We start from the raw sequence: 46,253 nt of genomic DNA on the forward strand, positions 1-46,253 counted from the left end.
CGGTCCCATCCCGAACCCGGAAGCTAAGACCCACAGCGCCGATGGTACTGCACCCGGGAGGGTGTGGGAGAGTAGGTCACCGCCGGACATACATTAGGTCGAGAGCCTCCAACCACCAGGTTGGAGGCTCTCCCCCTTTAACCCCAAAAACGTACAGCGCCCCTCCCGCACTCCCGGCGTGCACACCACCGACCCTTGTAAAGTTGATGCCTATGGATAACCTCTTCAGCCACGCCGCGGTAGCCCCGGAACCCGAGCCGGCCGAAGGGCTGGAGCCGGTGGTATGCACCGTCGTTGTCCCCGGGCCCGTGGCTCGGGCTTTCATGGGTTTCACCGAGCACACGCACCTCTGGTGGCCGCTCGAGGGCCACAGCGTCTACGGCCCGGGCTCCTATGTTGAGTTCGAGGAAAGCCTCATTCTTGAGACCGCAGACGACGGCAGGACCGCCATCTGGGGGTCCATCGACGACTGGCAGCCACCGTTGTCCTTCCACGCCACCTGGCATCCCGGGACGCAGGCCCTGTGGTCCACGGAGCTGCGGGTGGCCTTCCGGGCCGTTGAGGGCGGCACCGATCTCCGGTTGGTGCACAGCGGCTGGGAAGGCGCTCAGGACCCCGCCGCTACGCGAGCGGACTACCAGGCGGGCTGGCCCGGCGTGCTGCAGCGGTTCGTCCGGTTTATGGGCGGCGCCGATGACTGACGGTGAGCTGCCGGTGACCCGGCCCGTGATCCGTCGGTTCGAAGCGGGGGAGTGGAAACAGTACCGCGCCCTACGGCTGGAAATGCTGGAGGATGCGCCCACGGCTTACGTGGAGAGCCTCGACTCGGCCCGGGAGCAAACGGACCGGCAATGGCAGGAGCGCGCCGCGCTGATGGCGGCTTCGGGTTGCGTATCCCTCGTGGCCGGAGATGCCGCGGAGTCGGCTGATAGCCCGCATTCCGCCTCGCCGCTCCCTGCCGGCGGGGTGCCTGCCGAGGTCAAAGTGCCTGCCGGTGAAGACCTTGCCGCTGCCAGGCTGCGGGCACTGATGCGCGTTGTGCCGAAGGTCCCGCAGGATCCTGACCGTCCGCGCCAGGCAGTGCTGCTCAGCGTCTACGTGGGCCCGGAGTTGCGGGGCTCCGGCCTGGCCGACGAGATGCTGCGGCGGGCCATCGCCGGTGCCCGGGATGAGCTCGGCGCCGTGGTGCTGGAACTTGGCGTGCACGAGGCAAACGGCCGTGCCCAGGCGTTCTACTCCCGGCACGGGTTCAAGGACACCGGACGGCGGGAACCCTACCCGCTTGATCCGGTCCGCTCGGAGATCATCATGGAACTTCCCTTGGACGCGCCCTGCGCACTAGAAGCACCAGAAGCTACAGAAGCGCCGGCAGAGGACAGCTAGCGCAAGGGTGCGGCGTCGGCCGGCGGGACGGCCGTGCTGGAACGGATCACAAATTTCGTCGGATACTCGGTGTCCGCCGCCGCCGTGTCCGCGCCGCCGTCGAGCCCTGCGAGCAGACGGCGGACCGCCATCGCCCCTTGACCGCGAGGATCCTGGTCGATGGTGGTGAGGCCGAATAGTTCGCCGAGTTCGTGGCCGTCGATGCCGATGACGGACAGATCCTGGGGAACGCGCAGTCCGAAGTCGCGGGCGGCGAGGATGGTGCCGATCGCCATCTCATCCGAGGCCGCGAAGACCGCCGTGGGGCGTTCCGGGGAACTGCCGAGCAGCTGACGGGCGCTGGCGTAAGCACCCTGGATGGTGAAGTCGGCGGAGACCAGCCATTCCGGACGGATCGTCAGCCCGGCGTCGCGCATGGCCTTGGTAAAGCCGCCCTGGCGCGTGCCCGGCAGCCGGAAGTCCTTCTCATACGCCGCGTCACCGGTCATATGCGCAATCCTGCTGTGGCCAAGCTGGATCAGGTGCCGGGCGGCCGCCTCGGCGATGCCCGAGTCGTTGATCCGGATCGTCGAGGCGCCCGGCAGGGGCCCGCCAATCCCCACGATGGGGCGGTGGATGGCGAGCAGCTGCTGGATCTCGGCCTCGCTGAGCTCCAGGGAGACCGCAATGACCGCGTCCACGCGCTTGCGCAGCAGGAAGTCGTTGAGCACGCTGTGCCGGCGCTCCTCGCCCTCGCTGACGTTGTACAGCGTGAGGTCGTAGCCGGCGTCGAGCAGGGTCGCGGATACGCCCTCCACCACCGAGGAGAAGAACCAGCGGTGCACGGACGGAACCACGACGCCGACGTTGTGGTTCCGCCCGGACGCCAGGCTGGAGGCGTGGTAGGACAGGACAAAGCCGAGCTCGGTTGCGGCGGCCTGGGCGCGCTCACGGCTCTGGGCCGAGACATTGCCCTTGCCGCTCAAGGCGCGCGAAACGGTGGCGATGGAGAGGCCGGCCCGTTCCGCGACGTCCTTGATGCCGGGCATTTTTAGCTCTCCGTGTCCTCGATGTAGATTTCCAGCCAAACAGTTTCACCTGAGCTTAACCGATGGGCGTCTTCACCCTGTTCCCCCGACACGGAGCTGCGCAGCAGCACCTGTCCGGCGGGCAGTTCGAGCGGCTCCTGCCCGACGTTCAGCAGCACCGCGGTGGTGCCGTTGAGGTAGGCCAGCGAGGTGTCCGTGCACCAGTTTTCAATCCAGTTGAGGGAGCCCTGGCCGAGGCTGAGCTCGCGCCGGAGCGCCAGCATCCGCCGGTACAGGGACAGGTGCGACGCCGGCGACGCGGCCTGCGCGTCCCGGGCCAACTCTGCGAAGCTCGCCGGCTGCGGCAGCCACGGATCCGCTCCGGCGCCGAAGCCCGCGTGGGGCTCGCCGGAACGCCATGGCAGCGGCACCCGGCAGCCGTCCCGGCCCAGACGCTCGCCGCCGGTCCGACCGAAGGTGGGGTCCTGGCGCTGGCTGTCCGGAATGTCGATGCCGTCGGGGAGGCCGAGTTCCTCGCCCTGGTAGAGGTACGCGCCGCCGGGCAGGCCCAGCATGAACATGGAGGCCGCCGCGGCCCGGGAGCGTCCGAGTTCCTCGTCCGGCTGCACGTCGCCGGGGCCGATGCCGTCCCCGTCGCGGGGCGCTGGTCCGTTGTAGCCGAAGCGGGTGGCGTGCCGGACGACGTCGTGGTTGGACAGCACCCAGGTGCTCGGCGCACCGACGGCGTCCAGGGCGGTCAGTGACTCCGTGATGACGTGGCGCATCCGGTGCACGTCCAGGCCGGCGTGCAGGTAAGGGAAGTTGAAGGCCTGGTGCATTTCGTCCGGGCGGACCCAGTCGGCGAGCCGGGGGAGCGGGTCCACGTTGGCTTCCGCGCAGAGGATGCGGTCGGGGCCGTATTCGGCCAGGATCCGGCGCCAGGTCCGGTAGATGTCATGCAGCGCCGGCTGGCCGAACATCGGGGCTTCGTGCCCGGGGAAGCCGTGCGAGCTGTTGCCGTCGGCGCGGCCGCCCCATTCGGGCAGGCCCGGCGCCTTGACGAGGGCGTGGGCGACGTCGACCCGGAAGCCGGAGACGCCGCGGTCCAGCCAGAAGCGCAGGACGCGTTCGAATTCGGCGTGGACGGCGTCGTTGTCCCAATTGAAGTCGGGCTGGGAGGTGTCGAAAAGGTGCAGGTACCACTGGCCGGGGGTGCCGTCCGGTTCGATGATCCGGGTCCACGCCGGTCCGCCGAAGTGCGACTGCCAGTTGTTCGGGGGCTGCTCGCCGGAATCACCGCGGCCGTCCCGGAAGATGAACATGTCCCGCTCCGGGCTGCCTGCGGGGGCTGCCAGCGCCGCCTGGAAGGCGGAGTGCTGGTCCGAGCAGTGGTTGGGCACGAGATCCACGATCAGCCGCAGCCCGAGGCGCGTGGCCTCGGCCATCATGGCGTCGAAATCCGCCAGGGTGCCGAACAGGGGATCGACGTCGCAATAGTCGCTGACGTCGTAGCCGGCGTCGCGCTGCGGGGAGCGGTAGAACGGCGAGAGCCAGACCGCGTCGATCTCCAGCTCGGCGAGCTGCGGGAGTTCGGCGGTGATGCCGGCCAGATCGCCGACGCCGTCGCCGTTCAGGTCCCGGAACGAGCGCGGGTACACCTGGTAGATCACGGCGGAGCGCCACCAGCCGGGGGTGTCATCTGCAGCGTGCACCAGGGTCAGCGGGCCGGCCAGTGCGGCGGGGGCTGTGAGTACTGAATCAACGGACATGCCGGTAATCGTAAGTCCCCGACGTCGAAATTGAAAACGCTTCCAGTCAATAAATCTTTTGAGTCTGCTCGGGGAGTCTGGGGTGGATCCGCGGCATGGGCCCGCATGTTCCGCGCCACTAGGCCTTCTGGAGGTGTCTGGCAGTCTCCCAGCGTGGTCGCCGCCCCGCGACACGCCGCGCTAGAATGACTTTCCAAAGCGTCCATCACCGTGTAGCTTGGAAGCGCTTGCAGCTGTGAGCCACATCACCGACGATGCCACCGGGCCCAGGAGACTTCCGAAGAGCCCTACGCGTGGATGCAGGATTTTATGAAAGGGACACCAATGAAGGTGCAGAACACCCTCACAACCGGAACCAGCCGCCGGGTATTCACGGCCGGTGCGATCTCCGTTGTTGCAGCGCTGGCGCTCAGCGCCTGCGGCGGCGCAGCAGCCTCCGGTCCGGCCACGGCCACGGCCTCCGCCTCCGCGAAGCCGGACCTCAAGTCCGGCGGCGCCGGCACGATCACCATGTGGGTCGACGCCGAGCGTTCACCCGCTCTGAAGGACATCACCGCGAAGTTCAAGGCTGACACCGGAATCGACGTGAAGCTCGTCGTCAAGGACTTCGCAGCTGTGCGCGACGACTTCATCACCCAGGTCCCGACGGGCAAGGGCCCGGACCTCATCGTCGGCCCGCACGACTGGGTAGGCAAGTTCGTCCAGAACGGCGTGATCGCACCCGTCGAGCTTGGCGACAAGAAGGACGCCTTCCAGGAGTCCTCGATCAAGGCCATGTCCTTCAACGGCTCGGTCTACGGTGTTCCCTACGCGATCGAAAACATCGCACTGCTGCGCAACACGGCCATCGTGCCCGACGCGGCCAAGACCATGGACGAGGTCATTGCCAACGGCAAGAAGGCAGTCGCAGACGGCAAGGCCAAGTTCCCGTTCCTCGTCGGCATGGACCCGAAGCAGGGCGACCCGTACCACCTGTACCCGCTGCAGGCCTCCATGGGCTCGCAGGTCTTCGGCAAGGCTGCCGACGGCGGCTACGACCCGAAGCAGCTCCTGATCGGAGACGCTGCCGGCGTCGAGTTCGCCAAGAAGCTCACCGCCTGGGGCGACAAGGGCGAAAAGATCATCAACTCCAACATCACCGGTGACATCGCCAAGGAGAAGTTCCTCGCCGGCGAGTCCCCGTACTACCTGACCGGCCCGTGGAACCTCCCGGACGTACAGAAGAAGGGCATCAAGTTCGCCGTTGACGAGCTGCCGACCGCCGGCGACCAGCCGGCCCAGCCGTTCATCGGCGTCAACGGCTTCTTCATCAGCGCCAAGAGCGCCAACGCCCTGGCCACCAATGAGTTCGTCACCAACTACCTGACCTCCGAGGCAGCCCAGGACTCCATGTACAAGGCCGGCGGCCGCCCGCCGGCGCTGAAGGCCTCCTTCGACAAGGCAGCCAGCGACCCGGTTGTTGCCGCCTTCGGCAAGATCGGCGCCACCGGCGTCCCCATGCCGGCTATCCCGGAAATGAGTGCTGTCTGGGCTGACTGGGGAGCCACCGAGCTCGCCCTGATCAAGGGCCAGGGCGACCCGGCTGCTGACTGGGCCAAGATGGCAGCCAGCATCAAGAGCAAAATCAAGGGTTAGTCCCCGCGCCGGTTCCTGACGCTTCCACGCGCCGGGAACCGGCAGCACCGGGCCGGGCGGCCACCAGGCTGCCCGGCCCGTTCCTGCATCACCCCAGCTTCTCCCAAGGACTGTAGACAGCCATGTCAGAAACCGAACTCCGCGAGGACACCGAGCCCGCAGCGTCGTCCGCCCCGGACCCCGCCACCACAACCTCCGGCCGGCAGGCCAGAACCCTCCGCCAACGCCGGACCGGCCCCGAGGGGGTGAAGGGCACCATCGCCAAGATCGTGCTGCTGGGCCTTGTCGATGCCCTCGCTGTCTACGTCCTGATCATGCTCTTCCTGAGCCAGTCCTGGCTGGCCCTGGGAGTCTCCGCCGCCGTCGTAGTGGTGATCAACTGGATCTACCTGCGCAAGGGCGGCCTGCCCGCCAAGTACCTGGCCCCGGGCGTGCTCTTCCTGCTGGTTTTCCAGGTCTTCGTGGTCATGTTCAGCGGCTACATCGCCTTCACCAACTACGGCGACGGCCACAACAGCACCAAGGATGACGCGATCGCCGCCATCCAGCTCACCGCACAGAAGCGGGTACCCGACTCCCCGGCCTACAAGACAGCCGTGCTGGCCAAGGACAACTCCTTCTACCTGCTCTTCACGGACCCGCAGGGCAAGGTCTCGCTCGGCAGCACCGAGACGCCGCTCAAGGAGGTCTCCGGGGCCGTCAAGGACTCCACCGGCAAGGCCAAGACGCTGGACGGCTACCAAACCCTGAACTTCCAGGAAATCGTGGCCAACCAGCAAAGCATCCTGGACATCACCGTGCCGGTCTCCGCGAACCCGGCCGACGGCACGCTGCGCACCGCGGACGGCAGCAACGCCTACCAGTTCAAGCCGGCGCTGAAGTACGACGCGGCCGCTGACACCTTCACCGACACCACCACGGGTGCGGTCTACCGCGACAACGGCAAGGGCGCCTTCGCCGCGGACAACGGTGAGACACTGTCCACCGGCTGGAAGATCGACGTCGGGATGGAGAACTTCGCCCGCGCCTTCACCGACCCGAGCCTGCGCGGACCCCTGCTGGGCGTCATCCTTTGGACCTTCACCTTCGCCGTGGCCTCCGTCGCGCTGACCTTCGCCATGGGCCTGTTCCTGGCCATCACCTTCAACCGCGAAGACCTCAAGGGCAAGAAGGTGTACCGGATCCTGATGATCCTGCCGTACGCTTTCCCCGCGTTCCTCACCGGCCTGGTCTGGTCCGGCATCCTCAACCCGGAGTTCGGCTGGCTCAACCAGACCCTGCTTGGCGGGGCCTCGATCGGCTGGCTTACGGATCCGGTCCTGGCCAAGATCAGCGTCCTGGTGGTCAACCTCTGGCTCGGCTTCCCCTACATGTTCCTGGTCTGCACCGGCGCCCTGCAGTCGCTGCCCAACGAACTGGACGAGGCCGCCCGGATGGACGGCGCCGGCCCGTGGCGCGTGTTCCGCTCCATCAAGCTGCCGCTGCTGCTGGTCTCGATCGCCCCGCTGCTGATCTCCTCCTTCGCCTTCAATTTCAACAACTTCAACGTGATCTTCATGCTCACGGGCGGCGGACCCCGGTTCGCCGACACCGACCGGGACATCGGAGCCACCGACATCCTGATCACCCTCGTCTACAAGGTTGCCTTCGGGCAGGGCACCGGCCGTGACTACGGCCTGGCCAGCGCCCTCGCCATCATCATCTTCATCATCGTGGCCACCGTTTCGGCCATCAGTTTCAAGCAGACCAAGGCACTCGAGGACGTGAACTCATGAACGGGTCAGCACCGCGCACCGCGGCTCCGGCGCACCAGGCCGAGCAGGGCATCACCACCGGCACCACCGACGTCGAATACCTCAAGTCGCTGCAGCGCCGGCGCCCCTTCGGCGTCTGGTTCAAGGACAAGGGCTGGCGCCACCTGGTGGGCGTCATCGTGACGATCTTCGCCGTCTTCCCGCTGCTCTACGTGCTCTCGGCGGCACTGAACTCCACCGGCACCCTGGTGGGTTCCAACGCGCTGTTCAGCAAGATCGACTTCGGGAACTTCACCGCCCTGTTCGACATGCCCTCGCGGCCCTTTGCGCAGTGGTTCCTGAACACCATGGTGGTGGGCGGCGTGACCTCCGCGGCCACGGTGTTCCTCGGGGCGATGGCCGCGTATGCCTTCTCCCGGATGCGCTTCACGGGCCGCCGGGTGGGCCTGCTGAGCCTGCTCCTGCTGCAGATGTTCCCGCAGCTGCTGGCCGTCGTCGCCATCTTCCTGTTGCTCAGCGGCATCTCCGAGGTCATCCCCGCCCTGGGCCTGGGCAGCCAGCTGGGCCTGATCATGGTCTACCTGGGCGGCGCCCTGGGCGTGAACACCTACCTGATGTACGGCTTCTTCAACACCGTGCCGCAGTCCCTGGACGAGGCCGCCAAGATTGACGGTGCGAGCCACAGCCAGATCTTCTTCGGCATTATCATGCGCCTGGTCACGCCGATCCTGGCCGTCGTGGGGCTGCTGTCCTTCATCGGCATCTCCGGCGAATTCGTGATCGCGTCCGTGGTGCTCACGGACCCGGACAGCCAGACCCTCGCCGTCGGGCTCTACTCCTTCGTGGCGCAGCAGCGCTCCGAGAACTGGGGTGTCTTTGCCGCCGGCGCGGTCATCAGCGCCATCCCGGTGATGGCCCTGTTCCTGTTCCTGCAGCGCTACATCGTCAGCGGGCTCACGCAGGGCTCGGTGAAGGGCTAGGCATGTCCGGCGCTGGCATGGCCGGGCTGCTGCCGCACCACGACGGGTCCGGCCTGCACGCACCGCAAACGGTGGAGGCCGGAGCCGCGGCCCGGCTCCGGATCCGCATCCCGGACGCGTGGGGCCGGGCCAGCCGGGTCTGGCTCCGCTCCGTGCACGACGGCGAACCCCGGTACACGGGCTGCGTGAACATCGGCGAGGCCGACGGCTGGGTGTGGTGGGAAGCTGACATGGCGGTCACCAACCCGGTGGCCCGCTACCGGTTCCTGATCGAGGCCGACGCGCGGTACTGGACCCTCAACGCGCAGGGCCTGTTCAGCAGGGACGTCTCCGACTACGCGGACTTCCGGCTGACTACGTTCCCGGCCGGCCCGCCGTGGCTGCGCCAAGGCACCATGTACCAGGTCTTCCCGGACCGTTTCGCGCGCTCGGCCCGGGCAGCGGCGCACCCGGTCCCGGACTGGGCCGTGCCCAGCGACTGGGACGGCACCGAAGTGCAAGGCTCGTCCGCCGAGACACCCTTCCAGTTCTACGGCGGCGACCTGCACGGTGTCACGGAACACCTGGACCACATCCAGGGGCTCGGGGCGGACATCATTTACCTGACGCCGTTCTTTCCCGCGCGGTCCAACCACCGCTATGACGCCTCGACCTTTTCCATGGTGGACCCGCTGCTGGGCGGCGACGCGGCCCTGGTCGAACTCGTGGAAGCGGCCCACGCCCGCGGCCTGAAAGTGTTGGGGGACCTCACCGCCAACCACTCCGGCGACGCGCACGAATGGTTCCAGCGCGCCCTGGCGGCACCGGACTCCGAGGAAGCCGGCTACTACTACTTCAACGAGGACCACAGCTCCTACGAGGCTTGGTACGGCGTGCCGTCGCTGCCCAAGCTGAACTGGTCCTCGGCCGGCCTGCGGGACAAGTTCGTCTTGGACGACGAATCCCCGGTGGCCCGCTGGCTCCGCCCGCCGTTCAGCCTGGACGGCTGGCGGATCGACGTCGGCAACATGACCGGACGGCTCGGGGAGACCGACCTCAATCAGGAAGTGGCCCGGCTGATCGCGGAGCGGGTCCGCGGAATCAACCCGGACGCGGCGCTGCTGGCGGAGGCGACCAACGACGCCGCTCCGGATTTCAGCGGCGAACATTGGCACGGCGCCATGACGTACTCCAATTTCACCCGCCCGCTGTGGGCCTGGCTCTCCGGCGACGCGGAGCACGTCAACTTCTTCGGCACGCCGCTTCCCGGGCCCAACCGGATCGGGGCTGAAGATTTCCTCGCCACGCACCAGGACCTGGCCGCCGCCTTCAGCTGGGACGTCCGGCAGCAGAACATGAATGCCCTGAACAGCCACGACACCGCTCGGGCCGCCACGGTCATGATCGACGGTGGCCAGCAGCTGGGCGCTGTGCTGATGTTCACCCTGCCCGGCGTGCCGGTGGTGTTTGCCGGGGACGAGTTCGGGCTCAAGGGCGACAACGGGGAGTTTTCCCGCACGCCCATGCCCTGGACCGACCCCGCGCGGATCCTGGCCGACCTACGTGGCACGTATGCCGCGCTTACCGCGCTGCGCCGGGAACAGCCCGCCCTCACCGGCGGCGGACTCCGCTGGCTGCACGCGCAGGGGGACGCGCTGGCCTTTGTGCGGGAAACCGCGGACAGCACGGTGCTGGTGGTGGTGGCCAGGACCGCCGCAGACGTCGAACTCGCCACTGGCCTGCTCTCCGCCGGGCAGCTCGCCGCGCTGGCGCAACCGCATGTCTTTGCTGCCGGCGACATCGTGGTGGAGCCGGGGTCCGCAGGCGCGCTCTTCCGCAGTGGCGGCCCAGCGGCCGCCCTCTGGGTGCTGCCGGGCGTGGCGCTGCCGGCACCCTAGACTGAAGGCCGAGACTGACGGCCGGATTCGACGGAGAACTGGAGAGCGCATGCGCGGCATTGTTGAGGAGTTGACGTCCGCCCTGGGCGGGGCGAAGGTCACCGTGGATGAGGCGGCCCTGGCGGCGTACGCCGTGGACCAGGCGCCTGTACTGGACTACCAGCTCCCGCAGGCCGTGGTCCTGGCCGAATCGGTGGCGGACGTCCAGGCCGCCGTCCGCGCCTGTGCCGCCCACCGGATTCCACTGGTGCCCCGCGGCGCGGGCACCGGGGTCTCCGGGGGCGCCCACGCCAGCGAAGGCTGCGTGGTCCTCAGCCTGGAACGGATGAACCGCATCCTGGACCTCAACCCGGACGACGAGACCGCCGTCGTCGAACCCGGCGTCATCAACGCCGCACTGAACGACGCGGCGGCGGTGCACGGCCTGATGTACGCGCCGGACCCGGCCAGCTACCGGATCTCCACCATCGGCGGGAACGTCGCCACGAACGCCGGCGGCCTGCGCTGCGCGAAGTACGGGGTGACGCGGGACTCCGTGCTGGCGCTCGACGTCGTGCTGGCGGACGGCACGCTGATCCATACCGGGCACCAGACCTTCAAAGGTGTGGCCGGCTACGACCTCACGGGCTTGTTCGTGGGCTCCGAGGGCACCCTCGGGATCGTCGTCGGGATCACGGTGCGGCTGAAGTACCTGCCGCGGGAAGTCCACACCATCGCCGCGTTCTATCCCGACTTCCGCAGCGCCGCGGCGGGCGTCCTCGCGGTGGGCAAGGCGCGCGTGCAGCCGGCCATCATGGAACTGCTCGACGGCGGCTCGCTCGCCCAGCTCGACGACGCCCACGGCTCGGACCTGGCCTCGCGGGGCGCCTCGCTGCTGCTGATCCAGACCGACGGTTTCGGCGCCGCCGCGGAGGCCGCCGCGATCCGGCCGCTGCTGGCCGCCGGCGGAGCGGTGGTGACCATGGAAGCCAGTGCCGAGGCCGAACAGCTGGTGGAGCTCCGCCGCAACAGCCGCGGCGTCGAGGTCGACGACGAATACCGGGTGGGCGAGGACGTCGCCGTGCCGCGGTCCCGGCTGGTGGACTACGTTGCGGAGCTGGAGGCGATGGCCGTGCGGCACCAGGTCAAGCTCAAGGTGGTGGCCCACGCCGGTGACGGCAACCTGCACCCCACCTTCTGGGTGGACCGGGCCGGCGATGCGGTGGACGCCGCGGCCATGGAACGGCTGGGCGCGGCCCTGGACAACTCGGTCACCGTGGCCCTCGCGATGGGCGGCACCATCACGGGGGAGCACGGCGTCGGCCAGTACAAGCTGCGCTGGCTGGGCCTGGAGCAGAAGGAACCGGTGCGCGAACTGCAGCGCCGGATCAAGGAGCTCTTCGACCCGGCCGGGATCCTTAACCCCGGCAAGGCGATTTAGCCCGGCTGTGCCGGAACCGGTTCCACCCAACTAGCTCGCAATAGTTGTCGTTGTGAACTCTCAAAGCGACAACTAATGCGAGCTAGTTGGGCCGGGAAGCGGGTGTTCAGTCGTCGGAGTCCGGGTATTCGTCGATCGCCTCGTCGTCGCCGTACCGGGACTCCTCGGTTTCGACTTCCAGGATCTTGAGCAGTTCGGTGTCCGGGTTCAGCATGATCGCGGCCTCGTCCCGGCGGTGCCGGAGCTCGGAATCGATGTAGGACTGCACAGCCTCGGCCAGCGGAATGTGCCGGTTCTCCTTCTCGGACATGTACCAGCGGTGTTCCAGGATCTCGTGCACGGCCTCCGCCGGTTCGAGCTTCCCGGAGAGGTCGCGCGGGATCGACCGGACGATCGGCTCGAAGATCTGGCTTACCCACAGGTGCGCGCTGTATTCCTCGTCCATGCCGGGGTTGTTATCCGCCCGGAAGGAGTCCATGTCGTTCAGCAGCCGCCGGGCCTGGTTTTCCTGCGCATCGAGGCCGGTCAGGCGCAGCAGCCGGCGCTGATGGTGCCCCGCGTCCACCACCTTGGGCTGAAGCTGGATCGTGGAGCCGTTCTGCGTGGTCTTGATGGCGTATTCCTCGACGTCGAAGCCCAGTTCGTTGAGCCGGCGGATGCGTGCGGCCACCCGCCAGCGCTCACCGATTTCGAAGGATTCCTTTTCCGTCAGCTCGGTCCAGAGCCGCCGGTAGCTCTCCATGATGAGCTCGCTGGTGGCGACCGGATCGACCTTTTCCTCGATCAGGCCGCCGTCGAGCAGGTCCATCAGTTCTCCGGCGATGTTGACCCGGGCGATTTCCAGGTCGTACTCGCGCTGTCCGGTGGACAGGTCCGGGTACAGCTCGCCGGTTTCGGCGTCCACGAGGTAGGCCGCGAAGGCGCCGGCGTCGCGGCGGAAGAGCGTGTTGGAGAGCGAGACGTCGCCCCAGTAAAAGCCGATCAGGTGCAGCCGGACCAGCAGCAGGGCCTGGGCGTCGATCAGGCGGGTCAGGGTGTCTTTGCGCAGCATCTGCGAGAACAGCGCGCGGTACGGCATGGAGAACTTCAGGTGCCGGGTGACCAGCACGGGATTCAGCGGCCGGCCCTCCGGGGTGGTGCGGCCGGTGATGACAGCGACCGGCTCCACGCAGGGGACATCCAGCCGGGCGAGCTTGCGGAGCATGTGGTACTCGTGCCGGGCGATGTGCTCCGAGGTTTCCTTGATGGCGATCACCGAGCCGCCCAGGTGGGCAAACCGCACGATGTGCCGGGAGATGCCGCGGGGGAGGGCGGCAAGATATTCCGCCGGCCAGTCCTCCAGGGCGATGTGCCAGGGCAGGTCCAGCAGTTCGGGCTCCGTGGCCGCGGCGGTGATGCTCAGCGAACTGGAGACGGCCTTGTCGTTGGCGCTGGCGGCCTCGTACCGGGGCAGCTTGCCGATCTGGCCGTAGTCAGTGGGTTCGTCGTGCCACTGGGCACCGTTGTCCTCGGTCATGCGGTTTTCCTCGGTCATAACGCAATTCTCCCGTACGAGGGCGGGCCTCGCCTAAAATCTGCCGGTTAACGGCCGACGGCGGCCCTCCCGGAGGAGGACCGCCGTCGGATGCTGACGTGGGCCCACGCCGGCAGGGATCCCTAACCGAAGCGAAGCGAGGTTAGGGGGCCGGTGGGTGGGCCCACGCCGGCAGGGATCCCTAACCGAAGCGAAGCGAGGTTAGGGGGCCGGTGGGGACTAGTCGCCCAGGCGCAGGCCGGTCTTGGTGTCGAACAGGTGCACGTGGCCCGACTGCGGGCGGACCCAGACGGTCTCGCCCTTCATCGGGGGACGGCGGCCGTCGACGCGGGCCACGATGTCGTGGTCCTTGCCGTCCAGCGTGGTGTGGCCGTAGACGTAGGCGTCGGCGCCGAGTTCTTCGACGACGTCGACCTCGACCTGGAGGCCCTCGCCCTGCGGCGCGGTCTCGAGGTCTTCCGGACGGGTGCCCAGCGTGACGGTGGAGCCGGAAGCGTCCTCAAGGACATCGCGCGGGACCGGGTAGACGGTGCCCCCGAACTGCACGCCGCCGTCGACAACGGGGAGTTCGAGCAGGTTCATTGCGGGGGAGCCGATGAAGCCGGCGACAAAGACGTTCTTCGGCTTGTCGTAGAGGTTGCGCGGGGTGTCCACCTGCATCAGCAGGCCGTCCTTGAGCACAGCGACGCGGTCGCCCATGGTCATGGCCTCGACCTGGTCGTGGGTGACGTAGACGGTGGTGACGCCGAGGCGGCGGGTCAGCGACGCGATCTGCGTGCGGGTCTGCACGCGGAGCTTGGCATCCAGGTTGGACAGCGGCTCGTCCATCAGGAACACCTGCGGGTTACGCACGATTGCGCGGCCCATGGCGACACGCTGGCGCTGGCCGCCGGAGAGGGCCTTCGGCTTGCGGTCCAGGTACGGCTCGAGGTCCAGGAGCTTGGCGGCTTCACGGACACGCTCGGCGCGTTCTTCCTTGCTGACGCCGGCAATCTTCAGCGCGAAGCCCATGTTGTCCGCGACCGTCATGTGCGGGTACAGGGCGTAGTTCTGGAAGACCATGGCGATGTCGCGGTCCTTCGGCGGGACGTCCGTGACGTCGCGGTCACCGATCAGGATCCGGCCGGAGTTCACGTCCTCAAGGCCTGCGAGCATGCGCAGCGAGGTGGACTTTCCGCAGCCGGAGGGTCCAACGAGGACCAGGAACTCGCCATCGGCGATTTCAATGTTGAGCTTGTCAACAGCGGGCTTCTCTGTGCCCGGGTACAGACGCGTAGCGTTATCAAAAGTAACTGTAGCCACAGTTATCAATCCCTTCACCGGCAGGTACGTGCCGGACGATCCGTAGTGAATGGTTCTTCATATTCAGTTGTGGCATCCGGAGGTGGATGCGCATGCTCCCCGGCCAAGGCCGAGGAGCATCCAATGACGCCGCACGGTAGTTGTGCGCCACATCACATACAGAGTATGTCAGATTTTTGGCTTTTGGGCTAAAAAGTTACGGATGTCACAGGTGAGGTTGCCCACTCAGGCTCTCCGGGCGGTCTGTATGCTGTGCCCATGACGGCCTTGCAGATCTATGTCAGCTTCCCCGGCACGGCGCGGGAGGCGCTTGGCTTCTACGCGGACGTTTTCGGCGGGGGCTTGTCCCTGTTTACGTATCAGGAGTTCAACCGCACCGACGGCCCGCCGGATGCCATCGCGCACGGGCAGCTTAACGGCCCTGTAGCCCTGGCGGGATCGGATGTGGCGGCGGGCCACCAGGGTGTCCGGTGCGAAGGCCTGATGCTGTCACTCTTGGGGACCGCCTCGCCGGCCGTCCTGCACGAGTGGTTCGACAAGCTCTCGGCCGGCGGCCGGGTGGTGGACCCCCTGGGCCCGAAGCCGTGGGGCGCCTCAGACGGCCAGGTCGTCGACCGCCACGGACTTCACTGGCTGATTGGTTACGAACCGGAGTCCGCATCCAGCTAATGGGCGTTGAGGCCTTGATCGTCAGCTAATGGGAGTCAGTTTGGTTCGGTTCCGACTCTTTTCGCGGGCGGGCTTTGCGCGTGGGGTCCACCGTGCCATCGGTCCCGTAGTTGCCCTCGGAATACCGTCCGACTTCCGAGTCCGCGGTGCGCGCCGGCGCAGATCCGGCCCCGCCGTAGTCCGCCCTGACGTAGCGTCCCGATTCCCGGGCCTTGTCGCCTAGCGGTTCGGGCAGTCCACCTTCGGATCCCGCCGCGCCGTAGTTGCCTTCAATGTACTGGCCTTCCTCGTCGTCCGCGTGCCGGCCGGACTGTGCGCCGGACTTGCCGAAGTCGCCTTCGACGTACCGGCCCCGGAGGTCTTTTTCCTCGGGGTTCGTCCCGGAACCGGCTGCATCCGAGGTGTTTTCCTTGCCGCTGTTCTTAGTCATGATCGTTCCTTCCCGAAACGAAATCTGCGTCTTGTGCGGCGCAATTTAAGTCTAGCGAGGGCAGGCGGTCACCAACAGGATGTGCCGGGAGCGGCGTGGTGAAGGCGTCCAGGAGCGTAGCGGCGACTGCCTAGGCGCCGACGGCCTTTCGCCGTTCCCGCAGCAGCGCTTCCAGAAACTCGGAGACATGCACAGGCGCCTCCACCCGGAACTCAGCCTGGGTGAAGTCCAATCCGACCTTGACGCCCAGGTCCCCGCGGATGAGGCTGCCCAGGGCGTCCTCGTCCGTGGTGTCATCGCCGGCGAAGACGACTGCGGTGGCCCCGGTGGCCTGGCGGAGGAATGAGATCCCCTCGCCTTTGGAGGCGTGCACGACGGCGGTTTCCAGCACACGGTTTCCGGTCTTGAGGAAGACGCCCGCGCGGTCCTGCAGGGCGGCCTTGGCGGCCGCCACGGCATCCTCGGCGACGTCGTCGGCGGCCAGGCGGGTATGCAGCACGACGCCGGCGGGCTTGTCTTCGAGCAGGGTGCCGGGCGCGACGTCCACGATCTCGGCCAGGATCCGCCGCACGTCCGCGAGCAGTTCCCGCTGCGCGTCGTCGAGCTGGAGTTCGGTGGAACCGGGGCCCATCCAGACTTCCGCGCCGTGGCTGCCGATCAGCAGGGTGTTCTCCGGCGGCGAGGCGACCGCCCGCAGGCTGTCCAGGGCCCGGCCGGAGATGAGCGCCGTCGTCGTCCGCGGCAACTCCGCGAGGGCGGCGAAGGCGGCGGCCGAGCGGGGCAGTGCCCGGGCGTCCCCCGCATGGTCCACCAGCGGGGCCATGGTGCCGTCGAAGTCCATGGCTACCAACAGCTGTTCCGTGCCGGCGACGCGGTGCACGGCCGCCAGCAGTTCGGGGGAGAGGGAGAGGCTGGTCCGGGCTGGGTTGGGCTCAGGAGTCATCGCGGACCACCTTTTCCTTGAGCGCGCTGAGGAAGTCCGCGGACCAGAGGTCGACGTCGTGGGTGAGGATCTGCTTGCGCATCGCGCGCATCCGGCGAGCGGCCTCGGCGGGCTGCATGTTGACCGCCTTCATGATGGTGTCCTTGAGGCCGTCGATGTCGTGCGGGTTCATCAGGAGCGCCTGTTTGAGCTGGTCCGCGGCGCCGGCGAATTCGCTGAGCACCAGTGCGCCGTCGTTGTTGGTCCGGGCCGTGACGTATTCCTTGGCGACCAGGTTCATGCCGTCTCGCAGGGCGGTGACGAGCATGACGTCGGCGGCCAGGTACAGGGCCACCATTTCCTCGATCGGGTAGCTGTGGTGCAGGTACCGGACGGCGGTGTTCTGCATCGTGTCGTAGGTGCCGTTGATGTGGCCGACGGTGCCTTCCACTTCTTCGCGCAGCAGTCGGTACTGTTCGACGCGTTCGCGGCTGGGGCTGGCAACCTGGATCAGGGAGGCGTCCTCCACCGTGACCTTTCCGTCCTGCAGGAGTTCCTCGTAGGCCTTGAGCCGGTGCCGGATGCCCTTGGTGTAGTCCAGTCGGTCGACGCCCAGCAGGATGGTCTTGGGGTTGCCGAGGTCGCGGCGGATCTGCTTGGCGCGCTCGATGATCTCCGGCTTCCGCGCCAGTTCACTGATCTGCTTCACGTCGATGGAGATCGGGAAGGCCTGCGCGCGGGCAATGTGCGTGGTTTCGCCGTCGGCGCCCTTGACGTGGACCTGCTGCTGTTTGACGCTGGCCCCGAGGAAGCGGCGGGCGGAGCGCATGAAGTTCCCGGCGTCGCTGCTGCGCTGGAAGCCCACCAGGTCCGCGCCCAGGAGCCCGTCGATGATTGCGCGGCGCCACGGCAGCTGCGCGAAAATCTCCGGCGGCGGGAACGGGATGTGGTTGAAGAAGCCGATCTTGAGGTCCGGGCGCGCCTCGCGGAGCATCTTGGGGACCAGCTGCAGCTGGTAGTCCTGCACCCAGACAGTGGCGCCCTTGGCGGCATGGCGGACGACGGCGTCGGCGAACCGTTTGTTGACCTTGCGGTACGAGTCCCACCAGGCGCGGTGGAACTCGGGAGGGGCGATCACGTCGTGGTAGAGCGGCCAGAGCGTGGCGTTGGAGAAGCCCTCATAGAAGAGCTCGATGTCCCGCGTGCTGAGCTGGACCGGGATGAGGTCGATGCCGCCGTGGCTGAACGGCTCGAGGTGCTCGTCGGGGGCGCCGTGCCAGCCCACCCAGGCGCCGTCGGTCTTGGTCATCATCGGCGCCAGCGCGGTCACCAGGCCGCCGGGGGAACGGCGCCAGCCGTCCTCGCAGCCGGGCTCATCCGGGGAGCAACGGTCGACCGGCATGCGGTTGGACACCACCATGAAATCGAAGGTGGCGCCTGGCTCCGACGCGTTGGCGTGCATTTCGGTGGCGGGCTCGGTGTGTTGCCCCCCGTCGGCTGTCTGTGCAGTCTCCTGCTCGGCGCGCTGCTCAACGCTCTCGGTTGCTTGCATTGGTGCCCCCTGGGGTCGCTTGTGGCTCTCATCCACCCTAGCCGGGCGGAATCTTCTGTGCTATTCGTCCGTTGGGCACACGGAAGGAAACTTGAAAGCGCAAGCTCCTCAGGTTTCTCCCCTAAAATGATGAAGTTGCCACCCAGTGGACCATCCCAGGCCGATCGACACGAGGAACCAATGAGCGCCGCAAACGAACCCCGTCAGTCCAAAGCGGAGCGCACCGCCGCGGCCCGCGAGAAAGCCCGTGAGATCCGCGAGGCGCAGCTGAAGAAGGAAAAGCGCAACAAGCTGCTCATCGGCTGGGGCATCGTGGCCGCCGTCGTCGCCATCATCGTGATTGTGGCCCTGGTGGTCACCTCGAATATCAAGAACAACGCCCCGGTAGCCGATTCCGGCCCGACGCCGGCCAACGGCAACGTCCACGGCGGCGTCACCCTGCTGGCCAACACCGCAGTGGCGAAGACCGAACCGGCCACCGTCAATGTCGCGGATCTGCCCTCGCCCGCCGCGACGCCTCCCGCCGACATCAAGGCACCCGGCGCCGAGGCCGAGGCCGGCAAACCGGTCAAGGTGGTCCTCTACATCGACTTCATCTGCCCGGTTTGCAAGAACTTCGAGGCGCAGTACAACCCCACCCTCACCAAGCTGCGCAACGAGGGCAAGATTACGGTCGAGTACCGTCCGCTGGGCTTCCTGGACAGCCGCTCCAGCACCAATTACTCCTCGCGGGCCGCCAATGCCGCGGCCTGCGTCGTGAACGAATCCCCGGAAAAGTACTCGGACTTCGTTGACGCCCTGTTCGCCAAGCAGCCGGCCGAGGGCACTGCGGGCCTCTCCGACGCGGAGCTCAAGACGATGGCGACCGACGTCGGGGCCAAGAGCATCGACAAGTGCGTGGATGACAAGACGTACCGCCCGTACGTGAAGTACACCACCCAGGAGGCGGCGGCCATCGGTGTCACGGGTACGCCGACGGTCTTCGTCGAGGGCAAGCAGTGGGGCAAGGGCGCCAGCGCGCAGACCCCGTTCGAGCAGTTCCTGCAGGCCGCGGTGGACGCCAAGAAGTAACCGCCGCACGAAACAGCAGCCCGGCCCCGGATCCGTCCGGGGCCGGGCTGTCTCGTTTCCGGCATTTTTCTCCGGCGGGGGTCCGTGGGCTACCCTTATCTAGCAGTCAGCGTCGGGCCGGATTTTCGGTCAGGCGACGACGGCGGATTGCCTCCTTAGCTCAGTTGGCCAGAGCACCGCTCTTGTAAAGCGGGGGTCGTCGGTTCGAATCCGACAGGGGGCCCCACGAACCCCTCCATTCCGGCGATTTTGCCCGGGATGGAGGGTTTTTTTGTGCGCTTGGAGCCTGCCTGTGCCGCCGTTTCGACGGTTCCCTGCGCACTCGATGCTTCTCAACGTCGAGTGCGCAGGGAACCGTCGAAACGGGTCCCTGGGGAAGGCCGAGTTGAGCTGCCAGGGCTGCTGACCGAGGAGGCAAGCCTCAGGGAGGAGGTGCCCCGGAGCCGCCGCCGCTGCTTCGCCGCCGGAGCAGCCGGACTGCCCACGCGACAAGCAACGTCACGCCCTGCACCACAACGGCTGCAGCCACCAGGAGTAGCAGGAAGACCGTGATACTCCAGCCCTCGAGTCTCATGGAGCGGTGATCCTGATCCCGGCAACCGACCCGGTCCAGGCGCCGTCCGGGTGGACGCGGGTGAGCTGGGCGCCGACGGGCCCTTCCGCCAGCTGAACTACCTGCGTCTGGGTCCGTGAGCAGTCAACCTCGAATACCGTATGCTCGGTTCCGCTGTCCGTGTCCTGGGAGAGGTAGATCTGGGCATGCGGAATGCCGACGCAGGCCATGGTGACAGTATGCTGACCGGCCGCCGGGACGGCAACAGCCTTGCTGAACCCCACTCCCGGACCGTCGGCGGGGCCCGAGTCGGCCAGGATCACAGACCCGAAAGCCTTCGCCAAGCGCCGCTCCAGTTCCGCGTAGTTTCGCGCCTCCACCGCCAGGACATCGGGATCCGTCGTCGCAGTGCTGCGCGCCGCCCCGTGGCTTTGGCTAGCCGTGCGTTGCGGATCGCCTGGATCCTCGTAAGTGCAGCCGCCCAGGCCCGCGGCCAGCAGCAGGCTGATGGTGAATGCCGCAATGGAGCGGACTGCTTTCGTTCCCCCAAAACCAGACATGCGCCGAGTCTAGGGCCCTGTTCCGCAACTTCGACGGTTCCCTGCGGATTCGACGCCTTGAAACGTCGAATTTGCACGGAACCGTCGAACCGGCCACTCACCCGCTCCTCACCCGCCCCTCACCCCTCCGGACGGGTGGCCTCTTCCAGGATTTCCAGCAGGTGCCGGTAGGAGTGGCCGGTGGCCTTGGACATGCCCAGTTCGCAGGTGCGGTTCGTTGAGGCGTAGGCGTCGAATTCGCGTTCGTTGATTTCCCGAGCCTGCTTGTCCGTGGCGGAGTCGGTCAGTTCCGGGTGCAGCAGGCCGCGGTCGCCGGCGAAGGCGCAGCAGCCCCAGTTCAGCGGCACAAACACTTCCCCGGTCACCGCCCGGGCGATGTCCATCAGCGCACCGTTGGTCCCCAGCTGGGTGGAAGAACAGGTCGGGTGCAGGGCCATGGATCCCACCGGCGCGGTGACGGTCAGCTGCCCGAGCACGTGCTGGTGCACGAACTCCACCGAGTCCACGAACCGCAGCCCGGCGTACCGTTCCCCGCCCTCGGCCGCGAGCCGCTTCATGGTCTCCAGGCCCTCGGTGCAGGAGGCGGCGTCGCACACCACCGGCAGCCGGCCCTGGCCGCTGGCCTCGTAAAGGCCGTCCAGGACCTTCGCGGACATCGCCGCGTAGCCCTGCGCGAAGCCCTTGGATTTCCACGGGGTGCCGCAGCACAGGCTGCCGATGTCGTCCGGAACGGTCAGCCCCACACCGGCGCGCTCGCAGAGCTCGAGGAACGCCTGGGCCGAGCCCTTGGCGGGGCCGCCCGCACCGCCCTCAGCGCCACCGGGCGTGTCCGCGGGGCCGAACATGGTGCCGATGCAGGCGGGGAAAAACACGGCGACGCTGTCCGGGTCGCGCCGCGGCCGGCGCCTGGAGCCGCCGCCGGGCAGCACTGCGTCGTAGGCGGGAACGGTCTCCGCGCCCAGCAACGCACGGCCGACGGCGGTCGCTGCCTTGGCCAGCGGCGCGGGCATCGCCTTCGCCACGGTCAGGGCCACGCCGCCGCCGGACGTGACCGCGCCCCAGTGGTCCGCCGCGGCGCTCCAGCCGGCTTCCGCGACGGCGTTCGCGTTTTCCTTCCGCAGCCGCCGCACCAGGTCCCCGGTATTGATCAGCACCGGGCAGGCGGTGACGCACATGCCGTCGGCCGCGCAGGTCTGCACGCCGTCGTACTCGTAGTCCTTGCGCAGCCGGGCGGCCAAGGCGTCGTCGCCGCGCAGTTCCGCGGCGGCCATCTCGCGCCGCAGCACGATGCGCTGGCGGGGCGTGAGAGTGATGTCCTTGCTCGGGCAGACCGGTTCGCAGTAGCCGCACTCGACGCAGCGGTCCACCTCTTCCTCCACCGTCGGCGCCACCTTGAGGTTCTGAACGTAGGAAAGCGGCTCCTCCGCGAGCAGCACGCCGGGGTTGAGGAGATTGGCGGGGTCGATCAGCCCTTTGATCTCCTGCATGACTTCATAGAGCTCGTCGCCGTACTGGCGGCGGACGAACGGGGCCATGATGCGCCCGGTGCCGTGCTCGGCCTTGAGCGAGCCGCCAGCGCCGAGGACCAGGTCCACCATGTCGTCGGTAAAGGCCTGGTAGCGCAGCAGCTGGGTGGGGTCGTCGAAGCGCTCGTTGAGCATGAAGTGGACGTTGCCGTCCTTCGCGTGGCCAAAGATCACCGAGTCCTCGTAGCGGTGTTCGGCGAAGAGCCGGGTCAGTTCGCCGCAGGTATCCGCCAGGGCTGGAACCGGAACCACGATGTCTTCCAGCAGCGCGTTGGTTCCGGAGGGGCGGGCGCCGGCCACCGTCGTGTAGAGGCCCTTGCGCACGTGCCAGAGTGCCGCGCGGTCTTTCGGGTCCGTGGTCAGCGCGAACGGCGAGGCCAGGTCCAGGGACGCGAAGAGCGGCTGCGAGTTGTGACGCTTGCCGGTCAGTTCCGCGGCGTCGGCGCCCTGGTGTTCCACCAGCAGCGCGGTGTGTCCCTCGACCGGGAGCGAACGGATGGCCGCGGGCGCGTCGGCAGCGAGCTGCGCGACCTTCAACGCGGCGGCGTCCATCAGTTCGATGGTCGCCAGGCCGGATGCCACCAGCTCGGGCAGGGCGGCCGTGGCTGCGGCGAGCGTGTTGAAGACCAGCAGCCCGGTGGCGACGGCGGGCTTGACCTCGACGGTGCGGAAGACCGCTTCCGCCACGAAGCCGAGGGTGCCTTCGCTGCCGATCATCAGGTGCATCAGGATGTCGACGGCGCGTTCGTAGTCCAGGAACGAGTTCACCCCGTAGCCCATCGTGTTCTTCATCGAGAACAGCGAGGTGATGGTGCGCACCGACTCCGCGTTTCCGGCCACCCGGCGGCGCAGCCGCAGCAGGCCCTCGTGGAGTTCCGGCTCCAGTTCGCGCAGGCGCGCGTCCGCGTCGGCGTCGGCGGTATCGATGACCGTGCCCGAGGGCAGCACCAGGACCATGGATTCCAGGGTGCGGTAGGTGTTGAACTCCGTGCCGCAGGCCATCCCGGAAGAATTGTTGGCGATCACGCCGCCCACGGTGCAGGCGATTTCGCTCGCCGGGTCGGGGCCGAGTTTGCGGCCGAACGCGGCCAGGCGGGCGTTGACGCTGCGGATAGTGGCGCCGGGCTGGACGCGGACGCGGGCGCCGCCGTCGAGGACCTCGATGCCGCGGAAATGCTGGCGGGTGTTGATCAGCAGGCTGTCGCTGAGCGCCTGGCCGGAGAGGCTCGTGCCGCCGGAACGGAAAGTGGCGGGCAGGTTGAGCTCGCGGCTGCGGCGCAGCAGCTGCCCGACGTCGTCGGCGTTGCGCGGGGTGGCGACGCCCTGGGGGATCAGCAGGTAGTGGGACGCGTCGTGCGCCATGGCCCGGCGGTCCAGGTCCCGTGTGCTGACCGTGTCGAGGTTCAGCTGGTCGATCAGGGGTGCGGCGGCGGCCGTGGCGGTCATGGGGTGCTCCAAGGTGTTACGGGGTGGGAGGGGATTGCGGCGGGGTGGCTTCCTGCGCCCGAAGGTAGAACCACTCGATGTGTTCGCGCAGCAGGCGGCCCGCAAGCTCGCCGTCGCGCGCCCGGACGGCATCGAAGATGCCGTGGTGCTGGCTCCGTAGCTCGCAGAGGACATCCGGCCAGGACTCCATCGCGTCCATGGCGCCCTTGACGTAGCCGACGATGGAGCCGCTGAGGGACTCCATCATGGTGGCGACGACGGCGTTCCCGGCGAGCGAGCTCAGCGCGACATGGAACCGGGCATCCAGTTCGTGGAAGGTCGCCCGGTCAATCCCTGGATTGTCCATGGCGTCCAGCAGCGCGGCAGCCTGCTCCAGCTCTTCCTCCGTGCCGCCGCGGGCAGCCCCGGCCTGGGCCGACCAGGTCTCGAGCAGGATGCGGGTCTGCACGATGTCCTCGACGGGCAGCCGATTGCTGGCCACATGCAGGCGCAGGGCGGAGGACAGGCCCGCGGACGGATCGGAGATAACGATGGCCCCGGAGGTTGGCCCGGAGCCGACGGAGCTGCGCAGCACGCCCATGGCGTCCAGGATCCGGATGGCTTCGCGGACCGAGGCCCGGGAGATCCCGTAGCTTTCCGCCAGGGTCCGCTCGCCCGGAAGGCGGTCGCCGAGCTTGATCTTGCCGGAGCGCAGATCGGCCTCGATGTCCTGCAGGAGCGCGTCATGGGTACGACGGCGGGGGGCTGCTCCTGCTTCGGCGGCTGTCACGGGCTTTTCCTTCCGGGCGGGAGTGCGGGCCGTGGCGCGGCCCGCACTCTTGAGTGCGTGGGGGGCTGGCGGCTAAGGCAGCATCCAGCCCAGGACGGGGGTGGACTGCAGGAAGGCAAGGGTGCACAGGACCAGCAGGAGAGCCACGCTCCACCCGACCACCTTACGCAGGATCACCGACTCCTGGCCGTCAAGGTTGACGGCTGTCGCCGCGATGGCGAGGTTTTGCGGACTGATCAGCTTGCCCACGACGCCGCCGGAGGTGTTGGCGGCCACCAGCAGGTTCGGATCGATGCCCGCCTTCAGGCCCGCGGTCTGCTGCAGCTTGGCGAACAGCGCGTTGGCGGAGGTGTCCGAGCCGGTCACGGCGGTGCCCAGCCAGCCGAGCACGGGCGAGAGGAAGGCGAAGAAGCTGCCGGTGCCGGCCAGCCAGGTTCCGATCGAGACCGTCTGGCCGGAGTTGTTCATGACGTACGCCAGGGCGAGCACCGTGATGATGGTCAGCCCTGCCCAACGCATCTTGAAGATGGTCCGTCCGATCTCCCGGACCGCGTCGCCGACCGAAAGGCGGAAGCGGCCGCCGTCGTCGTACTTGGAGTAAACCAGCGCCACCAGCAGCCCGGTGATCAGCAGCAGCGTGCCCGGGCTGGACAGCCACTGGAAGGTGTACACGGTGGAGGAGACCGGCTTGCCCTCGGCGTTGACCAGGGCGTCGTGCAGGATCGGCCAGGGAATCTTGATGTCCGTGGCGGCGAGGAACGCGGGCAGGTCGACCCCGAGCTTCCAGAGCTTGGCGATGCCGAACACGACGATCACGAGGAAGTACGGAAAGAGGGCCAGCCACGTGCGCGTCGGGGTAAGGCCGCCGTCCGTGGCCTTTTCGGCGGTCACGACGCCGGCCTTGCCGGCATCCTGCGAGCCGCTGCTCCGGGCGGCGGTGCCGCGGGCAACAGCGTCGGCGGCAACGCCAAGGCGCTCGCGGGCGGCCGCGCTGCCCTTCGGCTTCCACATCCGGAAGAACACCACGGCGGCGCCGAGGCCGACCAGCGAGGCCAGGATGTCGGTGAGTTCGTAGGAGAAGAAGTTGGAGCACAGGAACTGGGCGACGGCGAAGGAGCCGCCGACCACCAGCGCGGCGGGCCAGCAGTCCTTCAGGCCGCGGCGGCCGTCGATGATGAAGAGCAGGATCAGCGGCACGAAGGTGGCCAGCAGGGGAGCCTGGCGGCCCACGATGGAGGCGATGTCGGTCGCGTGCAGGCCGGTCAGTCCGGCGGCGGTCGTAATCGGGATGGCCATCGCGCCGAACGCGACCGGTGCGGTGTTTGCCACCAGCACGGCGGCGGCAGCACGCAGCGGCGGGAGACCCAGGGCCAGCAGCATGGTGGCGGTGATCGCCACCGGGGCGCCGAAGCCGGCGAGGGCCTCAAGCAGGCCGCCGAAGCAGAAGGCCACCAGAACGGCCTGCAGGCGCACGTCGCCGCCGCCGATCACGTCGAAGACGCGGCGCAGGTCCTCGAACCGGCCGCTGAGGACGGTCACCTGGTAAAGCCAGACGGCCATAACGACGATCCAGAGCACCGGGAAGGCGCCGAAGACCCCGCCCTGGGTGGCCGAAAGGATCGCCAGGCCGGCCGGCATGTGGAAGGCGGCGATGCCGACCACGAGGGCGGCCAGCAGGGCGAAGGCACCGGCCACGTGGGCCTTGGTCTTCACAACGGCCAGCAGGATGAAGAAGGTGAGCAGCGGCAGTAAGCCAACGATGGCCGACCAGGCCACGCTGTTCAGCACCGGGTCGGTGGTGGGGGTGAAGTGGTCCACGGAAGTTCCTCTGCGTTGAGAGACGACGAGTTCTTTGGTCAGACCACTGTGGTCGGACCATGAGAGTGTAGCGCAGATCTCATTCGGCGTGTGAGGGGGTTCACTTCCCTGTTCAGGTTGGGAGTGGCGGGCATCACGTGCTTTACTATGGTCAGACCACACACGTCGGCGCTGCTCGAAAGGCTGTCATGAGAATCGCTTTGTTCGCCACCTGCATCGTCGATGCGATGTATCCGCGCACCGCGCAGGCCACCGTGAGCATCCTGGAACGGCTGGGGCACGAGGTCGTGTTCCCGTCCGGCCAGGCCTGCTGCGGGCAGATGCACGTCAACAGCGGCTACCTCCAGGAAGCCGTCCCGGTCGTCGCCAACCACGTGCGCGCCTTCGACACCGGGGACTACGACGTCGCCGTCGCGCCGTCCGGGTCGTGCGTCGCCTCGGTCAAGCACCAGCACCCGATGGTGGCCCGCTCCTGCGGCGACAGCGCGCTGGAAGCCAGGGCTGCCGCCGTCGGCGCCAGGACCTACGAGCTCTCCGAGCTGCTGGTGGACGTGCTGGGCGTGACCGACGCCGGCGCCCAGCTGGGCTCCTACTTCCCGCACCGGGTCACCTACCACCCGAGCTGCCACGGTATGCGCCTGCTCCGCCTCGGCGACCGCCAGGCCCGGCTGCTGCGCAGCGTCCAGGGAATCGAGCTGGCCGAGCTGCCCGAAGCCGACCAGTGCTGCGGCTTCGGCGGCACCTTCTCGATGAAAAACGCCGACGTGTCCTCGGCCATGCTCGAGGACAAGACCGCCAACGTCCGCTCCACCGGCGCCGAGCTGTGCACGGGCGGGGACGCCTCCTGCCTGATGCACATCGGCGGCGGCCTGTCCCGGCAGGGCAGCGACGTGACCACCCTGCACCTGGCCGAAATCCTCGCCAGCACCGCGGAAGCGCCGGCGTCCGTCACCGGCGAGGTACGCGTTTCCACCGGAAAGGCAACACGATGAGCACCTTCCTGGGCATGCCCTCCCTTCCCGTCTTCGGCACGGGTAACCTGCATGCCGCCGAATCGTTCCCGACGGCGGCGCACCGCGAGCTGGGCAACGCCCAGCTGCGCGCCAACCTCGGCCACGCCACCCACACCATTCGCGACAAGCGTCTCCAGGTCGTCTCCGAACTGCCCGACTGGGAACAGCTGCGCGACGCCGGATCCGCCATCAAGGAATCCGTGATGGCCCGGCTCCCCGAACTCCTCGAACAGTTCGAGCAGCACTTCACCGCCCGGGGCGGAGTCATCCACTGGGCGCGCGACGCCGACGAGGCTAACGAAATCGTCGCGGGACTGATCCGGGACACCGGCGAAACAGAAGTGGTCAAGGTCAAGTCCATGGCCACCCAGGAGATCGGGCTCAACGAATACCTCGAACAGCAGGGGATCACGGCGTTCGAAACGGACCTGGCCGAGCTGATCGTGCAGCTGGACCACGACAAGCCCAGCCACATCCTGGTCCCCGCCATCCACAAGAACCGCACCGAAATCCGCGACATCTTCGTGCGCGAAATGCCCGGCGCGGACCCGGAGCTGACCGATAACCCCGCGGTGCTGGCCATGGCGGCCCGCGCGCACCTGCGCCGCAAGTTCCTCACGGCCAAGGTGGCCGTGTCCGGGGCCAACTTCGCGCTCGCCGATTCCGGCACCCTGGCCGTCGTCGAATCCGAGGGCAACGGCCGGATGTGCCTGACGCTGCCGGAGACCCTGATCACCGTGATGGGCGTGGAAAAACTGCTGCCGAGCTGGCAGGACCTCGAGGTGTTCATGCAGCTGCTCCCGCGCTCCTCCACCGGGGAACGGATGAACCCCTACACCTCGTTGTGGACCGGGGTCACCGAGGGGGACGGGCCGCAAAACGTGCACCTGGTGCTGCTCGACAACGGACGCAGCGCCGCGCTCGCGGACGAGCTTGGCCGCTCCGCACTGCACTGCATCCGTTGCAGCGCGTGCATGAACGTCTGCCCGGTGTACGAGCGGACCGGCGGCCACGCCTACGGCTCCACCTACCCCGGTCCGATCGGCGCCATCCTTTCCCCGCTGCTGACCGGCATCGAGTCGGAGGAAAACAGCTCCCTGCCCTACGCTTCCTCACTGTGCGGCGCCTGCTACGACGCCTGCCCGGTGAAGATCAACATTCCGGACATCCTGGTGCACCTGCGCAGCGTGGACGTGGACAGCAAGCGCGGAAAGAAGAAGCTGCCCAGCCAGATGGACGTCGGCATGAAGGCCGCATCCTGGGCGCTGTCCTCGGGGAAGCGGCTCGGGCTGCTCGAAAAGGGCCTTCCCGTGGGCCGCCTGGTGGCCGGTCCGGACAAAAAGATCACCAAGCTGCCCGGCATCGCCGCCGGCTGGACCCAAAGCCGCGACATCCCGGCGCCGCCGCAGAGATCCTTCCGCGACTGGTGGGCCAAGGAACACCACGGCCCGGAATCCGGCGGCACCCCCGCGGATACCCACAACAACGCCCAGGACAACGCCCAGGACAAGGAAGACGGAGCATGAGCGCGCGCGAAGATATCCTCGGCCGGATCCGTTCCGCGCTGCGGGACGCACCCGTAGCACCGCAGATTCCGCGGGAATACCGCGCATCATCCGAGCTGGATCAGGATGCGCTGATCCATCTGCTGGTGGATCGTTTGGTCGACTACAAAGCCCGGGTGTGCGTGGTGGACGCGGCCGAGGTGCCTGTGCGGATCGCCGAGCTGCTCGCGGACGCCCGCAGCTACGTCGTGCCGGCGGGGCTCGACGCCCGCTGGACCGCCGGCATCGGCTCCGCCCGCGGCGGCGATCGCCGCCGCGTGGATTCCGTCTCTGAGCCGCTGACCGTTGCCGAGCTGGACGCCACCGACGCCGTCGTGACTGCCAGCGCCGTCGCCGTCGCCGAAACGGGGACGATCATCCTGGACGGGAGTCCCAACCAGGGCCGCCGCGCCATCAGCCTCGTCCCGGACCACCACATCTGCGTCGTGAACGCCGCCGACATCGCCGGCATCCTCCCCGAGGCGCTGCGGCGGATCGACGGCACCCGGCCGCTCACCATGATCAGTGGACCGAGCGCCACCAGCGACATCGAACTTGAACGCGTCGAAGGGGTCCACGGTCCGCGCACGCTCGACGTGATCATCGCGCGGTAGTCGCGGCGGTCCTGACCAACGCCGCAGGAAGGAAGCGTCCGTGGCCTATTACTGCCATCACGTCTGGCACGACCTGGTCGGCCTCGTCGTGGAGGTCCGCAGGGAAGGCGCGGTGGTCCGCGAAGGACTCGTCGACGCCGCCATGGCGGATTCCTCCGCCCTCTGGATCGCCGCCGACGGATTCCAGGACCGGGTGCTGATCGAAGCCGCAGAGGGCTATGAGGTGTGGCTTGAACCCCGTCGGCTGGACGGCAAGTCCGCTTATCGGCTGGCTCAGAGCTGGCCGGCTCCCCGGAGGCCCGGAATGGCATCTTCCTTGGTGGGGAAGTAGCCGAAGAGGACCTGCCGGGGCTGCCCTCGAATCCACTTTCTGCCAAACGCGACGACCGCCGGCGGGACGTTCGGCCCTTGACCGTCCCAAGGTCGCGGCGAAGTGTAGGCCTATGACTGATTCACATCCGGAACTGACGCCGGACATCAAGTCCACCGACCTCGAGGAAAAGCCGACGGCGGTGCTGCGCGAGACCGTGCCCATGAATGCGCTGCGCGAATTCTTCGACCGCGCCTACCGTTCCGTAATGACGGCCGTGCAGCAGCAAAACGTCCAGCTGGCCGGGCCGCCGTTTGCCCTGTATCGCGGCATGCCCACGGACGTCGTCGACGTCGAGGCAGGCTTTCCGCTGGCCGCGCCGTATCCGGGCGGGGGAGCCCAAGCGGAAGAGTCCGGCGTGACGGCGGGCTCGCTGCCTGCCGGGCGGGCGCTCGAGGCGATGCACGTGGGGCCATACGAGACCTTGCCGGAGACCTACAATGCCGTGATGGCCAGGATGCAGGCGGAAGGCCTCACTCCGGGCGACGCCATGTGGGAGTACTACCTCAGCGACCCCGCCACGGAACCGGATCCGGCGGTTTGGAAAACCCTCATCGTCTGGCCGGTGGCCTGAGCCTGGACGCAAACCGGCGCTAATCGGCGTCGATCTCTTCGAGGAGCTTCCGGGCTGCTTCGGCGATATCGTCGTGGCCGTGTTGCGCGGCCCGGCTCTCCAACGAAATGACGGCGCAGCGGTGGACTTTCTTGAAGTCGCCGAAGGGAAAGGTCACGCTGCCCTTGGTTCCCTCGGAAGCGTCCGGGTCCACCCCCAGATGCCAGTGGGAGAACTCCGCGAATCCGTTCTTTTCAATGAACTTGTTCTCCTGCTCGGCTGACGGTGCGTGCTCGCTCCAGTCGTCCCGGGTGTCCTGCTGGACCTTCCCGTCTTTGACCAGTCGGCGGGCGAKGGTGAGCGCTTGTTTGTTCAGTTTCGTAGCCATCATTGCCTCCAGATTGACCCTGTCCGGCGACGCTTAATGTCGCTTTCACCACACTATTCTTCATCTCCAAGGATGATGCCCTAAACTGCTTCACTGAGGTGCCTGAAATGGCGCTGCGCAGCAACGAAAGTGAACCCCGCTATGGCTACCGATTACGACGCCCCACGCAAGACAGAAGAAGAGTCTCCCGCTGAATCGCTGGAGGCCCTTCAGGCATCCCGTGGCGGCGGTGCCCAGACTGCTGTTATCGACGTCGACGAGAACGACACCGCTGAAGGCATCGACCTTCCCGGCGCCGACCTCTCCGGCGAAGAACTGACCGTCATTGTTGTTCCCGAGCAGTCCGACGAATTCACCTGTTCCTCCTGCTTCCTGGTCCGCCACCGGTCCCAGGTGGCCAAGGAAAAGAACGGCCTGAAGTACTGCCGCGACTGCGAAGGCTAAAGCCCTCCCGCCCGGACCCCCGGGCTCGTTTCGAGAATTTTGATTTACCCAAAGCAAAGCGCCGGACGCCCGCCAGGGCCCGGCGCTTTGCCGTACCCGCCCGCTGCCGAACCCAACTGACTCGCAGCAGGTGTCGTTTTGAACCCTCAAAACGACACCTGCTGCCAGTTAGTTGGGGCTAACGACCTCTCGTCAACCCAGACGGGCGGTTCTACTCTTGAGGTATCCGGGTGAGGTGGATGTCCGGATGATTCGAGGGGGCGGCTGTCGTGACAAAATCCCGAGCGAACAGGCTCACCGTCTGGCTGGTGGCTTTGCTGACGGCGGCCGGGCTGGGGCTCCTGGCGCCCGGGCCGGCCGCGGCGTCACCCTATTGCGGACTCGTGTGGGGATCGCTCGCCAAGGCCGACGCCGCCATGAGCCAGGCGAAGGTGGTCAACGTCCGGACTGGCCAGCACTACTGCTTCGACCGCCTCGTCATCGACCTCAACGGACCGGCAGCCGGCTACTCGGTGCGGTATGTGCCCCAGGTGGTGCAGGACGGTTCCGGCCTGCCGATCCCGCTGCGCGGCCAGGCCTTCATCCAGCTCACCGCCAACGCGCCGGCCTACGACGGGGGCGGGAAAGCCACCTACAACCCGGCCAATAAGGCCGAGCTGAGCAATGTTGCCGGTTACCAGACCTTCCGGCAGGTGGCCTGGGCAGGAAGCTTCGAGGGATATACCAGCTTGGGACTGGGGGTCCGCGCGCGGCTGCCCTTCCGGGTTTTCACCTTGGCCGGGCCTGGCTCGGGCTCCCGCTTGGTCATCGACGTGGCGCACTTCTGGTGACCAGGCTCTGCTGAGCCTGTGGCGCCCGACGGCGGTATCGGCTACAGCGCCCCGAGCTCCGCCCGAAGCGGGTACTCCTTGCCGTCCAGCACGAGCTGGGTGCAACGCCCGCTGGCCGGGTTGAACACGATCGGTGCCATCAGGTTCACCGTGGTGGACGCGGGGGAGTGGTTGACCACCACCAGCACCCGGGGCGAATCGCCGTCGGCAAGCTCCAGGGCTTCCAGCGCGGCGGCCGGAAGCGGCGGCGTATAGCCGGGGACGAAGACTGCGGCGTCCGCAAGGAACAGCCGCACCGGCGTGGAGCCGGATTCGAGGGCGAACAGGCCAGGGGCGCTGTCGATGTTCCGCAGGGCGAAGTCGTGTACCTTCTCCAACCCCGGCATCGGGGCAGTGAAGGTCACCGGGGTGCTGCTGAGGACGGAGTTCATCGCAGGAAGTCCATCAAGGTGGGCTGCAGGACCTTCGCCGTGGCGGCCAAGGCCACCTGGTAGTTGGTCTCCTGTAGCTTCAGGTCCATGATCACGCTGCCGAGGTCAGCTTTTTCGATGCCGGTCCGCTGGGCGTCCAAGGAAGCCTCCAATTCGGTGTTGACGTTTCCGGCACGTTCCAGCTGTGCCTGCCGTGTTCCAATTTCAGCACGGCCGTTGACGATGTTCTTGAAGGCGGTGTCGACGGCGGCCACCCGCGGGTCGATATCGGTGCCGGTCCGCAGGTCGGCCGCCAGCTTGCCCACGATGTCGAAGACGGAACCGGTGCCGTTGCCGAAGATCGTGGCGCCGTCGGCGTCAACCCGGACGGTCTGGGTGGCGCTGATCCGCCGCTCGACCGCGCTGGCACCCGTGCCGTTAAAAGTCGGCGGCGTGCCGGTGTCACTGGGAATACTGGGGTTGCGTGGCGTGCCGGTGGTGAAGGCGCCAGCGGCGTCCGAGTTGCCGGCGAAGATGTTCCGGCCCAGATGCTGGGAGTTCGCGATCGAAATCAGGTCCGTCTTCAGCGACTCCAGCTCGGCGGCGATCGCGTCCTTGCCGGACTGGTTCAGGGAGCCGTTGCCGGCCATCACGGTGAGGTCCTTGACCCGGCGCATCACGTTGGTGGCCTGCTCCAGCGCAGAATCCGCAGCGGTCAGCCAGGTGTTGCCGTCGTCAATGTTCCGGCCGTACTGGGCATTGGCCGCCTGAAGGGACCGCGTCGCCAAAGCCTGGGCCGTAGCGGCAGGGTCATCCGAGGGGCGGGAGATTTTGTTCAGCGAGGTGGCTTTTTCCTGCAGCTCGGCCAGCTTTGCCTGCTGGAACTGCAGCGTCCGCTGGGCGCTCGCATTCATGGTCAGGTTTGTTACCCGGTTCAGCATGATTACCTTCCTACCAGTCCGGTGCGGTTGATCAGGACGTCCAGGGCTTCGTCGACGGCGGTCATCACGCGGGCCGCCGCCTGGTAGGCGTGCTGGTTGGAGAGCAGGTTGACGTTTTCTTCGTCCAGGCTCACCGACGCCTGCGAGGCGCGGCTGGTCGCCGCGGACGCCTGGGCCGCGGTGGTCAGGGACTCGCGCTGCTGTGCGCCGCGGGACTCGACGCCGATCCCGGTGACGATGCCGGACCACAGCTTGTCCGGTGAGGCCGGTCCGGTACCAAGCTGGGAAATCTGGTCCGCGATGCTGGTGTCCAGCGCGCCCTTGTTCGGGGCCTTGAGCGCGATGTTGTCGGTGCTGGCGGGGGTTTTGAGCCCGAGAGCAGCAGGCCCGGTGGGGCTGACCGTGAAAAAGTCGACGTTGGTGGCGCCGGTTCCGGTTTGGCCGGAGCGGTGCACGGTGTTGACGGTCTGGGCGAGGGAGCTGGCGAGCTTGTTGTAAGACTCAGCTGCCTCGGCGATGACGCCGCCGTTGCCGCCGGCAGCCGGGGCCAGCACCGAGAGGGCTCCGGCGATTTCACCGCCGTCGGAGGAAGCCACTCCCGCCGGGTTCTTCCAGAGCAGTTGCACGGTGGATCCGAGGGCATCCCCGGCCTGGCTGCCGGAGAGTTCCAGTTCCCGCACGGAGGTGCCCATTACGAGGGCATTGCCGCCGACATGGACGTCCACTGTGCCATCCGGCTGTTCGCGCACGGTGCCGCCGGCAAGCCGGGAAATGGTTTCGGTGAGTTTGGCGCGGGCGTCGATGAGTTCGTTCGCGGATCCGCCAGACGCCAGGGTGGAGCGGATGGTGGCGTTGTAGGCGGCCACCTGGTTGGCGGCGGCATTGACGACGCTGACGGCGTCGGCAGCCTGCGCGCGGACACTGCTCCACTGCCCTTGAAGGGCCTGGTAGGCGGAGGAAATCTTGGTCGTGAGGGAGTTGGCGGCGTTCAGCAGCAGACCCTTGGGGCCGTCCTCGCCAGGCTGGTTCGCGGCACCCTGCCACGCGGACCAGAACCCCTGGAGGGCGGCGGAGATGCCGTTGTCGCCGGGTTCCTGCAGGGTGGCCTCGATGCCTTGCAGGGCCGAGGAACGTATCCCGGCGTAGCCAGCCTGCGCACTGGCGGAGCGGACGCCGGCATCGAGGACGCTGCTGCCAAGCCGCGCGATGGCGTCAACCGAAACGCCCTGGCCCACCTGGACCGTGCCGCCGCTGAAGAGTCCGCGGGCCGGCGCGGCCAGAGCGGACTGCTCGACGCGCTGGCGGGTGTATCCCTCGGTGGCGGCGTTGGCGATGTTCTGGCCGGCAACGTTCATGCCCTGCTGGGCAGCAGTCAGCCCGCGGTAGGCGGTATTCAGGGCGCCGAAGGTGCTCATGGTCGCTTCCTTAGAATTGCTTGTCGAAGATGCGGGAGCCGGCGGATTCCCCGGTCTTGCCGTGGGCGTCGTACGTGCCGGGAGTGGCCGGCCGCAGATCGGCGAGGGACTCCTGGGTGGAGCGGACCGCGGTGCGCAAGTACTGCTCATTCGCATCGCGCAGTTCCTTGATCAGGGCAGTCTGGCGGGTCAGGGCTGCGAGATGCGCACTGAGCACCTCGGCCCAGGCGCCCTCCGGGGCCGCCTCAGCAAGCTCGCCGAGCGTGGCGTCGGTGGGCAGTCCCCACATTTCGGCGACGACGGCGGCTTCGATGGTGCGCGCCAGGCTTGCCTGGGAGAGGTGCCCCAGGACCTGCTCCACTTCCCGGGTGCCGTGGGGCAGCCAGCGGGACTTGCCGGAGGTGAGCAGCAGCTGCTCCTCTTCCAGCTTGAAAGTCAGAACGTCCAGAAGTTCACGCTCCCGCCACAGCAGGGCAGAAAGTTCGTGGATGGCCATGGTCCGGACGGCTCCCTCAGGTGTATGGATAATGCGGGCGAGTAATGCATGAGTGCAGAGGCGTTGCTGCATCGTGCGGACGGTGCAGCCTTCTGCAGGGTTCGTACAAACTATCGGCAGGATTTGCGCACCCGTTAGCAGGAATAAGGCTGATAACACGCGGATTCTGACGGCCGGGAAATTCCGAAAAGAATTTTGGATTTCTCCTTACCTGTGCAACCCAAGTGGCGATAGCTACTGCTGAAGGCCCACGGACGGGCCATCGCTTACAGTCCCACTCACGGAGGAAATACCATGGGCTTCGTTATTAACAACAACCTCGCGGCTAACAACTCGTACCGCAACCTCAACTCCACCCAGAACGATCTCTCCAAGTCCCTGGAGAAGCTGTCCACCGGCCTGCGCATCAACCGCGCCGGCGATGACGCAGCAGGCCTGTCCATCTCCGAGGGCCTGAAGGCACAGGTCACCGGTTCGGCCCAGGCCGCCCGCAACGCCCAGGACGGCATCTCGGTCATCCAGACCGCTGAAGGCGCCCTGACCCAGGTTCACTCCATCCTGCAGCGCATGCGCGACCTCGCTGTCCAGGGCGCAAACGACACCAACAACGCGGATGCTCGTACCGCTATCAAGACTGAAGCTGACCAGCTCGGCGGGGAACTGTCCCGCATCTCCGAGTCGACCAACTTCGGCGGCATTAACCTCTTCCAGGCCGGTACGGTTGCCGGTCCCGCGACGCTGAAGATTCAGGTTGGCGCCGAAGGTGATGCCACCTCGCAGATCACGGTCAAGAACGCCGATCTCAAGACGGCTCTCACCGACGTCGTAACCCTTGTCGGTGGAACGGTTGGCACCGCTGCGGCTGGTTTCACGGTCACCGATGCGACTACGGCGCAGACGACCATCGAAAACATCGATAAGGCGATCAAGAACATCTCGACCTCCCGTGCGGACCTGGGTGCCTCTCAGAACCGTCTCGAGCACACCATCAAGTCGCTGAACGTTGCCGGTGAAAACCTGCAGGCCGCTCAGTCCCGCATCGCCGACGTCGACATGGCTCAGGAAATGGTTAAGTTCACCAAGGCAAACATCCTGTCCCAGGCCGGCACCGCAATGCTGGCCCAGGCCAACCAGTCCAGCCAGGGCGTTCTTTCGCTCCTGCGCTAGGCAAATCCGGCAGTTTAGCAGTAGGGCTGCCACCGGCGATCGGACGAAGAGACACCCCCGATCATCCAGCTGCGGAGGGGCCGGACGATGGCAAAACCATCGTCCGGCCCTTACGTGCAAGACCGATACTTCAGATACAGCAGCATTAATCATTCTTGACAGCAAGGAGAGGCAGCGATGGGAATCTCACTCGACGGACTGGCCAGCGGGCTCGATACCACCGCCCTCATCAGCTCCATCATGCAGTCGGAGGCCCTCCCGCAGACGCTGCTCAAGAACAAGTCCTACGACATCCAGTCCATGGTCTCCGCCCTCCAAGGGCTCAACGGCAAGGTTGCCGCGCTGGCAACCCAGGCCACAGCCGCCGCCAAGCCCGGCGCCTTGGACCTCTACGCCGCGACCACGAACAGCGACAAAGTCGTCGCCACCACCACCGCGGCCGCCAAAGCGGGATCCCTCGACTTCCAGGTCACCAAGTTGGCCCAGACCCAGGTCACCGTCACCCCCAAGGTGAATGCCGTGACCGGCTGGCCTTACAGCACCCTGACCATCAACAGCGGGGGCACGAACTACACCATCACGCCGGCCTCCAACAACCTGGACGACGTCGTGACCGCTGTCAACGCCGCCGGTGCCGGCGTCACCGCCAGCAAGGTCGACGTCGGCGGCGGAGACTTCCGCCTCCAGTTCACCGCGACGAAGTCCGGCGCAGCCGGCGCGTTCACCATCACGGACCCGGGAACCACCTTCACGGACGTCAAGACCGCCCAGGACGCAGAGATTTCGCTCTGGCCGGGCACCACCGCGGCGCAGCCCGTGACGTCCTCCACGAACACCTTTACGAATCTGCTGCCCGGCGTCTCCATCACCGCCAAAGACGTCACCACCACGCCCGTGACCCTCACGGTGTCCCGCGACAACGCCGGCATCACGAAGCTGGCCTCCGACCTGGTTGACGGAGTGAACGGCATTTTCTCACTGGTTGCCAGCAAGACCGCGGTCAGCACCACCACAAACACCAGCGGCACTAGCGTCTCCGCCGGAGTCTTCGCCGGCGACAGCACCGTGCGTTCCGTGAACCAGAGCATCCTCTCCGCCGCCTCGCTGCCCGTCGGCACCCCGCCGCGGTCGCCGTCGGAGATCGGCATCAGCATCACTAAGACAGGTTCGATGGAGTTCGACGCCACCAAGTTCGGCGCCGCCCTGGCCGCCGACCCGGCCGGCACCGCCGCCAAGGTGCAGGAACTTGCCGGCCGCATCGCGACCGCGGCTACCAACGCCTCGGACAAGTACACGGGCACGCTGACCACCAAGATCACCGGCCAGCAGTCCGAGGTCCGGGATCTGGCTGACCGGATCAGCGACTGGGATATGCGGCTCGCCTCCCGCAAGGCCACCCTGCAGCGCACCTACTCCGGCTTGGAAACCGCGCTGAGCAACATGAAGGCGCAGCAGTCCTGGCTCACCTCCCAGCTCGCGGGCCTCTCCGGCGGGAGCGCCCAGTAATGACCAGCACCCCCTACGGCTACGGCAATGGCTACGGCAGCGGCAGCGGCTTCGGCGGCGCGGCCCAGCGCAACCAGTACCTCGCGGATTCGGTCCTTTCCGCCCCGCCGGCACGCCTCCTCACCATGCTCTACGACCGGCTCCTGCTGGACCTCGGCCGCGCCGAGAGCGCCCAGCAGGCCGCCAACTGGCCGGTCGCCTCGGAGAACCTCCTGCACGGCCAGGCAATCATCGCCGAGCTGATCTCCTCGCTCAAGACGGATGCGTGGGACGGCGCGGACGGTCTCCTGGGCCTCTACAACTACGCCTTCACGGCGCTGGTCAACGCCAATATCCAGCGGGACGCGGCTTTGACCCGCGAAGCAATCGAGCTGCTGGAGCCCCTCCGCCAGGCCTGGCACGAGGCCGCCGCGGCCATCCCGGCAGCCCGGCCGGCCGGTCTGTCGGCGGCACCGGCCGCCACGCCCTTCGCTGCAGCCGGCGCCTGGAGCACGCAGCAGGGCGCCGCTGGCGGGAGCCTTGGTTTTGGCTGAGCCTGCCTACTGGGAGGACTACCCCCGCGCCGCGCAGTCCGCACCCGACCCGGCCCTCGCCGCGTGGATGCTGGTGCTGGACGTGCTGGAGATGGCCGTCGTCGCCGCGGAGAAGACGTTGAAGGATCCGCTCGGTCCCTTGTCCGCCCCGGAGCAGCCGGTGGCCGCTCTGCCGGTGGAGCGCTGGTCCCCGCCGACTCTTAGCGGCCCCTTGCCGCCCGAAGCGCGGCGCCGGGCCATGGCGTTGTCAGCAGCGCAGGAGCGCGTGGCCCGGCGTCTGGAAGCCGCGAAACAGGACGTGGCCAAGCAGCTGCAGGCCGTGAGTTCGGTGCCCGGCGTCGGCGATCCTGCCGGCGCGATTTACCTCGACGTGAACAGCTAAACCCGCCGTCGGCCGGTCAATTCAAAGAACCCGAATAAACCTTTCACATTTTCTCTAACGCGGCGCTGAAGAGTGCCGATAACCACAGTAAGAGCACGGATCGCTCGTTTAACGGCCACGGATCGGCCACCCCACAATTCCCCAGGCAGGACTCTGTGCTCGAATCCGTGACTTCCGCAGCCCTGGCCAGCGCCATGGACGGGCTGGCTCTGCGCCAACGCGCCATCGCGAACAACATCGCGAACGTCAACACCCCGAACTACCACGCCAAGCGCGTCAGCTTTGAAGCTGCCCTTGCCGCGTCCGTGCAGTCCGGGGACGGCCACGCCGAGGCCACGACGGCGACCTCGCTCGAGCCCACCCAGCTCAACGGCAACAACGTCAATCTGGACACGGAAACCCTTTCCAACATCGACACGGTGCTGCGCTTCCAGTTCGCCGCCCGCGCCATCGGTGGGGAATTCAGCGCCGTCCGCGCCGCTATGAGGACCAACTAATGACCTTCGACGCAATCGGCATCGCCGGCTCCGCCCTCACCGTGCACCGCAAGTGGCTCGACGCGGTTTCGGACAACCTGGCCAACATGAACGACGCCTCCGCCACGTCCGGACCGGCGTTCCGCGCCAAGTACGTTGAAGCAGCCGAAGGCGCCGACGGCACCGGCGTGTACGTCAAAAGCACCCAGCTGGGCGACGGCGCGGGCCGCATCGTCTACCAGCCGGACCACCCGCTCGCCGACGCCAACGGCAACGTGAAGTACCCGGACATCGACATGGCCGAGCAGATGGGCGCCCTGATCATCGCCCAGCGCGGCTACCAGGCCAACGCCCAGGTCGTGGACCGCGCCCGCGAGACCTATCTCGCCGCCCTTGAGATTGGAAGATCCTGATGCCTGTTTCCCCCATCGCGCCGGTCCAGGGCGTCCTGCCCACGGACTACCTCTCCGGTGCCGCCTCGGTGCCTGCAACGGACGGCTCCGGTTTTGCCTCTTCCCTCACCGGCGCCGTTGACAACCTCCAGCAGCTGCAGTCGACGTCGAAAGAGCTCGCCGTCTCCGCCGTGACCGGCAACCTCGACGACATCCACAACGCCACCATCGCCGCCAGCCGGGCACAGATCACCCTGGAACTCGTGGCCACGGTCCGGAACAAGGGCGTCGACGCGTTCAACGAGATCATGAGGATGCAGGCCTGATGCCTCCGCAGATCACTGTCTTCTTCCAGCGCTTCGGCGCCGGCCTCAAGAGCTTCACCACCGGCCAGCGCACGCTTGCCGTTATCGGCGCCGCACTGCTGATTGTTGGCGTTGTGGCGCTCTCCGCCTGGCTCACCCGGCCCACTCTGGCGCCGCTGTTCTCCGGCCTCAAGGACACGGATGCGAACGGCATCGTGGAGCAGCTGCGCAAGGACAACGTCCCCTACGAGCTCAGCGACGGCGGCTCCACCATCCTCGTGCCGCAGGACAAGGTCTACGACGAGCGCCTCAAAGCCGCCGCCGCCGGCCTTCCGACCGCCGCGGCCACCGGCTACTCGCTGCTGGACAAGATGGGCGTCACGTCCTCCGAGTTCCAGCAGTCCGTGACCTACAAGCGCGCCCTCGAAGGCGAACTGGCCAGCACCATCTCCGCCATGGACGGCGTGAAGACTGCCGCGGTCCGGCTCGCCATCCCGGAAAAGACCGTCTTCGTCTCGAAGACCCCGGACACCACGGCCTCGGTCTTCGTCGAGACCGCGCCCGGCGTGACCCTCTCCGGCGACAAGGTCCAGGCCATCGTGCACCTGACCTCCGCCGCGATCGAGAACCTCAAACCTGCCAACGTCTCCGTGGTGGACTCGCAGGGCAACGTCCTCTCCACGGTGGGCGGCGGGGCAGCGGGATCCTCCTCCAAGCAGGCCGCCGACTACCAGCAGCGCACCGGCGACGCCGTCCGCGCCGTCCTGGACCGCGTAGTGGGTCCCGGCAACTCCACCGTGGCGGTCGCGGCAGATGTCACCGGAGAATCCGCCCAGCAAAAGAGCGAAACCTTCTCCAACACCCCCGGCGCGCTGCCGCTGAGCGAATCCTCCAAGACGGAAAAGTACAGCGGAGGCGCGGGCGGTGCCGCCGGCGTCCTCGGACCGGACAACATCGCGGTCCCCGGCGGAACCAGCGGCAACGGCAGCTTCGACTCCACGACCGCGACCAAGAACAACGCCGTCAACAAGGTCACCGAGGACCGGGTCATCCCGCCGGGCGCCGTGAAGCGCCAGACCATTTCGGTGGCTGTCAGCCAGTCCGCCGCGGGCGGGCTGAACATCGGCTCACTCACCGCGCTGGTGACCTCCGCCGCCGGCGTCGACAAGGCCCGGGGCGACATCGTCACCGTCGAGGTGATCCCGTTCAGCACCGCGGCCGCGGATGCGGCCAACGCCTCCCTCGACGCGGCCAAGGCCGACCTCGAGGCCCAGAAGCAGCAGGCGTTCTTCGCAACCCTGGTCACGGCCGGCAGCATCCTGCTCGGACTGCTGATCCTGGCCCTGGTCGTCACCATCATCCTGCGCCGCCGCCAGAAGCGTGAGCCGGTGGACCTGGGCGAGCGCCTGGACCTGCTGCCGGCGATCCCCGCTGTGACGGCCATCGATCCGGCCCCCGCGACGTCGGCCATCCCGCTGACGGCCCTGCCGCTGCAGCCGCTGCCGGCGCCGCCCATGGAGGTGCTGGAAGCCGAACGCCGCATGCAGGAGATCGACAACATGGTCGCCGCCAACCCGGAGAAGGCAGCCGACTACCTCCGCAGCCTCATGGATGACAGGCAGCCCGCATGAAACTCGCCGAATCGACCCTCACCGGCACCCAGCGCGCCGCCGTCGTCCTGATGCAGATGAGTCCGCCCAACGCGGCCCGGGTGATGGCACAGTTGACGGACTCCGAGGCGGAGGAAATCGCCGTCGAGATTGTCCGCCTCCGCAAGGTGGATCCGGAGGTCGCCGAGCAGATCATGAAGGACTTCCACGAGGCTGCCCTGAGCAGCCCGCGGCAGGCCCGCGGCGGCCGTGAGCTCGCCGAGGGCCTGCTCGAGGCGTCCTTCGGCTCGGAAAAGGCCGCCGGCCTGATCAACCGGCTGACCGTCAACATGGCCGGCAAATCGTTTGAGTTCCTCGAAGACATCGAACCGGTGCAGATCCTCGCGCTGATCGACGGCGAACTTCCGCAGACCATCGCGCTGGTCCTGGCCCACCTGAGCCCGCGCAAGGCCTCGGCCGTGATGTCCGGGCTGCCCGGCTCGCTGCGGGCCGACGTCGCGCTCAGCATCGCCACCATGGGCTCGGGCGCGCCGGAAGCCATCGGCATCGTCGCGGACACCCTGAAGCTGCGCGGCGGCGCGGCCGTCTCGCAGCAGGCCTCCAAAGTGGTGGGCGGCATCCAGCCGCTGCTGGAAATCATCAACCGGACCGACGCCGGCACCGAACGCTCCGTCCTGGACGGGCTCGACCTGCTGGATCCGGACCTCGCCGTGGAAATCCGCGCCCAGATGGTGACCTTCGACGACATCGTCAAGCTGGAACGCCGCGACGTGCAGCTGGTGCTCCGCGGCCTGGACGCCTCCGTGCTCGCCGTGGCCATGAAGGGCGCCACCGAACCGGTGCTGGAAACCATCACCACCAACGTCTCCGGCCGCAACCTCGAAATCCTCGAATCCGAGATGGCGGCACTGGGACCGCTGCGCGCCTCGCAGATCGAGGAGGCGCGGGCCGCCGTCGTCCGCTCCATCCGCGAGCTCGAAGCCGAAGGCCAGATCACCATCCAGCGCGGGGACGAAGAAGACTATGTTTACTGACGGGTCGTTTACGGACGCCGGCTCCGCCGAAAGCGCCCCGGCCCGCATCGTCTTCCCCTCGCTGCGGTCCAGTGGACCGGCCAACGAGCAGGCCGGCTACACCGAGGGCCACGCCGCGGGCTACGCCGCGGGCGTCCGCGCCGCCGCCAAGGAACAGCGCCGCTGGCGCGACCGGATGGCTGCCGAGCAGGCCGCCTCGCTCGCCGCCGGGCAGCAGGACCTGGACCGTGCCGTCCGCGCCCTCGCCGTGGCCCGCACCGACTTCGCGCACCGCAACGTCCAGGCCCTGCACGACGCCGAAGAGGTCCTGGCCCGTACCGCGCTGGAACTGGCCGAGGCCGTCCTCGGCTACGAACTTGCCGAGGGCACCCGGACGGCCCGCGCCGCCCTGGACCGCGCCCTGTCCGGAAACGACGCCGCCACCGTGCTGGCCATCCGGCTGCACCCGGCCGACATCGAGGTGCTCGCCAAGGAAGGCCAGGACCTGCCGGCCGGCCTTCCGCTGCTCGCCGACGCGTCCCTGCAGCGCGGCGACGCGAAGGTGGAATACCAGCAGGGCTGGCTGGACGCCAGCCTGGGCAGCGCCCTGGCCCGTGCCAAGGCGGCCCTGATGGGAGACCAGCAGTGGCCCGCCGATGCCCCGGATTCGCTCCCCGGCGGGCAGCCATGATCGCCCAGTGGCGCCCCAAGGGCGACGACTTCGCGGCTGCCCTCGCCGCGGCCGCGCCGCAGCGCGTCGGCACCGTCACCTCCGTGATGGGCCTGGGCCTGGAAGTGTCCGGCCTGGACTGCGCCCTCGGTGACCTGGTCACCGTGGGGGAGAACCCCGGACTCGACGCCGAGGTCGTGGCGGCCCTGGACGGCTCCGTGCGCTGCATGCCGCTCGGGCGCCTCGCCGGCGTCGCCGCCGGAGACCCGGTCCGCGCCAAGGGCGGCACCGTGCTGGTCCCCACCGGTGCGGGGCTCTTCGGCCGCGTCATCGACGGCCTCGGCCGCCCGATCGACGGCAAGGGCCCGCTGCTCAGCGGACCGCGCGTGCCGATCGACAACGAGGCGCCGAACGCCATGAAACGCGCACGGATCGACACCGCGCTGCAGACCGGCGTCCGGGTGCTGGACACCATGACCACCCTGGGCAAGGGCCAGCGCATGGGCCTCTTCGCCGGCTCCGGCGTCGGCAAGTCTTCACTGCTGTCCATGATCGCCCGCGGCACCGACGCCGAAGTATCCGTGATCGCCCTCGTGGGGGAGCGCGGCCGCGAAGTCCGCGAATTCCTGGAGGACGACCTTGGCCCCGCCGGGCTGGCCCGCTCGGTCGTCGTCGTCGCAACCTCCGACGAGCCGGCGCTGATGCGCATGCGCGCCGCGTTCACCGCCACCCGGATCGCCGAATCCTTCCGGGACCAGGGCCAGGACGTTGTGCTCATGATGGATTCGCTAACCCGCGTGGCCATGGCCCAGCGCGAGATCGGCCTCTCCGCCGGCGAGCCCCCCGCTACCCGCGGCTACCCGCCGTCGACGTTCTCCGTCCTGGCCCGGCTGCTGGAGCGGGCCGGCACCGCCGAATCCGGCTCAGTGACCGGCATCTACACCGTGCTGGTGGACGGCGACGACCACAATGAACCCATCGCCGATGCCGCCCGGTCCATCCTCGACGGCCATGTGGTGCTGGACCGGAAGCTCGCCGTGACGGGACACTTCCCCTCGGTGGACGTGCTGGGTTCGGTCTCGCGCGTCGCCTCCAAGGTCAACGCCCGTCACCACCTCGACGCGGCCTCCACGCTGCGCAGGGTCCTCGCGGCCCGCAAGGCAGCCCAGGACCTGATCGACGTCGGCGCCTACCAGGCCGGGACCAACCCGCTGGTGGATGCCGCCCTGGCGCATGAGGACTCCGTCAGCGGCTTCCTGCAGCAGCCGATGGACGAGTCCACCCCCCACCCCGAGTCCTGGCGTCAGCTGGACCACCTCACTTCGATCCTGGGAGCCGCGGCATGAACCGGCAATTCTCGCTCGCGGGGCTGTTGCGCCTCCGCCAGATCCAGCAGGACCAGGCGGCGTCCGGGCTGGCCCGCGCCCGTTCCCGGTCCACTTCGGTCCGGGCCCGGGAAGCCTCGGCCCGCCGGCAGCTGTCCGCCACCGACGAGGACATCGTCAGCTCCGCGTCGCTGCGCGCCGTCGCGGCGTCCCGCGCGGCGTCCCACAGCATGCTGGCGGACCTGGAGAACCTGGCCCGCGCGGCCGAGACGGACGAGGCCGCGGCGCGCGAGGAATTCATCGCCGCCCGTACCCGGTCCGTCGGCCTGGAAAAGCTGCAGGCCCGCCACCACGCCGAAGTGAACACCGCGGAGTTGCGCGCCGAACAGTCCACCCTGGACGAGATTTCCTCGACGATCTGGCACCGGGACGAGCAGCAGGTGCGCTCATGAGCATGACCGAGGCGCTGGGCCGCATGCAGGGCATCCAGTCGATGATCGCTGAGCTCACCCGTCCCACCCAGACCGAAAGCACCGCCGCGGCGCTGAAGTCCGCCGCAGCCACGTCCCTCGCGACCGGGACCGGCACCGGCGACGCCGGCTCCTTCACGGAGGCGCTCACCGCGGCCCTCGGCGGAAGCGCAAGCGCCTCCGGAACGGATCCCTCATCCCTGGCCGGCGGCCTGGGCCTGGGCGGCACCGCGGGCATCGGCGCCTTCAAGGGGCTCACCGCACCGGCACCCGCTGTGCCGGTAGCTGCAGGCAGCGCGACCGGCACGGACGTGGTGGCCATGGCCAAGAAGTACATCGGGGTGCCCTACGTCTGGGGCGGCACCAACCCGGCCACCGGGATGGACTGCTCTGGCTTCACGCAGCGGGTCTTCAAGGACCTCGGCGTCGAGCTTCCGCGGGTCGTCAGCGACCAGATGAAGCAGGGAACCCCGGTGGCGTCCCTGGCCGAGGCCAAGCCCGGCGACCTGCTGATCAGTTTCGGCGGGAACCACATCTCCATCTACCTCGGCAACGGCAAAGCCATCGACGCGCCCGTGCCAGGCAAGACCATCCAGATCCGCGACGCCTGGGAGCAACAGTCCAACCTGACCTCCATCCGGCGGATCGTCCCGGCGGGAGGCGCCTCATGAAGGGCATGGCTTCGATGGACCTGGCGACTGCGCTCGCCGGGTCTCCGGTGCAGGCCCGCGGCGCCCAGCAAGGGAGCCGCGCGCGCACAGACAGTGGGGCGCCCGACGCCGGCGGCTTCGGGTCCGTGCTGAGCGACGCGGTGAGCCACGAGGCAGCTTCCGCTGCCCCGTCGTCCGTCGCGGCGCCCGGCGAGGCCACCGCTACGGCGCCCGGCACCGCCGCGGCGCCCGGCGAGGCCAAGACCTCGAAAGACGGGGCCCCGGCGGACGCCCCCGCCCAGGACGCAACTGCTGCCCCTGACGGCTCCGCCGCTGCGTCAGCGGCCGATGCCGGCATCCTGGCCGCTTCGGCCCAGTTCGCCGCAGCGATCCAGCCCGCCGCGGCCGCGGGGGAGACTACGGCCGCGACGGCGGAACCCGGCGGCATCGCCCCGCCGTCTGTGAGCCCAGCGGCAGCTTCCGGCCAGCTCTTTGTGGACCCGCGGCTGGCGCCCCCGACCGGCGCTGTGACAGCCCCGTCCGCGGGGGAGACTGCGGCGGCGCCCGCACCGGTCGTGGCGTCCGTTGCCGGCGGTGTCGCCCTGCGCCACGAACCGGCGAGCAACCCAGCAGCGGGCCCCGCAGCAGCCGGCCTCGCCACACCACCGCAACCTGGTGCGGCGCTTCCGGGCATCGTCCTTCCGGCCGCCGCGGCTCAGGCTGCCCTCCGCCCGGCGGGCGTCCCGGCGGGTGGCAAGC

The 46,253-nt window shown here is 67.9% G+C and carries 45 protein-coding genes, 1 tRNA gene, 1 rRNA gene and 1 pseudogene; 32 read left to right on the forward strand and 16 right to left on the reverse strand.

Annotated elements, in window-relative coordinates; genetic code table 11:
* From rrf to AC1DGE_RS15430, 3 genes are all read left to right on the forward strand, one after another.
* A 5S ribosomal RNA gene (gene rrf / locus AC1DGE_RS15420) occupies positions 1-88 on the forward strand; the annotation flags it as partial.
* Between the two features lie 124 nt (positions 89-212).
* The gene (locus AC1DGE_RS15425) at positions 213-701 is read left to right on the forward strand and encodes an SRPBCC domain-containing protein (RefSeq protein ID WP_476917747.1); all 489 of its coding nucleotides are present in this window, start codon (positions 213-215) and stop codon (positions 699-701) included.
* Positions 694-1,383, forward strand: coding sequence for a GNAT family N-acetyltransferase (locus AC1DGE_RS15430; RefSeq protein ID WP_476917748.1), 690 nt, complete (start codon positions 694-696; stop codon positions 1,381-1,383). The genes AC1DGE_RS15425 and AC1DGE_RS15430 overlap by 8 nt, the downstream gene beginning before the upstream one ends.
* Here AC1DGE_RS15430 and AC1DGE_RS15435 read toward each other — a convergent pair.
* Both AC1DGE_RS15435 and AC1DGE_RS15440 read right to left on the reverse strand, forming a co-directional pair.
* Positions 1,380-2,411: a LacI family DNA-binding transcriptional regulator gene (locus AC1DGE_RS15435; RefSeq protein ID WP_441418185.1), complete on the reverse strand. Its 1,032-nt coding sequence runs from the start codon at positions 2,409-2,411 to the stop codon at positions 1,380-1,382. The two genes, AC1DGE_RS15430 and AC1DGE_RS15435, sit on opposite strands and share 4 nt — an antisense overlap.
* Positions 2,412-2,413: 2 nt before the next feature.
* Positions 2,414-4,159 carry a glycoside hydrolase family 13 protein gene (locus tag AC1DGE_RS15440; protein ID WP_476917749.1) on the reverse strand — a complete coding sequence of 582 codons (1,746 nt, stop codon included), beginning with the start codon at positions 4,157-4,159 and terminating at the stop codon, positions 2,414-2,416.
* A 324-nt stretch (positions 4,160-4,483) separates the two neighbouring features.
* Here AC1DGE_RS15440 and AC1DGE_RS15445 point away from each other — a divergent pair, with 324 nt between their 5' ends.
* The 5 genes from AC1DGE_RS15445 to AC1DGE_RS15465 all read left to right on the forward strand — a co-directional run bounded on the left by AC1DGE_RS15445 (position 4,484) and on the right by AC1DGE_RS15465 (position 11,825).
* Positions 4,484-5,794, forward strand: a complete 1,311-nt coding sequence (locus AC1DGE_RS15445; RefSeq protein ID WP_441418187.1) for a sugar ABC transporter substrate-binding protein — start codon at positions 4,484-4,486, stop codon at positions 5,792-5,794.
* A 122-nt stretch (positions 5,795-5,916) separates the two neighbouring features.
* Positions 5,917-7,569, forward strand: coding sequence for an ABC transporter permease subunit (locus AC1DGE_RS15450; RefSeq protein ID WP_441418188.1), 1,653 nt, complete (start codon positions 5,917-5,919; stop codon positions 7,567-7,569).
* A complete protein-coding gene (locus AC1DGE_RS15455; RefSeq protein ID WP_441418189.1) occupies positions 7,566-8,528 on the forward strand; it encodes a sugar ABC transporter permease in 963 nt (320 codons plus the stop codon). The genes AC1DGE_RS15450 and AC1DGE_RS15455 overlap by 4 nt, the downstream gene beginning before the upstream one ends.
* Positions 8,529-8,530: 2 nt before the next feature.
* Positions 8,531-10,405 (forward strand): glycoside hydrolase family 13 protein, encoded by a 1,875-nt coding sequence (locus AC1DGE_RS15460; RefSeq protein ID WP_476917750.1) that lies wholly within the window; start codon positions 8,531-8,533, stop codon positions 10,403-10,405.
* Between the two features lie 49 nt (positions 10,406-10,454).
* Complete coding sequence (locus tag AC1DGE_RS15465) at positions 10,455-11,825, forward strand: FAD-binding oxidoreductase (protein WP_476917751.1); 1,371 nt, start codon at positions 10,455-10,457, stop codon at positions 11,823-11,825.
* A 106-nt stretch (positions 11,826-11,931) separates the two neighbouring features.
* Here AC1DGE_RS15465 and AC1DGE_RS15470 read toward each other — a convergent pair whose 3' ends face one another.
* Both AC1DGE_RS15470 and AC1DGE_RS15475 read right to left on the reverse strand, forming a co-directional pair.
* Complete coding sequence (locus tag AC1DGE_RS15470) at positions 11,932-13,341, reverse strand: DUF4032 domain-containing protein (protein WP_441418391.1); 1,410 nt, start codon at positions 13,339-13,341, stop codon at positions 11,932-11,934.
* 237 nt (positions 13,342-13,578) lie between these two features.
* A complete protein-coding gene (locus AC1DGE_RS15475) occupies positions 13,579-14,661 on the reverse strand; it encodes an ABC transporter ATP-binding protein (protein WP_476909065.1) in 1,083 nt (360 codons plus the stop codon).
* Positions 14,662-14,919: 258 nt separating this feature from the next.
* Between AC1DGE_RS15475 and AC1DGE_RS15480 the strand changes: the two genes are divergently transcribed.
* A complete protein-coding gene (locus AC1DGE_RS15480; protein WP_476893180.1) occupies positions 14,920-15,330 on the forward strand; it encodes a VOC family protein in 411 nt (136 codons plus the stop codon).
* Positions 15,331-15,355: 25 nt separating this feature from the next.
* Here AC1DGE_RS15480 and AC1DGE_RS15485 read toward each other — a convergent pair whose 3' ends face one another.
* The 3 genes from AC1DGE_RS15485 to AC1DGE_RS15495 all read right to left on the reverse strand — a co-directional run bounded on the left by AC1DGE_RS15485 (position 15,356) and on the right by AC1DGE_RS15495 (position 18,144).
* Positions 15,356-15,760 (reverse strand): hypothetical protein, encoded by a 405-nt coding sequence (locus AC1DGE_RS15485; protein WP_476893179.1) that lies wholly within the window; start codon positions 15,758-15,760, stop codon positions 15,356-15,358.
* Between the two features lie 130 nt (positions 15,761-15,890).
* The gene (otsB, locus tag AC1DGE_RS15490) at positions 15,891-16,703 is read right to left on the reverse strand and encodes a trehalose-phosphatase (RefSeq protein ID WP_476893178.1); all 813 of its coding nucleotides are present in this window, start codon (positions 16,701-16,703) and stop codon (positions 15,891-15,893) included.
* Positions 16,693-18,144, reverse strand: a complete 1,452-nt coding sequence (locus tag AC1DGE_RS15495; protein ID WP_441418392.1) for an alpha,alpha-trehalose-phosphate synthase (UDP-forming) — start codon at positions 18,142-18,144, stop codon at positions 16,693-16,695. Before AC1DGE_RS15495 ends, otsB begins: the two co-directional genes overlap by 11 nt.
* A 270-nt stretch (positions 18,145-18,414) precedes the next feature.
* Between AC1DGE_RS15495 and AC1DGE_RS15500 the strand changes: the two genes are divergently transcribed.
* Both AC1DGE_RS15500 and AC1DGE_RS15505 read left to right on the forward strand, forming a co-directional pair.
* Positions 18,415-19,305: a DsbA family protein gene (locus AC1DGE_RS15500; RefSeq protein WP_441418196.1), complete on the forward strand. Its 891-nt coding sequence runs from the start codon at positions 18,415-18,417 to the stop codon at positions 19,303-19,305.
* Between the two features lie 149 nt (positions 19,306-19,454).
* A tRNA-Thr gene (locus AC1DGE_RS15505) sits at positions 19,455-19,531 on the forward strand.
* Positions 19,532-19,875: 344 nt separating this feature from the next.
* On the opposite strand, the gene AC1DGE_RS15510 is transcribed toward AC1DGE_RS15505, so the two are convergent.
* The 4 genes from AC1DGE_RS15510 to AC1DGE_RS15525 form a co-directional block, all read right to left on the reverse strand.
* Complete coding sequence (locus tag AC1DGE_RS15510) at positions 19,876-20,418, reverse strand: hypothetical protein (protein ID WP_476917752.1); 543 nt, start codon at positions 20,416-20,418, stop codon at positions 19,876-19,878.
* A gap of 119 nt (positions 20,419-20,537) precedes the next feature.
* On the reverse strand, positions 20,538-23,390 hold the full coding sequence (locus tag AC1DGE_RS15515; protein WP_476917753.1) for an FAD-binding and (Fe-S)-binding domain-containing protein: 2,853 nt from the start codon (positions 23,388-23,390) through the stop codon (positions 20,538-20,540).
* 16 nt (positions 23,391-23,406) lie between these two features.
* The gene (locus AC1DGE_RS15520; protein WP_476917754.1) at positions 23,407-24,159 is read right to left on the reverse strand and encodes a FadR/GntR family transcriptional regulator; all 753 of its coding nucleotides are present in this window, start codon (positions 24,157-24,159) and stop codon (positions 23,407-23,409) included.
* 72 nt (positions 24,160-24,231) lie between these two features.
* On the reverse strand, positions 24,232-25,977 hold the full coding sequence (locus AC1DGE_RS15525) for an L-lactate permease (protein ID WP_476893174.1): 1,746 nt from the start codon (positions 25,975-25,977) through the stop codon (positions 24,232-24,234).
* Between the two features lie 188 nt (positions 25,978-26,165).
* Between AC1DGE_RS15525 and AC1DGE_RS15530 the strand changes: the two genes are divergently transcribed.
* The 5 genes from AC1DGE_RS15530 (at position 26,166) to AC1DGE_RS15550 (ending at position 30,092) form a co-directional block, all read left to right on the forward strand.
* Positions 26,166-26,969 carry a (Fe-S)-binding protein gene (locus AC1DGE_RS15530; protein ID WP_476893173.1) on the forward strand — a complete coding sequence of 268 codons (804 nt, stop codon included), beginning with the start codon at positions 26,166-26,168 and terminating at the stop codon, positions 26,967-26,969.
* Complete coding sequence (locus AC1DGE_RS15535) at positions 26,966-28,516, forward strand: LutB/LldF family L-lactate oxidation iron-sulfur protein (RefSeq protein WP_476917755.1); 1,551 nt, start codon at positions 26,966-26,968, stop codon at positions 28,514-28,516. Before AC1DGE_RS15530 ends, AC1DGE_RS15535 begins: the two co-directional genes overlap by 4 nt.
* Positions 28,513-29,148 (forward strand): LutC/YkgG family protein, encoded by a 636-nt coding sequence (locus AC1DGE_RS15540; protein ID WP_476917756.1) that lies wholly within the window; start codon positions 28,513-28,515, stop codon positions 29,146-29,148. The genes AC1DGE_RS15535 and AC1DGE_RS15540 overlap by 4 nt, the downstream gene beginning before the upstream one ends.
* A gap of 40 nt (positions 29,149-29,188) precedes the next feature.
* Positions 29,189-29,479 (forward strand): hypothetical protein, encoded by a 291-nt coding sequence (locus tag AC1DGE_RS15545; RefSeq protein WP_476917757.1) that lies wholly within the window; start codon positions 29,189-29,191, stop codon positions 29,477-29,479.
* 112 nt (positions 29,480-29,591) lie between these two features.
* Positions 29,592-30,092, forward strand: a complete 501-nt coding sequence (locus tag AC1DGE_RS15550) for a GyrI-like domain-containing protein (protein ID WP_476917758.1) — start codon at positions 29,592-29,594, stop codon at positions 30,090-30,092.
* Positions 30,093-30,111: 19 nt separating this feature from the next.
* On the opposite strand, the gene AC1DGE_RS15555 is transcribed toward AC1DGE_RS15550, so the two are convergent.
* Complete coding sequence (locus AC1DGE_RS15555) at positions 30,112-30,459, reverse strand: hypothetical protein (RefSeq protein WP_476917759.1); 348 nt, start codon at positions 30,457-30,459, stop codon at positions 30,112-30,114.
* Between the two features lie 141 nt (positions 30,460-30,600).
* On the opposite strand from AC1DGE_RS15555, the gene AC1DGE_RS15560 reads away from it, so the two are divergent.
* Together AC1DGE_RS15560 and AC1DGE_RS15565 are read left to right on the forward strand one after the other, a co-directional pair.
* Positions 30,601-30,903 (forward strand): DUF4193 domain-containing protein, encoded by a 303-nt coding sequence (locus AC1DGE_RS15560; RefSeq protein WP_056741192.1) that lies wholly within the window; start codon positions 30,601-30,603, stop codon positions 30,901-30,903.
* Positions 30,904-31,172: 269 nt separating this feature from the next.
* The gene (locus AC1DGE_RS15565) at positions 31,173-31,733 is read left to right on the forward strand and encodes an AMIN-like domain-containing (lipo)protein (protein WP_476917760.1); all 561 of its coding nucleotides are present in this window, start codon (positions 31,173-31,175) and stop codon (positions 31,731-31,733) included.
* A 41-nt stretch (positions 31,734-31,774) separates the two neighbouring features.
* Here the strand turns inward: AC1DGE_RS15565 and AC1DGE_RS15570 are convergent, their stop codons facing one another.
* From AC1DGE_RS15570 to AC1DGE_RS15585, 4 genes are read right to left on the reverse strand one after another with little or no spacing between them, the layout of a single operon-like run.
* Positions 31,775-32,164: a flagellar assembly protein FliW gene (locus AC1DGE_RS15570; protein ID WP_476893167.1), complete on the reverse strand. Its 390-nt coding sequence runs from the start codon at positions 32,162-32,164 to the stop codon at positions 31,775-31,777.
* Positions 32,161-33,084, reverse strand: a complete 924-nt coding sequence (gene flgL, locus AC1DGE_RS15575; RefSeq protein ID WP_476893166.1) for a flagellar hook-associated protein FlgL — start codon at positions 33,082-33,084, stop codon at positions 32,161-32,163. The genes AC1DGE_RS15570 and flgL overlap by 4 nt, the downstream gene beginning before the upstream one ends.
* Before the next feature lie 2 nt (positions 33,085-33,086).
* Positions 33,087-34,499, reverse strand: coding sequence for a flagellar hook-associated protein FlgK (flgK, locus tag AC1DGE_RS15580; RefSeq protein ID WP_476917761.1), 1,413 nt, complete (start codon positions 34,497-34,499; stop codon positions 33,087-33,089).
* A gap of 10 nt (positions 34,500-34,509) precedes the next feature.
* Positions 34,510-34,995, reverse strand: a complete 486-nt coding sequence (locus AC1DGE_RS15585; RefSeq protein WP_441418211.1) for a flagellar protein FlgN — start codon at positions 34,993-34,995, stop codon at positions 34,510-34,512.
* A gap of 294 nt (positions 34,996-35,289) precedes the next feature.
* On the opposite strand from AC1DGE_RS15585, the gene AC1DGE_RS15590 reads away from it, so the two are divergent.
* From AC1DGE_RS15590 to AC1DGE_RS15655, 14 genes and pseudogenes are all read left to right on the forward strand, one after another.
* Positions 35,290-36,162, forward strand: a complete 873-nt coding sequence (locus tag AC1DGE_RS15590) for a flagellin N-terminal helical domain-containing protein (protein ID WP_476917762.1) — start codon at positions 35,290-35,292, stop codon at positions 36,160-36,162.
* Between the two features lie 177 nt (positions 36,163-36,339).
* Entirely contained in the window at positions 36,340-37,668 is a 1,329-nt protein-coding gene (fliD, locus tag AC1DGE_RS15595) for a flagellar filament capping protein FliD (protein ID WP_476917763.1), read from the forward strand.
* Positions 37,668-38,201: a flagellar export chaperone FliS gene (fliS, locus tag AC1DGE_RS15600; RefSeq protein WP_476917764.1), complete on the forward strand. Its 534-nt coding sequence runs from the start codon at positions 37,668-37,670 to the stop codon at positions 38,199-38,201. Before fliD ends, fliS begins: the two co-directional genes overlap by 1 nt.
* Entirely contained in the window at positions 38,194-38,583 is a 390-nt protein-coding gene (locus AC1DGE_RS15605) for a hypothetical protein (RefSeq protein WP_476909079.1), read from the forward strand. Before fliS ends, AC1DGE_RS15605 begins: the two co-directional genes overlap by 8 nt.
* Positions 38,584-38,738: 155 nt before the next feature.
* The gene (locus AC1DGE_RS15610) at positions 38,739-39,080 is read left to right on the forward strand and encodes a flagellar basal body rod protein FlgB (RefSeq protein ID WP_441418216.1); all 342 of its coding nucleotides are present in this window, start codon (positions 38,739-38,741) and stop codon (positions 39,078-39,080) included.
* Positions 39,080-39,472, forward strand: a complete 393-nt coding sequence (locus AC1DGE_RS15615; protein ID WP_441418217.1) for a flagellar basal body rod protein FlgC — start codon at positions 39,080-39,082, stop codon at positions 39,470-39,472. The genes AC1DGE_RS15610 and AC1DGE_RS15615 overlap by 1 nt, the downstream gene beginning before the upstream one ends.
* Positions 39,472-39,777, forward strand: coding sequence for a flagellar hook-basal body complex protein FliE (fliE, locus tag AC1DGE_RS15620; RefSeq protein ID WP_441418218.1), 306 nt, complete (start codon positions 39,472-39,474; stop codon positions 39,775-39,777). The genes AC1DGE_RS15615 and fliE overlap by 1 nt, the downstream gene beginning before the upstream one ends.
* A complete protein-coding gene (gene fliF, locus AC1DGE_RS15625; protein WP_476909081.1) occupies positions 39,777-41,387 on the forward strand; it encodes a flagellar basal-body MS-ring/collar protein FliF in 1,611 nt (536 codons plus the stop codon). The genes fliE and fliF overlap by 1 nt, the downstream gene beginning before the upstream one ends.
* Positions 41,384-42,400 carry a flagellar motor switch protein FliG gene (gene fliG, locus AC1DGE_RS15630; RefSeq protein WP_476917765.1) on the forward strand — a complete coding sequence of 339 codons (1,017 nt, stop codon included), beginning with the start codon at positions 41,384-41,386 and terminating at the stop codon, positions 42,398-42,400. Before fliF ends, fliG begins: the two co-directional genes overlap by 4 nt.
* The gene (locus tag AC1DGE_RS15635) at positions 42,390-43,070 is read left to right on the forward strand and encodes a FliH/SctL family protein (protein ID WP_476917766.1); all 681 of its coding nucleotides are present in this window, start codon (positions 42,390-42,392) and stop codon (positions 43,068-43,070) included. Before fliG ends, AC1DGE_RS15635 begins: the two co-directional genes overlap by 11 nt.
* Complete coding sequence (locus tag AC1DGE_RS15640) at positions 43,067-44,395, forward strand: FliI/YscN family ATPase (RefSeq protein ID WP_476917767.1); 1,329 nt, start codon at positions 43,067-43,069, stop codon at positions 44,393-44,395. The genes AC1DGE_RS15635 and AC1DGE_RS15640 overlap by 4 nt, the downstream gene beginning before the upstream one ends.
* On the forward strand, positions 44,392-44,826 hold the full coding sequence (locus AC1DGE_RS15645) for a flagellar FliJ family protein (protein ID WP_441418223.1): 435 nt from the start codon (positions 44,392-44,394) through the stop codon (positions 44,824-44,826). The genes AC1DGE_RS15640 and AC1DGE_RS15645 overlap by 4 nt, the downstream gene beginning before the upstream one ends.
* Positions 44,823-45,515, forward strand: a complete 693-nt coding sequence (locus tag AC1DGE_RS15650; protein ID WP_476917768.1) for a C40 family peptidase — start codon at positions 44,823-44,825, stop codon at positions 45,513-45,515. The genes AC1DGE_RS15645 and AC1DGE_RS15650 overlap by 4 nt, the downstream gene beginning before the upstream one ends.
* Positions 45,512-46,253, forward strand: a pseudogene (locus tag AC1DGE_RS15655) (hypothetical protein); the annotation flags it as partial. The gene AC1DGE_RS15650 and the pseudogene AC1DGE_RS15655, both read left to right, overlap by 4 nt.

Source organism: Arthrobacter sp. 05N425 (assembly GCF_056397125.1).

Coding starts and splice junctions, on each gene's coding strand:
- AC1DGE_RS15530 (WP_476893173.1), top strand. CDS start 26,166: ATGAGAATCGCTTTGTTCGCCACCTGCATCGTCGATGCGATGTATCCG.
- fliF (WP_476909081.1), top strand. CDS start 39,777: ATGCCTCCGCAGATCACTGTCTTCTTCCAGCGCTTCGGCGCCGGCCTC.
- fliE (WP_441418218.1), top strand. CDS start 39,472: ATGCCTGTTTCCCCCATCGCGCCGGTCCAGGGCGTCCTGCCCACGGAC.
- AC1DGE_RS15570 (WP_476893167.1), bottom strand. CDS start 32,164: ATGAACTCCGTCCTCAGCAGCACCCCGGTGACCTTCACTGCCCCGATG.
- AC1DGE_RS15645 (WP_441418223.1), top strand. CDS start 44,392: ATGAACCGGCAATTCTCGCTCGCGGGGCTGTTGCGCCTCCGCCAGATC.
- AC1DGE_RS15440 (WP_476917749.1), bottom strand. CDS start 4,159: ATGTCCGTTGATTCAGTACTCACAGCCCCCGCCGCACTGGCCGGCCCG.
- AC1DGE_RS15615 (WP_441418217.1), top strand. CDS start 39,080: ATGACCTTCGACGCAATCGGCATCGCCGGCTCCGCCCTCACCGTGCAC.
- AC1DGE_RS15435 (WP_441418185.1), bottom strand. CDS start 2,411: ATGCCCGGCATCAAGGACGTCGCGGAACGGGCCGGCCTCTCCATCGCC.
- AC1DGE_RS15445 (WP_441418187.1), top strand. CDS start 4,484: ATGAAGGTGCAGAACACCCTCACAACCGGAACCAGCCGCCGGGTATTC.
- AC1DGE_RS15425 (WP_476917747.1), top strand. CDS start 213: ATGGATAACCTCTTCAGCCACGCCGCGGTAGCCCCGGAACCCGAGCCG.
- AC1DGE_RS15635 (WP_476917766.1), top strand. CDS start 42,390: ATGTTTACTGACGGGTCGTTTACGGACGCCGGCTCCGCCGAAAGCGCC.
- flgL (WP_476893166.1), bottom strand. CDS start 33,084: ATGCTGAACCGGGTAACAAACCTGACCATGAATGCGAGCGCCCAGCGG.
- AC1DGE_RS15510 (WP_476917752.1), bottom strand. CDS start 20,418: ATGTCTGGTTTTGGGGGAACGAAAGCAGTCCGCTCCATTGCGGCATTC.
- AC1DGE_RS15495 (WP_441418392.1), bottom strand. CDS start 18,144: ATGCACGCCAACGCGTCGGAGCCAGGCGCCACCTTCGATTTCATGGTG.
- AC1DGE_RS15535 (WP_476917755.1), top strand. CDS start 26,966: ATGAGCACCTTCCTGGGCATGCCCTCCCTTCCCGTCTTCGGCACGGGT.
- otsB (WP_476893178.1), bottom strand. CDS start 16,703: ATGACTCCTGAGCCCAACCCAGCCCGGACCAGCCTCTCCCTCTCCCCC.
- fliS (WP_476917764.1), top strand. CDS start 37,668: ATGACCAGCACCCCCTACGGCTACGGCAATGGCTACGGCAGCGGCAGC.
- AC1DGE_RS15590 (WP_476917762.1), top strand. CDS start 35,290: ATGGGCTTCGTTATTAACAACAACCTCGCGGCTAACAACTCGTACCGC.
- AC1DGE_RS15560 (WP_056741192.1), top strand. CDS start 30,601: ATGGCTACCGATTACGACGCCCCACGCAAGACAGAAGAAGAGTCTCCC.
- fliG (WP_476917765.1), top strand. CDS start 41,384: ATGAAACTCGCCGAATCGACCCTCACCGGCACCCAGCGCGCCGCCGTC.
- AC1DGE_RS15455 (WP_441418189.1), top strand. CDS start 7,566: ATGAACGGGTCAGCACCGCGCACCGCGGCTCCGGCGCACCAGGCCGAG.
- AC1DGE_RS15465 (WP_476917751.1), top strand. CDS start 10,455: ATGCGCGGCATTGTTGAGGAGTTGACGTCCGCCCTGGGCGGGGCGAAG.
- AC1DGE_RS15585 (WP_441418211.1), bottom strand. CDS start 34,995: ATGGCCATCCACGAACTTTCTGCCCTGCTGTGGCGGGAGCGTGAACTT.
- AC1DGE_RS15485 (WP_476893179.1), bottom strand. CDS start 15,760: ATGACTAAGAACAGCGGCAAGGAAAACACCTCGGATGCAGCCGGTTCC.
- flgK (WP_476917761.1), bottom strand. CDS start 34,499: ATGAGCACCTTCGGCGCCCTGAATACCGCCTACCGCGGGCTGACTGCT.
- AC1DGE_RS15450 (WP_441418188.1), top strand. CDS start 5,917: ATGTCAGAAACCGAACTCCGCGAGGACACCGAGCCCGCAGCGTCGTCC.
- fliD (WP_476917763.1), top strand. CDS start 36,340: ATGGGAATCTCACTCGACGGACTGGCCAGCGGGCTCGATACCACCGCC.
- AC1DGE_RS15480 (WP_476893180.1), top strand. CDS start 14,920: ATGACGGCCTTGCAGATCTATGTCAGCTTCCCCGGCACGGCGCGGGAG.
- AC1DGE_RS15500 (WP_441418196.1), top strand. CDS start 18,415: ATGAGCGCCGCAAACGAACCCCGTCAGTCCAAAGCGGAGCGCACCGCC.
- AC1DGE_RS15470 (WP_441418391.1), bottom strand. CDS start 13,341: ATGACCGAGGACAACGGTGCCCAGTGGCACGACGAACCCACTGACTAC.
- AC1DGE_RS15650 (WP_476917768.1), top strand. CDS start 44,823: ATGAGCATGACCGAGGCGCTGGGCCGCATGCAGGGCATCCAGTCGATG.
- AC1DGE_RS15540 (WP_476917756.1), top strand. CDS start 28,513: ATGAGCGCGCGCGAAGATATCCTCGGCCGGATCCGTTCCGCGCTGCGG.
- AC1DGE_RS15515 (WP_476917753.1), bottom strand. CDS start 23,390: ATGACCGCCACGGCCGCCGCCGCACCCCTGATCGACCAGCTGAACCTC.
- AC1DGE_RS15430 (WP_476917748.1), top strand. CDS start 694: ATGACTGACGGTGAGCTGCCGGTGACCCGGCCCGTGATCCGTCGGTTC.
- AC1DGE_RS15460 (WP_476917750.1), top strand. CDS start 8,531: ATGTCCGGCGCTGGCATGGCCGGGCTGCTGCCGCACCACGACGGGTCC.
- AC1DGE_RS15550 (WP_476917758.1), top strand. CDS start 29,592: ATGACTGATTCACATCCGGAACTGACGCCGGACATCAAGTCCACCGAC.
- AC1DGE_RS15640 (WP_476917767.1), top strand. CDS start 43,067: ATGATCGCCCAGTGGCGCCCCAAGGGCGACGACTTCGCGGCTGCCCTC.